Source organism: Bacteroidota bacterium (assembly GCA_016713765.1).
GTDB classification, from domain to species: Bacteria; Bacteroidota; Bacteroidia; order AKYH767-A; family 2013-40CM-41-45; genus Pollutiaquabacter; species Pollutiaquabacter aromativorans.
This window is the reverse complement of record JADJON010000001.1, coordinates 1499455-1557125: the sequence shown is the minus strand read 5'-3', so window position 1 is coordinate 1557125 and position 57671 is coordinate 1499455. Positions and strand designations below refer to the sequence as shown.

The window sequence follows — 57671 nt, the reverse complement described above, 5'->3', positions numbered from 1 at the left end:
GCCCGTGGCGGAACCGACGATGTACACCGGGTTGCCGACGCCGTAGGAAGTAGCGGAGATCGTCTTGCCGACTTCCACGATGCCCGCCGACATGGCATTCACGAGCGGGTTGATGTTGTAGCAGTCGTCGAAGAAGAGTTCACCGCCGACCGTCGGTACGCCGAAGGCGTTGCCGTAGTCGCCGATGCCTTTCACGACGCCGCGCAGCAGCCAGCGGGTCTTGTCGAGCGACAGGTTACCGAAGCGCAAGCTGTTGAGCTGCGCCACCGGGCGGGCGCCCATGGTAAAGATGTCGCGGTTGATGCCGCCCACACCCGTTGCTGCGCCCTGGTAGGGTTCAATGGCGGAAGGATGGTTATGCGATTCGATCTTGAAGGCGCAGGCGAGTCCGTCGCCGATGGCAACCAGACCGGCATTCTCCGCACCGGCCTGTACGAGCATATGCGGTCCGTCTTTCGGCAGCGTCTTGAGCCAGACGATGGAGTTCTTGTAGGAGCAGTGTTCGCTCCACATCACCGAATAGATACTGAGTTCGGTGAAGTTGGGCGTACGGCCCAGGTATTCCTTGATCTTATCGAATTCCTCCGGAAGCAGGCCCAGTTCTTTGGCCGTTTCCACAGTCACTGCCTGCTCGAGTGTTTCGGACATGGGTGGGGTGGTTTGGAGGCAAAGGTAGCAACTAGGTTTTAGGTTCCGGGTTGGTTGAAAGTTGAAAGTTGAAGGTTGAAGGTTGAAAGTTAAAAGCGGCCTGCCTGCTGCTTGGGGCGACTAATCCTTTGAATACGAAAGTCCTATTGACTCATCGGGGGAATTTTGCAAGCTTGATCCTGATACCCCTTTATTGCTCCGGTGAAATAATCCGACTCATTCCGCCACCCTCCTCTTTCTCCTCCCTCGTCCCTGCCTTCGCTAAAGCTCCGGCAGGCAAGCCTCCTCCCTTTTTCAAGTAACTCGGAACTCGGAACCCGGAACACTTTTGCCCACGTCATTTCCTAACTTTACCCACGATGCTAACCTACGCGCTTGTCCCGGGGTACGTGGCCCTGTTTGTCTGGCTGATCGGGAGGAGCGGGTTTTTCGCTGCGACGGGTGTATCGGTGCGTTGGTTCCAGGGGGTGTTTCTGTTGAAGGTGCTGGCGGGTTGCGTCCTGGGGTGGCTGTACACTTATCACTACACCGACCGGACGACCTCCGATACGTTCAAGTTCTTCGACGATAGCGGCATCCTGTTCTCGGCGCTGACCGAGCGGCCCTGGGATTTTTTCCGCATGTTCACCGGCATCGCCGGCAACGATCCGGAGCTACGGCATTATTACGAGTCGATGAACGCCTGGCTGAACAAGGACGTGCTGTTCAACGACAACAAGACCATCATCCGGCTGAATACGTTCTTCCGGTTTTTCTCGCTGGGGAATTACTACGTGCACGTGGTGTTCATCAATTTCCTCTCGCTGACCGGACTCACCGGACTCTACCGCAGCTTCACGTCCACCCTGCCCGGTCGCGGCCGTATCCTGTTCGTGACGACTTTCCTCCTGCCGTCGGTCGTGTTCTGGGGATCGGGATTGCTGAAGGACGGGCTCCTGCTCTTCGCCCTGGGAACGCTGGTGTATGTGTATCGCCAACTGATGCTGGGCGACCGACGCTGGTCGCGACTGGCGCTCTTCGGTATCAGTTTCCTGTTGTTGTTGTTCACGAAGTTCTATGTGATCGTCACCATCACGCCCGGACTGATCGCCTGGTGGATGAGCCGGGGGAAGTCGCTGGGCGGAGCTTTGCTGCGCTTCGGGGCGGTGTATGGAGTATTCTTTGTGTTGGCATTCAACCTGCACCGGATCGTTCCGGCGTATAAGCTGGCCGACATCATCTACTACAAACAACAGAACTTCTACGTGCTGGCGGAGATGACCAAAGCGAAGAGCGTGATCCGGGCGCCGGAGTTCTATGCGACGGGCTGGAGCCTGGCCGCGCACGCGCCGCTGGGTTTCCTGACGACTTTGTTGCGGCCGACAGTGTTCGACGCGCACGGGAATCTGCTGGTGATGGCTTCGGCGATCGAGAATGCGCTTCTGCTCGTGCTGATGCTGGTCTTGCTGGCAAGGCCGCGGCGGGTGGAACCGACGGCTTTGAGCTTCGTGCTATTCGCCGGGATCTACGTGCTGCTGCTCTACAGCCTCATCGGATTGATCACGCCGATCCTGGGAGCCATGGTGCGGTACAAGGTCGTGGGCATGCCGTTCCTGTTCTTCGTGCTGGTGGCATTTAGTTCTGTTTGGGGGCGGCGGGTTTCGAAGTGATTGCACGCGGATTCCGCGGACTTGGCGGATGAACGCGGATCGCTTTCTGCAAGCATCCGCAACGACTGCAATAAAACCTATATTTGAAAGAACAAGTCCACACGACTTTTATGGATCTATTTCGAAAAAAATCTGTCGGGAATATTTTACGGGAAGCGGAAGCGGGGCCTGCCGGTGACGGGCATCAGTTGTCGAAGCACCTGGGTGTGCGCGACCTGACCGCGCTGGGCATCGCGGCCATCATCGGCGCCGGAATCTTCAGCACGATCGGGAACGCCAGCGCGAACGGCGGTCCGGGTGTGATCCTGCTGTTTCTCTTCACCGCCGTAGCCTGCGGCTTCGCGGCCTTCGCCTATGCCGAGTTCGCCTCGATCGTGCCCGTTTCCGGCTCCGCTTATACATACAGCTACGTCGCCTTCGGCGAGGTCGTCGCCTGGATCATCGGCTGGGCGCTGATCATGGAATACGCTATCGGGAACATCACCGTGGCGATCTCCTGGTCCGACTACTTCACCGGACTGCTGGCCGGCATGAACATCCATTTGCCCGAGTGGATGACAATGGACTACCTCACCGCCTCGAGAGGCTACCGGCAGGCCGAAGCCTTTCTGCATTCCGGAAAAAGCTTCGCGAACCTCGACGCGCCCCTGCAGGCTGCGCACAGCGCCTGGACGGGCGCTCCCACCCTGCTCGGTCTGCACCTCGTCGCCGACCTTCCCGCCCTGCTCATCATCGTGCTGATCACCTGGCTGGTGTACCGCGGCATCCGCGAGTCGAAGAACGCCGGCAATACGATGGTCGCGATCAAGCTCATCATCGTGTTGCTCGTGATCGCCGTGGGCGTCTTCTACGTGAACAGCGACAACTGGAATCCCTTTCTCCCCAACGGCATCGGCGGGGTGTTGAAAGGCGTGTCGGCTGTGTTCTTCGCGTACATCGGTTTCGACGCCATCAGCACCACGGCGGAAGAATGCAAGAACCCGCAGCGCGACCTGCCCAGGGGCATGATGTGGTCCATCATCCTCTGCACGATCCTCTACGTGGCGATCGCGCTGGTGCTCACCGGCATGGTCCCGTACCACGAACTGGCCGTGGGCGACCCGCTGGCCTTCGTGTTCCAGAAGCTGAACCTGCACTGGCTCTCGGGCATCATCGCCGTGAGCGCGATCGTGGCCATGGCGAGCGTGCTGCTCGTGTTCCAGCTCGGACAGCCGCGCATCTGGATGAGCATGAGCCGCGACGGTTTGTTGCCCAAGAAATTCTCGACCATCCACCCGAAATTCCGTACGCCTTCGTTTGCCACCATCGTCACCGGCTTCGTGGTGGCCGTGCCGGCCCTGTTCATGAACCTCACCATGGTGACCGACCTGTGCAGCATCGGCACCCTGTTCGCCTTCGTGCTGGTGTGTGCCGGGGTGTTGCGGCTCGAGTTATTGCCCGACAAACCCAAAGGCTCCTTCCGCACCCCGTATGTGAACGCGCAGTACGCCTTCCCCGGCCTGTTGCTGCTCGGGCTGGTGGTGTCGTTCACGGTTTACAAGGATGAAGCGTTCCGTTTCCTGCGCAACGACGCGCAACTGGTCCCGGCAAACGAGTTCGTAGCCGGGCTGAGCAAGGACGAAGCCACGGAAGTAGGCGCTTACGTTGCCCGCACCGACAGCGCGAATCTCAGCGCCGCGGGCGGCGACCTGGACGCGTACGTCTCCGGTCTCGACGAAGCCGCGTACGGCGCCCTGCTCGCGCAGGCACCGCTGCCACAGCAGAAGAAGCAGGTCGAAGGCTGGGAGGTGTTCAAGCACAAGATCCCGAGCTGGATCTTCCTGATCAGTTGCCTGGCGCTGGCGGTGCTGGCCTTCCGTCATCGCTTTTCGCTGATCCCTTTGCTGGGACTCGTCTGTTGCCTGTACATGATGAGCGAGTTGGGCCTGTCGAACTGGATCGGCTTCGGGATCTGGCTGCTGGCGGGATTGGTCATTTATTTCGGGTTCAGTTACCGGAACAGCCGGCTGAACCGCGTCAACGCGTAAACCATGAAAACGATCTTCATCACCGGCGCGACGGCCGGCTTCGGAAAAGCCATTGCCTACACCTTTGCGCAGCACGCGTGGCGGCTCATTCTTAACGGACGGCGGCAGGACCGGCTGGAGGCACTGGCCACCGAGTTGCGGAACGACTACGGAGCCGACGTGCTCACCCTGCCCTTCGACGTACGCGATCGCGAAGCCGTGGTACAGGCGATCAGGAACCTGCCGCACGAATGGAAGTGGGTAGACCTGCTGGTGAACAATGCCGGACTGGCCTCGGGGCTGAGCACGATCCAGGAAGGCGACTTTGCCGACTGGGACGTGATGCTCGACACCAACGTGAAAGGCCTGCTGAACGTTTTCCGTTGTATCGCGCCCACAATGGTGGAGCGCGGGCAGGGGCACATCATCAACATCGGGTCGATCGCCGGGAAGCAGACCTATTTGCGGGGCAACGTCTATTGCGCCACCAAAGCCGCAGTGAACGCCCTTTCCGAGGCCATGCGGATCGACATGCTCCCGCACGGCATCCGGGTCACGCAGATCTGTCCGGGCGCGGCGGAGACCGAGTTTTCGCTCGTCCGCTTCAAAGGCGACGCCGAACGCGCCAAACAAGCCTACGCCGGCTACAAGCCCCTCACCGCCCAGGACATCGCCGACATCGTCTATTTCGCCGCCACCCGGCCGGGGCATGTGGTTCTGAATGATATCGTAGTGACCCCGCTGGCGCAGGCGAGTCCGTATTATATGCACAAGGGGTGACCGATAATAAATGCCTGCTTCTTATCTTAGTCTCATTTTATAACTTTCGACAAGCCGACCAAACTGGAACAATAAACGAAACTGACCCGTCACGATAAACGCATTTCGCCAATTTGACTGATTGTTTGTATTTTCGGGTGAAATCGAGGAATTTGTGGAAATAAAGCGAAGGAGAGTTTCGCCTATTTGAGCGTTACCGGTCATGCTAAAAGACGACACAGACAACAATAAAACGACAGAGCAAATGAACAGACAAGCCAACGCTTCAGCAAAATCAAAAGAGCTGCAACCCATCGCACAAGCCGACACAGTTGCAGCACATTTGCTTTTGCCCTACCCGCATCCCAAGACAAAATCTATTTTCCTGATTAGACAATGAGTAAGAAAACCTTTATCCAAGAATTATGTAGAGAAAATTCAACTTTCAGTTCGCCACGACAAGCTGAAATGGTTGCAAATTTATTGGACACAGTTTCGAGTGACATTTACTCTGAAAGCCAACGATTTGTATTTGAACTTATACAAAATGCTGACGATGCAGCAAAGGACACAAACAACGAAATTCATTTTGACTTTTTACCAAATTGTTTAATTGTTTCTCACAACGGAAAACCTTTTGACGAAAAAGATATTATTTCACTTACTGGAGCAGGTGCAAGCACCAAGCGTGCAGACCCGACAAAGACAGGCTATAAAGGAATTGGTTTTAAATCAGTATTCGGAAAGTCGGAGCGGGTAACAATCTTTTCGGACGGCTATCAGTTTCGGTTTGACAAATCATTTCATAAACAAAAATTGCCTTGGCAAATAATTCCGATTTGGTCAGAATTAAACGAATTGAGTGATTCAATTCAAAAAAGCATATTAGATAATAACTATGCAGTATCTACCACTATAGAAATTAAAAAGCCCGAAGAATTACTCGAAGAACTGAACGAGTTGCTTAGTAATGGCCAAATACTTCTATTCCTAAGACGAGTTTCAAAAATTTCAGTATCGTATAATGGCAAACCGGTTTCCTCGATTGAGAAGAAAATTATCAGCCAAGATATAGCTTTCAATGAAACTACTTTGTATAAAGACGGAAAAGAAATTAGTTCGTGGCTAACAAAATCATTTGAGCAAATATCTATTCCCGAAGACACAAAAGAGGAATTAAGACAGGATGAAAAAACACCTGAAAAATTAAAAGAAGCTGAGTATACAGAATTATCATTTGCCGCAAAAATTGAAGAAGGGAAATTAAAATCACTCAAAAGCGAAGAAAGTTTAATCTTTACTTATTTGCCTACCAAGGTCTCGGACTTTGAATTTCCATTTTTAATAAATGGAAGTTTTCTTACCAATGCAGCAAGAGAAGGACTACACGAAGACAGAGTTTGGAATCAATGGCTATTTAAACTTACAGCCGAAAAAATTATTGAATGGTTAGAAATTCTTTCGAAAAGCAAATTTAAATTTCAAATCCTACAATTACTTCCATCAAAATTTGGAGGAATTCATAATGAATTAAGAGTTTCATTCAACCAATCATTAGAAAAGTCTGTAAAGGAAAAAGCATTTATTCCTTCAAAAAATGCTAAACTTAAAAAGATATCGGATATTGTTATTGACAAAATAGGGCTTTCTGAATTATCATTCTTATCACCAGAAACAGTAATAGGTTTTATAAACCAAAAAGAAAACACAAATTTTAAAACAGATTCGTTGATAAACTCACAGCTTCAACGAGCCGATAAACTACGTTCATTTGGTGCAATGTTTTTTGAGACGGAAAACCTTGAAGATTTTTTCCTATCAGACATATTCAAGAAGAATCACCAACCATCTGAAAATTTTTCTTTAATTGAATATTTCCATAGCAAAGCAGCAAAAGACGAATCTAAAGAATGGAACGAAAAACTAAAATCAATTCCATTCATTTATGCAAAAGGTAAAAAACTGAAAAGCCCGCAAGCTGTTTGTTTCCCTTCTATTGATTTTAAAACGGAGTTTGGCGATGGTGTTGCGGTTATTCATAGCGAAGTTTACCCAAAAATAGAGACCCATAGCAAAATCAAAGGTTGGCTTGAATTATTGGGCGTTAAAGAACCATCTGATGAAGCATACCTTGAAAATGAGATTATCGGAAATATTGATAACTGTATTGATATAAATAATTATCTATATATAACAAGATACATTTTTAATCGGCATAAAAAAGGTTTATTAAGTGAATTGCATTACGACCAATTACAAGACTTAAAACTATATTCTACAAAAGGGGAGTTTAAAGCAGCCAAAGAATGCTATCTTTCAGATTTCTATGAGCCTTCTTTGAGATTAGAAAAAGTAAATGACGAAGGAATTTTTGTTTCAAGCACCTACAAACAAAACGAAGATTTAATTAGCGAATGGAAAACATTTTTCTTGTACTTAGGCGTTTGCGAGAACGTTGAACTCAGAGAATTAAGACTTTCTAATAGTGAGGCAATAGGTATGTACAAGGATTTTGCCCAATTTTTTGCGACTAATTCTACACAAAAATACAATGCTGCTTCCGGAACTATTTGGCATAACACAATTACAACATATAAATTAACCACCTACACTCTAGTAGAATTTGCTTTTAATTATGAATTTTCTAAGCTTTTTTGGTTAAAAGCTTTAGAAATTCCTTTTATGCGAGTTAATAATGACAAAGGTTTCGCCTCGTGGCAAAACAAATTGGATTTGGATGAAAATTTTTTCGATTGGATGATAAGCAATTCACCAATATTTCCTGCAACAACAAAGGTTTGCTTAAAGGCAAATGAAATATTTATAAACAATAAGGAAATTATAGAAATAGCGGGCAATTATTTACCAGTGTTTGATTGTGATGTGGCATTAACAAAAGAATGGAGAAAAATATTACCTTTCAAAAAGAACTTAGAGCTTACTGACTATTTAGAAATTTTAGGAAAGATAGCGAATCAAAAAAAGAAAAATGAAAATGATGAAACCTCAAAAATATCAGGTAAGAAAAAGATAGCATTAATATATACCAAACTGGCTTCATCTCTTTCTAATTTCTCAAAAGAAGAAAAACAAGAAATTTCGGATTGGGCAAAGACAAACAAAATTATAAGTCAGAATGAAACGTTTGCAAATGCAAGTGAATTATTTTGGTTAAAAGGAACTACAAGTAACTTTGGAGGTGAGTTGGAATTAGTGTTTCTTCCTGATGAATTAAAAGATGAAGAAAATATTGAAGAACTACTTTCGCTTTTTGGTGTAACTGTTATTTCCGAGTTCAAGTTAATTAAGAATAAAACTGTAACCAATGATTCGTTACAAAACGAATTATTTTCGATAAGCCCTTACTTGTCTGCAATCGTTGAAAAGAAAAGCGGAGAAGAATTTGATAGCATTTTCAAAAAACTTAAAACTTTAATCAAAAGCCTTAAAGTAGTTAATACAGCGAGTTTAGAATTAGCGTATATCTATAATGGAAAACAGCATGTGATTTCAAAACCCGATTCATATTTTGATGAAAACGAAAACACATTGTATTTCACGGGGAATTGGAAAAGTCCGACAACAATGTATTCGCTTATTGAACACGTTGCAAAAGCATTGCAAATTGAAAAGTATCAAGAAGAATTACGATTGTTCTTGCAACTTGACCCCGAAGATATTTCAGAGTGGCTTCAATCAAAATTTGATATTAATAAGCAAGAAGTTGAAAATATGCCCGCTGTTTCTAATTTCATAGAGAAATTAGTTTCAGCTACCGAAGAAGAAATTAAACCCTCTGATGCTGGCGTTTTAATGGATAATTCTTCGATTAAAACAAGAATTAGTATAAATGAAGAAGCACAGGAGATTATTTTTGAAACATTAGAACGGAATAAATTTATCGTTGAAAATAGAAATAAAATCACATACACAATTCTTGAAGGAGTAAAAAATCCAAATGGTAAATTAATTAAGGTTGTTGTTAAAAGTGTTAAGGCAGGAAGAATATATTTTACACCGCTTGAATGGTTGGCATTAACAGAAGAAGATTCTCAACTTTTTGTTCTGACAGCAGGAAATAAAGTAAGAAACGTGACACTTGCAGACCTACAAAGAATAAATGACGAATTTCACATGCGTTTCAATACGGAACAATTCGTTATTTCAAATTTGAAAATACTTGCAAACTTCTTTAAAGGTTTACCCTACACCCATTTTATATTCATGACACCCGAAAGCACGACAGATTACCTACAACAATTTGGTTTAAGTGAAAGAAATTCAAGTTCAAAAGAATTGTCTGCTGATGATAAAAACCTTTTGCTTTAATGATTTACAGCCGAGAAGAACATATAAAATTTTTAGAAGAAGAGCTTCGGGCACAAACAGAAGCCTACAAGCAAAAGTTAGACACTTCTGCCCTTTTTCTGTTGCAAGACCGTGAAGAACTGTTTGTTGCTCAATTTCTCACGTTCAAAGACGGAGAAATGATTTTAAAATTCCCCAACACAAGAGGAATACCAAGACAAGGCGAATATCTTTACTGTTTTACAGTTCCAAAAGAACTAAGAAATTACAGAGATTGGGGGAACAAAACTTATGGCGATTTAATAAAAGAAAAAACAAATTATTCTGAAATTGTTTGTATTTGGCAAACGCCATCTAACGAAAAAGATTTCAGCATTGCAGGTTTCAGAGGTGTGGAACTTGAATTTGCAATTCACATACAAGAAGCAGAAGGAATGATACTTCTTTTGGGGCCAAACAAACCACCATTTGAATACATTGCTAATCTTCAAAGTATTGTTCTAAACCAAAATAATGAATCTGTAAATAGAATTCTTGACCAAGATTTTCAAGTTTCAGATTGGACACCATCACTTCTTGACAATAAAAGCAACATTGCTGATTTTGTTTTATCTCAATTGGGATTACAGGATAGTCTAATTATTCAAGGTCCGCCAGGGACGGGCAAAACATATTTGATTGCTGAAATCTGCGAACGACTTTGTAATCAGGGAAAATCTGTATTAGTAACCGCATTAACAAATAGAGCGTTAATTGAAATAGTTGAAAAACCAGCATTGAAAGGACTGTTAGAAGAAAATCGGATTTTCAAGACAAAACTTTCGGTTGACGAAGCAAAAGCATTTAAAGATTTACAGCAAACAAAAGAAGTTAGTCCGCAACCTTACAATTTAATTCTATCAACGTTTTTCATTACCAGCGGACAAGCGGCAAAAACTTTTAATGAGCCACCTTTTGACTATGTTATTGTTGATGAAGCAAGCCAAGCCTTACTTGGAATGTTTGGTGGTGCAAAACTTTTAGGAAAGAAAAATATTTGGATTGGCGACACAAGACAGTTACCGCCTGTTGTTTCATTAAGCGATGATAAAGTGAGTCGTAAAAATTACGGTGCATTGGTTGATGGCTTAAAAGCACTTTCTGAAACAGCATCTATGCCAATATTTCAGCTAACTGAAACACATCGTCTGACGGACAGAGCAGCAAAGTATTCAGGTTTTTTCTATAAAGACAGTTTGAATTCAAGAGCTAAAAAAGATATTCGCCTTTCTTATTCGGAAATGGACATTGATTTTGGAAGGCTCTTCAATCCAAAAGGTGGGCCGACTTTAATAAAAACTGATTTAAAAGCAGGCGAGTTCAAACCAACCAATGCTTTAAAACTCGCAACAGAAATTGTAAAACACTTATTCGAAACGAACGAAAAATTACATATTTCTGTATTGACATACTTTGTAGAAACTACAAAAGCATTACAAAAAGCAATTTTTCAAACAATCGGCTATCATAATAATTTGTTGATTGAAACGGTTTCAAGAGTTCAGGGTTTGACTACAGATGTGACAATTTTTGTTGTTCCGAATTCAAGTTATCATCGTTCATTAGAAAACCGACTTTTCAATGTGGCAACAAGTCGCTCAAAACGACACACACTTATTATCACGGACAAGGGTGCTTTAACACGTTCTCAAATTGACAATGAAGTAAAAACCTATCTTCAAAAACTTGATGAAGAATTTTCATTTTACATTCAATTTGACGGTTTGACTATTGCAAACATTAATGAAGCTAAACAAGACCCAGTTGAAAAAGTAAATACAGAAACTACTCAAGCAAAAACGGAAAAAGAAAGCAATGTTGGTTTAAAAGTTCTTGGCACAATAGACCTTTCAAAATTTGAAAAGCCGAAAAAGGAAATCAAAAAGGACAAAGAAAATATTTACATCATTGACACTAATGTATTTGTTGATTATCCCGACATCATTTCAAAAATTGACAAGAGGTATCAAGTGATTTTATCGGCAAAAGTCATTGACGAGTTAGACAAATTGAAAGTTACGCTATCTGAAGAACAAAAGAAAAACGTTCAAAAGGCAATCAAACAAATCAATGACAGTTTTGACAAACGAAATATCAAGATGAAAACAGCCGACCTGACTCTACTCCCAAGCGACTTTGACAAAAAATCTCCTGACAATTTTATTTTATCAGTTGCACTAAAATACATAGATGAAAATCCAATTATGCTGACATCTGACAACGGTTTACAAGTTAAATCAAAAGGCTTCGGCATAACGACAATAACATTAAAGGAGTTTTTAAAACAAATGAGATATTAGCCAAAGCTTTTGGTGGCACATTTGCAAAACCGCACAAGCTAACGCTAAAACCAAGTTTTGCAAAAGAGCCACCAAGCCAACGCACAAAGACACTGCAACATGGACAGACAACAACACGACAGAAAAGAAGCACGAACCGGTAACATGGGTTTGGCGTCATGCGGGGTGACGTGCTTTAATTCAAGTGTAGTTTTTCAAATCAACTTTAGTGCTGGGTTGACAGTTTTGTGCCTTGAAATCCCGCACGAACGCCAAGCCCAAAAACGTTATCGGTCAGTGTAAAAAAGCCGACCCGCAAATGGCACATTTGGTTTTTGTCGACACACGAGCCAACGCTCAAAAAACCAAAAGAGCCATTTTTTGCCAACGCACGGACAGACGACAAGACAGAAAAAAGTAACTTAGACGACTGAAAATATTAAAAATAAAAAGTGACTGAATTAACAGAAAATATAAAACCAGACAACCAAGTAAAATCCAAAAAGCGGGTTACTGACCACGGGGAAGTGTTTACTAACCAACGTGAAGTAAACGCTATGCTCGATTTGGTGAAACACGAAACAGAACGCATTGACTCCCGATTTTTAGAACCTGCTTGCGGAAACGGCAACTTTTTAGCAGAAGTTTTGAGACGAAAATTAGCAGTTGTTGACAGCCGATACAGCAAAAGTCAAGTGGAGTGGGAACGCTATTCTGTGATTGCTGTATCGAGCATTTACGGAGTGGACATTTTGGAAGACAACGCCCAAGAATGCCGAGACCGTTTGCTTGGAATTTATACCGATTGGTATTCTAAAGTATTCAAGCAAGTAAAAAATGAGTGTATTCGTTCTGTTCGATTTTTATTGAGCAGAAACATACTTTGGGGCGATGCATTGGACTTTACCAATCCCGAAACCAAACAACCCATTGTGTTTTCTGAATGGAGTGCCGTAAACGGCTCTATGCTGAAACGCAGAGATTATATGTTCAAATTTCTAGTTGAGAAAACTCACCAGTTTTCAATGTTCAATGACGAAGGCAACGCAGCAGCCATTGACGAACCTGTAAAGGATTTTCCGCTTATTCATTTTTTAAAACTTGGCGAAGATGATACAAACGAACTATAATCCTGACGTACTCTCTTGCCTTGCCAATTTGAGTAATGACGAAGTGTTCACGCCACCGAGTCTGGTGAATGATATTTTGGACTTGCTCCCAGCCAAATTATGGAGCAACCCTAACGCCAAGTTTTTAGACCCTGTTTCTAAAAGTGGCGTGTTTTTGCGTGAAATGGCAAAGCGACTAATGGTAGGTTTGGAAACCCAAATACCCGACAAGCAGGAACGCATTAACCACATTTTTAGCCAACAATTATATGGCATTGCCATTACCGATTTAACCGCACTGCTATCTCGCAGAAGCGTGTATTGCTCCAAAACAGCCAATGGCAAATACTCCATTTGCGAAACCTTTGATGATGAACAAGGAAACATTCGCTACAAACGAATGAAACATACTTGGCAAAACGGAAAATGTACCTATTGTGGTGCAAGCCAAGAAGTGTACGACCGAGGAGATGCCTTGGAAACTTACGCTTACAATTTTATTCACACAGACAAACCTGAAAAAATATTTAATATGAAGTTTGACGTTATCGTTGGTAATCCGCCATATCAAATGAGTGATGGTGGTGGTCGTGACTCAGGAGCAATTTCACTTTATCACAAATTTATTGAACAAGCAAAGAATTTAAATCCAAGATACCTTTCAATGATTGTTCCTGCAAGATGGTATTCAGGTGGGAAAGGACTTGATGAATTTAGAGATGAAATGCTGAAAGATAAAAGAATTGCTCAAATTCACGATTTTCCGGAAACATCTGATTGCTTTCCCGGTCTAAATATTCGTGGTGGTGTTTGCTATTTTCTTTGGGACAGAGAACATAAAGGGGATTGTACAATAACAAATTATAAAAACGGTACAGTTCTGAGCACTTCAAAAAGACCACTTTTAGAACCTAATTCAGATGTTTTTGTAAGATACAATGAAGCGATTGACATACTTAGAAAGGTTAAGAAATTCAATGAAAAAACTTTTGATGAAACAGTGAGTGCAAGAAAACCCTTTGGCCTTGATTCCAATTTTTCAGGTTTCAAAAAGAGTAAAACTGACAAGCATAATATCTTACTATATAGATTTGGAGATAATGGTTATGTGTGCGAAGAACAAGTTCTAAAAAATAAGCATTGGGTTAAAGAAATAAAAGTCTTGGTTTCCAAAGCCAGTCCAGGTGGAGACTCATATCCTCACCAAATTATTAGCAAACCAATTATTGCTGATAAAATGTCTTGTAGTACTGAGACATATCTAGTTGTAGGCATTTACAAAAACAAAAAAATTGCAGAAAACGTGGCAAAATATATGCACACCCGTTTTTTCCGATTTATGATGTCGCTAATAAAAAACACTCAAAATATTTCTAGGGGTGTATTTGCTTTTGTGCCAGTCCAAGATTTCTACGAAGAATGGACAGATGAAAAATTATTTGCAAAATATGGTATCACCGAAAGTGAAGTAGAGTTCATTGATACTTTAATAAGACCAATGGATTAATATGGGCAAAAAAGAATTTTTTCCACCTCGACCGTCCACCAATCCCACCATTTATGCTTATGAGTTGGTAAATGTGGCAACGCACAAAGGTTTGCTCAAAATCGGCTATACCGACCGTGATGCACAAACACGTATCAAAGAGCAATTAGGCACGGCAGCAATTCCATACAAAATTGTATTTGAAGAATCGGCGATGAAACGTGACGGAAGTTCTTTCACTGACCACGAAGTACACCGATTGTTGAGAGAATGGAAAGTTGTAAACGAAAGCGGAGAATGGTTTAAATGCACCTTAAACGACTTGCGTAGAGCTATTCACCAAATCAAGACAGGTGAAAAAACAGAAGAAAACCGTGTGCTTACTTTCGGTATGCGACCCGAACAGGATGCAGCCGTTAACAAGACCATTGCCTATTTCAAAAGTTTCAAAAAAGAAAATAAAGACAGAAATCCGCACTTCCTTTGGAATGCCAAAATGCGTTTCGGAAAAACCTTTGCCAGTTACCAATTGGCAAAAAAAATGGGTTGGAAAAAAGTACTAGTACTTACATTCAAACCAGCAGTTGAAGATGCTTGGAAAGAAGATTTACTTTCTCACGTTGACTTTAAAGGGTGGCAATTTATTTCTAAACACGCAGATGAACTATCGAGCCAAGATATTGACACCAAAAAACCCTTGGTTTGCTTTGGTTCGTTTCAGGATTTTTTAGGCAAAAACGCCAACACAGGTGGTATTAAAACCAAAAACGAATGGGTACACGCCACCGTGTGGGATTGTATCATTTTTGACGAATACCATTTTGGGGCTTGGCGAGAAAACGCCAAAGATTTATTCGGCAAAGATTTAGAAGCCGAAAAAGAAATTGAAGAATTTAAGAAAATTGAAAAAGAAGGTTTTGCCGAAGAAGACAAAGCGGAACACTTAGAGAAGATTATTCCAATTAGCACCAATCACTTTTTGTATTTGTCGGGCACTCCGTTTCGTGCCATTAGTTCAGGCGAATTTATAGAAGAGCAAATTTTCAATTGGACGTATTCAGACGAGCAAAGAGCCAAAGAAAATTGGGACGATTCCTTAGGTTCAAATCCTTATGCAGCCTTACCAAGAATGGTAATGCTTACCTATCAATTGCCCGATTCCATTCGCCAAATTGCTATGCAAGGCGAGTTTGACGGTTTTGATTTAAACATATTTTTTTCAGCCGAAGGCGAAGGGCGAAAAGCCCGTTTCAAATACGAAGATGAAGTACAAAAATGGTTGGATTTAATTCGGGGTTCGTTTAGTGAAACCACCGTTGACCATTTGAAGATGGGAGCAAAAAAGCCGCCTTTACCGTTTTCACACGCTCCATTGCTCAAAGTATTAAATCATACTTTTTGGTTTTTGCCAACAGTTGCAGCGTGTAATGCAATGGCATTATTACTTGAAAGAAGACAAAACATTTTTTACCACGATTACAAAGTCGTGGTTGCAGCAGGTACACAAGCAGGAATAGGAATAGAAGCATTGCCCCCAGTTTTAGATGCAATGACCGACAATCCACTGGAATCAAAAACCATTACGCTTTCTTGCGGCAAACTCACCACAGGCGTATCGGTAAAACCTTGGACAGGAATTTTTATGCTTCGAAATTCTTCCAGTCCTGAAACCTATTTTCAAGCAGCTTTCCGTGTGCAAACGCCTTGGGTTATCAAAAACCCCGACAGCAAATCACCCAACAAAGAAGAAATTCTAAAAGAAGAATGCTACGTTTTTGACTTTGCTCCCGACCGTGCATTAAGGCAAATTGCCGATTACAGTTGCCGACTTAATGTAAACGAATCAAACCCCGAAGCAAAAGTTGCTGAGTTTATCAACTTCCTGCCAGTATTGGCTTATGACGGCAGTTCAATGAAGCAAGTGGATGCAGCGGGAATTTTAGATATGGCAATGAGTGGCACAACCGCAACGCTTTTGGCAAGACGTTGGGAAAGTGCCTTGCTCATAAACGTGGACAATAACACCCTTGCCCGATTGATGGCAAACGAAGAAGCAATGAAAGCTTTAATGAGCATTGAAGGCTTCAGGAATTTGAATCAGGACATTGAAACCATTATCAATAAATCGGAAGCAGTAAAAAAAGCAAAGAAAGAAGCCAACGACCGAGAACTAACCAAGAAAGAGAAAAAAGAACTTTCAGACGAAGAAAAGGAATACAAGAGCCTAAGAAAGCAAATCCAAGAAAAGCTAATCAAGTTCGCTACTCGTGTACCTGTGTTTATGTATCTGACTGATTACCGAGAAAGAAGTCTAAAAGACGTAATCACGCAGTTAGAGCCAGGGCTTTTCAAAAAAGTAACAGGACTTTCGGTAAAAGACTTTGAATTATTGGTAAGTCTTGGCGTGTTCAACTCTGCCTTGATGAATGATGCCGTTTACAAATTCAAACGCTACGAAGATGCAAGTTTGGAATATATCGGAATCAACAGACACGAAGGCGAAGATGTTGGTCTATTTGACACAGTATTAAGCCGACAAGATTATGAAGAGAGTTTTGTAAATGAAGATTAGTTATGAAAAGTCTATTTGAAAAAGAAGAAAAAGAAACTGCCTTAAATCAACTCAAAGTTGATTTGATTTCTCGTTTCTATCCTTTTTCAAAAGATGACATTTTACAGTACAAGTCAATTCTAAACTTTGACCGATACCACTTAATGAACAACGATTCGGTTAAATGGGACATTGAACTGCTCGACAAAGTAGATGCAAAAATTGATTGGTCAGCACTTTGGAAAATAAAGACCATAAAATTTGACATTGCCTTTTTCAAAAGATACGAATCCAAAATCGAATTTAGTTCCATCCATCTGTCCAAAAACATTGAATGGTCTAATGATTTACTTTCAGAATACGGTGATAAGTTTGATTGGAGCAAATGGCTTATAACAAAAGAACCACTTTCAACCATTGAAAATTTAAGAAGATATAAGGATATACTTGATTGGAGTTCGGTATCACAAAGAATAAATATTGACTTCACGGAAGAAACACTTCAAGAGTTTTCAGAAAAATGGGATTGGAAAAAGTTGTCAGCTAATAAAAATCTCCCGCTTTCAGTTGAATTTATTCAAAAGTATATGGAGAAGCTAGATTTTGACGCATTATCACAAAATCCAAAGAGTATAGAACTTATTTATAAATATCCTGCATCAAAGAAATGGAATTGGGATAAAGTAATTTTGAATCCTGCCATCAGCTATAACAAAGATTCTTTTGATTTTGTATTTAGCCATTACAAAAAACAGTATGAAACTAAAGAGTTTACAAATCCAATTTTGAAGAAAATGGCTTTGCCATCATTTCTATTTCGAGTATTTACTCGACAACAAAACGACATCAGTTATTTTTTGCAAGATGATTTCATAAAATATTTGCCTTGGGAAAATCTATGCAAATTTTGTAATACTAAATTGACGCTAGATTTTATCGAAAAATATAAAGAAAAATTGAATTTTAAAGAATCAGAGTTTATCAGGAATCATCGAGATATTATTTCAAAAGAGTTCATAGAAAGCAATATTGATTTATTTAATCCTACACACTACTCATTTTATTATCTCCCTCTGACAACTGATTTGTTGAATAATCTGAATGACAAAATAAATTGGAATAACCTTTCAAGTTGTGAAAAGCTAAATTGGACTTGGGATTATATTGACGCACATTATGACAAGTTCAACTTTTTTAGACTTTCAGAAAACAAAGGGATATATGACAAGCTAGTAATGGATAAAACAAGTAAGAACGGAGTATTTGAATTTCTTAACGATGAAATGACCAAGCAAAGAAAATGAATAACAAGCCACCCTATTTGCAAGCACATTGCCAAAGCCCCACAAGCCAACCCGCAAGGCAAAGCTTTGTCAAAGAGCTTGCAAAGCCAACGCTCAACCGACTGACAGACAAGACGAAAGAAGAACACCGAACCGATAACAGGCGTTTGGCACAATGGCGGGTTACGTGGTTAATTGAACATTCTACCTCGCATCAACTTTTGTGGTGTATTGACAGTTTTGTGCTCCGAAATCCGCCACTGCGCCAAGCGCCAAAACGTTATCGGGCAGCCTAGAAAACGACACAGACATTAAGAAACCTATCTTTGACATCAAAAAAAACGGGGAAAGCAGAAAACCGAATAGAGTATGCAGATAAAATGACAAGCAATGAATAAATTTATGATTGACATCCTTTTACAAGGAATTGACGATGAAACAAGAATTAAATTATTACCAAGGGAGCAAGAAATAATAAAAGAATGGGAAAATAATGGGACACTTTTAGCCTCATACATAAAAGGCGATGTAGCTGGTATTTATTTGGTATTAATGGCTAATGACAAAGCTGATGCAGACAAAAAGCTTTCTACTTTGCCTTACTACCCATATATGAAAATAGAAATCATTTCACTAAGATAACAGGAAAAATTCCAGATTATGATACCAGACTATCAATCATTAATGCTTCCTTTACTCAAACTTGTTTCGGACGGACAGGAACACAAATACAGAGACTTGATTGAAAGTTTGGCTATCGAATTTGAAGTAACTGATGAAGAAAGAAAAGAACTTTTAGCAAGTGGTAACCAAGCAATTTTTGACAATAGAGTTGGTTGGGCAAAGACTTATCTAAAAAAAGCAGGACTGCTTGACTCTCCGAAACGTGCAACATTCGTAATCACAGATATTGGCAGACAAACTTTAGCAAAAAATCCCGACCGAGTTGATGCGAAGTATCTAAGACAATTCCCTGCATTTTTAGAATTTCAAAACGCTTCGAGAAATGATGATACTGAAGAAGATGAAATCACTATCATAGAGACAAATGAACAAACTCCTGAAGAGAATTTAGATAAAGCATATCAAAGAATAAGAAAGTCCTTGGCTTCTGAATTACTTAATAAAGTAGTTGAATTATCGCCTGCTTTTTTCGAGAGACTAGTAGTTGAACTTTTAGTAAAAATGGGTTACGGAGGTTCAATCAAAGATGCAGGGAAAGCAATGGGGAAAAGTGGTGACGAAGGAATTGACGGAACAATAAAAGAAGACAAACTTGGCCTTGATATTATCTACATTCAAGCCAAGCGTTGGAAACCAGGAAATGTTGTTGGACGACCAGAAATTCAAAAATTTGTTGGTGCACTTGCCGGACAAGGAGCTAAAAAAGGAATTTTTATCACGACATCAAATTTCACTAAGGAAGCGTTAGAATACACACCGAGAAATGAAACAAAAATTGTTCTCATTGACGGTGAACAGTTGGCTCAACTTATGATTGACTATAATCTTGGTTGCACAACACAACAGACTTATGAACTCAAAAAACTTGACAGCGACTACTTTGGCGAAGAGTGAAACATACGGACGACAAGAAGGCCGACCCGATAACACGAATTTGGCAAAAGTGGCGGTTCAGCGCTCCGCAGACACATTTGTGGTTAATCAAAATTTGGTTCTCCCCATCAACATTTGTAGTCAAAATCGCCACCTTCGCCAAGCCCGAAAACGTCAGACTGTGCAAAAACCTTCCCGCCCTGTTTAAAGAAATTCAATCCAATTAAGGGGATTGCTGATTATCTTCAGAGGATAATCGGCTTCCCATGAAATACCTCACCGGATTTGATCGCAGGCAGGCCACGTTATTCCCGACGTGTATCGATGATTTGATCCCGGAAGATGCCGAGGTCAGGGTAATTGATCTGTTTGTGGATGCGCTCCCGCTTAAGGATTTGGGTTTTTGGAAAAAGCGCCGGTGGAAGAAGGCCGGCCGATGTATCACCCGGCGGATCTGTTCAAATTGTATGTCTACGGATACCTGAACAGGATCCGAACCTCCCGGCTCCTGGCGCGTGAGTGCCAGCGGAACATTGAGCTGCTGTGGCTATTGAAAGGCCTGCAGCCCTGTTTTCGTACGATTGCCGGTTTTCGGTCGGAGAATCCGCAGCTCTTCCGTAATGCGTTCACCCACTTCGTACGGCAACTCAACCGCAAGGGCCTGACCGGGAAAACACTGGTGGCGCTGGACTCCAGCAAGTTCAGAGCGGTCAACTCCAAGAAGAACAACTTCAACCAGAAGAAAATCGACCGGCAACTGGAATACATCGATACCAAGATTCAATCCTATATCGAAGAACTCAATGCCGGTGACCTGGATGAAGCTCAGCAGGAAGCCGTTGGTGAGAAGCTGAAGAAACAAAAAGCTCAGCGCCGAAAGTATAAGCGCATCGAAAAGCAGCTTGCCGCCACCGGCCAGGACCAGGTCTCCACCACCGACCCCGATGCCCGCAGCATGATCCTGCACGGCTCGGTGATCGAAGTGGCCTACAACGTGCAGACCGTCGCAGACTCGGCCAATAAGCTGGTGCTCGAGTACGAAGTCACCAACCAGAACGACCGCAAAGCCCTGCTGCCGATGGCTCAGAAGACCAAGAGCATCTGTGATACAGAGGCCGTGGCCGTACTGGCCGACAAGGGTTACCACAACGGCGAGCAGCTTGCCGCCTGCCAGCGGGAAGACATCTACACCTACGTGGCATACCAGGAAGTTCCCCGGAGCAATCCCGTTCCCACCCCGGAGTTTTACGGCGAGCGTTTTCGTTATAACCCGAAGAAAGATCAGTATGTGTGTCCACAGGGACATATCCTGAAAACCACCGGTCAGTGGTACAACAAAAAGTACGAAAAGTCGGTAACCCGGGTAAAACACTACAAGACCACGGCTTGTAATAATTGTGAAGTGCGGCACCTGTGCACGCGCAATCCGAACGGCCGGGTGATCGAGCGTTCCGTACATGCCGAAGCGGTAGAGCGCAACAACCGGCGGGTCAGAGAAAACTCATCCGTCTATACACTTCGTCAGCAGATCATCGAACACATCTTCGGGACCATCAAACGACAGTGGGGATACGACCACATCCTGTTAAAAGGCCTGCGGAAGAACGAAGGAGAGTTCGGACTCATTTACCTGATTTATAATTTTCGGAGGGTTATAAACATTTTAGGCCTGCCGAAGTTGAAAAAGTGGCTCACCAGGCTGCTTTTTTCTATTTTTACGGATAGGGCGCTCCGTAATTGCTGGCAGCAGCTAAACTATCCGGGCTGTCGGTTTGGGCCTATCAACGCCCAGGTAGCGTGAGAGTGATTTTGGGGTGGGTTGTTGCACGAACTGCCGTTATGCGTCATGCTTGGGGACACTGCTAACCCGAACATTTGTGCAAGAAACGAGCAGACAAAAACGGGGATGCAGAAAACCGAATAGAGTAAGCGCAACTAAAAGCAATCTAATAAATGAGAAACATTAAATCTTTTATCGTTTTTTTCCTGTTATGGGTCCTTAGCGGATGTAATCTCAATAGTTCAAGCAAAGGTAAATCTGATAGATTAGATTTTCCAGAACCAACCGCTGAACAATTTGAAAATTTTGAAAATAAATTAACAGAGGAAGGAATATATTGGAGTAGCTCTGAATCAGAGTTTCTTTTTAGTAAGATGGGGAGAGTGATTTGTTATCATCCTAATGGGGATGAAAAAATTGATACAGGTAGATATGCAAAGTATTTGTCAGGTCAGTGGCATTTTAGTAAGTACGATGGTAAATTACGAATAGTTTGGAACGGTAACACACGGACTTCAGTCACAATTGGTACGATAAAGAATAATTGGAATTTTATTGGTTTTGATGATAGACCAGAATCAGCATCTGAAAAATATATGTATCGAAAGAATTTATCAGACAATACAGAACTAATAGACTATTTTAAAGCTAAATATCCTAGCGAATAAAACTGTGTAAGCACGAAGAACCTATAAAAAACGGTTTGGCTCTTCTAACAAATATTGGTGCGTACTTCAAACAGTTGAGCAGTGAACGAAAAGTAGCACGAACGCATAACATTAGGTATTGCCGCAACACTTTTTTCTCTAATTTTGAATAATTGTAAAAAAGCACTGCGTCAATACCCCAACGTTAAGTGTCATGCTAACCGACCCCCGAAAATATTTTAACAGAAGATGAAAGTAAAAATTAAACTTGCAATACTAGGGCACTTTCCTCACTCACTTGACATTAACAAAGTTAAAAATTGGGCCTCTGACCTTTTTGAAATTACGGAAGTTGACAAGCACAATATAGCTAGTGACTCAGATGGCCTACATTGGGAATTCTTGGACAGAAACGTTGAACAAAATCTCCCGGCTCGTGGAAATTCAGATGTACTAATTGCTTTTACCAACGTAGCCATTCAGGACAATTATTTTGCTCGCAGGTTTTCCGATAATAGAGTATGTGTTTCGTATAACGGTATGACCGAAATACTAAATTACAATGACATTCCTTTGGAGAACCTTTTATTACGCGTCTTATATTCCGTTTCATTTGTATACAAACGCTATGGAAAAAGGTTGCCCGAAATGAGTGAGCACACAAATTTCACTCACGATGAAACGAGAGGTTGCATATTTGACATGGACGGCATAAAGTCGGACGTAATTTACTCGACATATAAACCTCAACTTTGTAGTTCATGTATTCACAATCTGACAAATAATCCAGTTGCCGCAAATCGCATTTCAAATAATTTGATTAACAAAGTACAAATGGAACTTAGAAAACTTGACAAAGGAGTTTATTATCAACTTGCAGATTGGATAAAGAAAAATCCCATTTGTGCAATTATTGTTTCGAGCATTACAGCAATTCTATTAAATGTGATCGCTTCATTTATTTTTGAACGGATAAAATGAGAACAACACGAACACATAACAGCACATTTGCGATAGGCGAGACTTAGTTCTTAGCTTACAGCTCTGTGGTTACAGGAATGCACCTTTCAAAAACAGTTTGTAAATTGCTTAAAGAAATGACAATTCCTCTTATTCAATTCAATAAATCAATCAGAGAATTTAGTTAAACTAACCATCCTTCCCGAAGAGAGTCATTGAGAATTCACGCAACTTCACGGAACAATATGATTCGGATGGCACTAGTACTTATGTCGCAGACGGGGTTGGGTGCGTGCTGGTAGAAAATTTCGAGATTTTCAGCGTTTATTGAAAATTGCCGAAAAGGCCTTGTAGTATTGTTTAGAAACTATGCAGTGTCGTATGTTATTGATAATCTGCATTTTAAATCAACCTTGAAGGGTACTAAACCAGCAGTGTTAGCAAGAATGCAACCTTTTAACAATCTAAATTGAACATTTTAAGCTAATTCTCGTTCTTTCTAGCTAGATTGATAAGATGGAAACACAAAGGTGCTGATACCAATGCATTCATTTCATCGTAATTTGATTATAAATCAAAGCCTAGATGTATACTCATCTGACCGATACAATCCTCGTCTTGATTTTGATTCAAAACCTTACAAAGAACATCTCCAGACCATATTATTGAAAAGGTTAATTTTTTTAAATCATATTAACTTATATATTAGCCCCTTCGAATTCAACCTCTATGGGCAAAAAGATACTTAAAATATTTTGCTTTGTTCTTCTTCCTTCCATCTTTACGACACTTGGAAAGTTTCCAGAAGGGACAAAATATATTTGTGACAAATGTCAAATTGACACGACAGATGATGACATTAAAAGATATTCACTTTATTCATTTTTCACTGGAATTTTGCTGGGTAGCATAACCATACCAATATTCTACCTTAAAATGGAACAGGAACATAAAAGATTAATTGAGTTAAACCAAAGTTCAGTTTCTGAACTTAAGGAAAATCTACTTAATGCATTAAGAATAGATCTTTCAAATCCAAATCTAAATTTTGAAGTACGAGTATTTACTAAAGATAAATTTAAATTGATCGACTGGAGTAAAGATGAAGATTATTTTATCATAAATAACTATCGGGGCTTAGCCGATAATGATCAGTTAAAAGGCTTGAGATTTAGATGCAACAAAAATAGATGGAATGGGCTTATTGGCTTAACTTATAATACTAAAAAGATAGTTTGGGATTCTGATATTTCAAACACAAAAATAAACTATTACACAACTGCAGAACAACAAAATGCTACAATCGGCACACGCTTTATAATGTGTGTTCCTATTATTAAGAATGGAGATGAGGTTGTTGCAATTGTAAGTTTTGACTCAACTTCTGTTGTTCAAATTCCTGATGATGACAGAACCAAGTGGAGGACCTTAGTAATTAGATTTGCCCAAAGTGTTCACACTAAATCCGCATACCTAAAAATGTGAATTCATGAAGAGCATTGACATAAAAAATGCAAGCACCAGTAAAACTCGTGAGAAACGGATTAATGCTCTGTATGCTCAGATTTTTAAAGAGAAACAACTTCCTGACACTGAAGATATGCGTTTCTATGAAAAAATGGAAATGGTTAACGTATATGAATTATTAGAAAGTGGTGAAGTTGAACGTATAGACGAAAACAAATCGTCGGATGCCATTGTGAATAAAAAATCCAAGTCCGCCTTTCTTATTTTAGTTTTAATATCTTCGATCTTATTATTTATTGTCTTGTACTAAATAAATATTTTCATTTAATCAGTTACAATTACTCTTGTAAATATTGCAATAGAAGAAGGAAGCCGTAGTGCGCCTGAGAAAAGCTATAGTATTTTGGGTAAGGATGGCGTCTTTACCCCGTTGTTTAAATAGTTTTCGGAAGAAGCCTTCCGGTGAACATGATGTTAATCTGGAAGAGGCCCCGACGCCGAACCGCAAGAACGGTAAGGGAAAAGCGGGTCAAAAGACAAATGGAGCGTTTCAGATTGGCACTCCGCAGGAAAGGCAAGAAACGTTCGATCAGAATCTATTGCCGAAACGACAGAATTCTCTAAGAGTTGACTTGGGCCGACAGATCATCGCCCAGTATGTATGCCCGGGGCGTCAGCTACGGTGATATTCAGGATCACCTCCAAATGGAATATACCGGTCCACAATTAGAATCAGAAATTGGCTCAATTATCGATTATCTTTGGTGACCGCTTAAAACTCAGCTTGTGACACCCAAAGGTGCCTGCCGGCGGCCGCTCATTCCAAAATGATGGTTTCTCCAGACCCCAATCCACTACACAAAACCCTCATTTTCTCATGAGCCAATATTTAGTGCTGACACACTTCATGTAATATACTCCCGGGGATTCCTGCCTACGCTAAAACTTCGACAGGCTGGCGGGTTTCGGGTTTTAACAGTTATTCGTTTCAAATTTCCAAACTAACCACCACTTTTACCGCATAAAGATGAGCTTCCATAAACCACTCCTGCTATGTCTCGCGCTATTTCTTGCATTTACCACCCGGGCGCAAAGCGATTACAAAACCCTGAGCAAGGACTTACGACGGCTTAAGGGGAGTTGGAAGGGTACGCTTACCTATCTGGATTACACCTCCGGCAAACCGTATACCATGCCCGCCGATGTGTACATCACCCGGGTCGTAGGAACGCAACTGTACCTGTTCTCGCATCTTTACCCCGACGAGCCGAAAGCCAATGCCGTCGATACCCTTCGCCTGTCGCCGGACGGCAAGATGATCGACCAGGAGATCATCCGCTCCCGACGCAAACTGCCGGGAGGCGGTGTTGAGATCATCACGGAAGAAACAGGCGTGGACGGAAACGACCAACAGCCGGCCACCTTCCGGCATACCTACCGCATCGGAAAGGGCTTTTTCAGCCAACGGAAGGATGTGCAGTTCGCGGGGCAGACCGAATGGATTCAACGGCATGAGTATGTGTACCGACGGAATACCGGAAAATAAACAGGCTAGCGGAGTTAGTTGAAAGTTGAAGGTTGAAGGTTGAAGGTTGAAAGATCAAAGTTTTAGGTTTAGTTGCGGGAGTTGTCTGGGGCAGGCGGACCACCAATCACTAATTACCAATTACTAATTACCAGTTACTAATTACCAGTTACCAGTTACCAGTCCCCAATTCCACCGTTCTTCTTACACCCGCAACTTTTAATTCCCCCCTGACTTAACGGCTTTTTTCGATTGATTTTGTGTTTGGGCTTTGTAGAAGCGTCTTGGGGCTTACGATTTTGCTTTGAATCCGGCAGTTTCCGGGAGTGCGGCGGAAAACTTTGGATCGGGAAAGGGTGTATAGCGGGGCTGTCACGACTTTCTCTTTATGAAACATTTCCCTTCCTCCTCCCCAGGCTCGAATCCGCCTAAACGAACTTCCATGCGCTCTTCGCTAAAGCAAGGGTTGCGTACGCGACAGAAGTTCGTTCGACGGGCGGCTGTGGCTTTGTCGTTATTGTTGATCGGCGGACTGGTGGCCTACTTTCAGTTTGCCGATGTCAAGGACGTACGCGCAGCGGTAACCGGCGACTTCCAGACGCGCGGTTCCGGGGCATGGAATGGTACGACCACCTGGCAACGCTACAACGGCAGCTCCTGGGTCAATTCGCTTACGGGTCCTTCCAGCAGCGACGGCGTGATTACCATCCTCAGCGGACATACGGTAACCGTATCCCTGCCGGTCACGGCCGACCAGTTGGTGGTCAACTCCGGCGGACAGATCACTGTGAACACGGGTATAACGTTATCCCTGGCCAACGGAACCGGAACCGACCTCACCGTGAACGGCACCCTGCAAAATGCCGGTACGATCAATATGGGCGGTAGTGTTACGGCTTCGTTCGGAAGCACGGGTACCTACATCCACAACCAGAACGGCGGCACCATACCTACCGCTACCTGGAACGCCGCTTCGAACTGCCGCCTCACCGGCATTACCAACGCCTACCCTTCCGGAGCCGGTCAGACGTTCGGGCATTTTACGTTTAACAGTCCGCTCGTCACCGACGTGGAGATGAGCTCCAACCTCACGACCGCCGGTAACCTGAACATTTCCGGCACGGGTACCCGCACCCTCTACCTCACCAACTCCTCGAACAACCGCACGATCACCGTCGGCGCGAACTTCAACGACAGCGCCGGTACCTTCACCGCCGTCAATAACTCCGGCACCTCCACCATCTCGGTAACGGGGAATTTCAATCTGGCCGGTGGGACCTTCAACATGAAGAACGGCAACGGCACGTCGGGCATGTCGGTGACCGGCGATATGAACTTCACCTCCGGTACGATGCGGCTGCGATCGACCAGCACGACGAACAATGCCACGCTCAACCTCTTGCGCAATTTCACGATGAGCGGCGGGACCCTGGACTTCACCTCCGTAGCAGCCAACAGTACGATGAACGTGGCCGGTAATTTCTCCCATACCGGCGGCACGATGACCGAGAGTTCCACTGGAATCGGAGCGATTGTCTTCAACAAAGCAGGCACCCAGGTGATCACCACCGGCGGCACCGTTTCCAACGCGATCAACTATACCGTCAACAGCGGCTCCACACTCCAACTCGGCACGCAACTGCTGGGCAACGGTAGCAGCGGAACCTTCACCCTCTCCTCCGGAGGCGGACTGATCCTCGGCGATCCGTCCGGGATCGCATCGGTTGAAAATGCAGGAAACATCCGCGTAACCGGTACACGCACTTACAGTACGGGCGGCAGCTATACCTACAGCGGTTCCTCCGCGCAACAGACGGGTAGCGGTCTGCCGGCAACCGTCGCCAACCTCACGATCAATAACTCCAGTGGCGTGACCCTGACCAATACGGCGGCAGTCAGCAACATCCTGACACTGACCAGCGGCAAGGTCACCACCGGAAGCTTCGAGCTCAACGTCACCAACACCTCCACCTCCGCGGTGACCGGACATTCGCAATCGAGTTATGTTGTCGGTAACCTGCGCAGAAGCATCAACGGAAGCGGCACGTACGCTTTCCCAATCGGGACGGCAGCCGAATACGAACTCGCCTCAACGACCCTGAGCGGCATCACCGGCACTACGAACCTGCTCGCGACCTTCACCAACAGCAACCCATTGACGGTAGCCAATCCCCTGCAAAGTCTGTGGCTGAACGGCGTCGACATCGTCGACATGCTCGACTACGGCTACTGGACACTGACACCGAACACGGCAGCCACGGGTGGAACCTTCTCGCTCAGCCTGAGCCAGCGTGGCCATACGAACGTGGCCGGACGTACCGGCTTTACACCGCTGAGCAGGACGAGCGTCGGCAACGACTGGCAGACGCTGGGCAACTCGGTCAGTGGCAGCCTGGTTAGCGGTACCGTAACGACGGTGCGTTCCGGTCTCAGCGATTTCATGGACTTCGGCATCGGTATCGCCGAGCAACCCAAGTCGATGGTGTTCCTGAACTCAAGTCTGATCAGCGGAACAGCCGGACAAGTAGGTGCGATCTACAAGTTCCCCAACGTAACGACCGGCATCGACGCCTGGGTCACGCTGATGGATAAAGAGGGAGGCGCCACACTTTCCGACGTCGACAACTTCACGGCCGGGAACGGCTATGATATCGCCTGGCAGCCGTTCGTCAACCATCCGGCCAACGACACCTCCTCCATCGGCTGGAAGATCCAGTTCAAGAAGAACGGCACCTCGACCGATACGACCATTACGAATGTCGCCATAACAGGGATCGACATCGACGGCGCCGGTTCGATCCGTGAATTCGTGGAAGCGACGCGACCATACAGCTATTCGCTCGCGGTAGTTACCACCCTCACTATAACAGAGCTCGACACCAGTTATCGCGCCACCGGCGACTACCCGACGATCAACAACATCGACACCAGTCATACGGAAGCGATGTATCAGATCAATTACAGTAACATCAACACGTTTTACTATCGTACCGGCGCCATTTCCACCAGTTCATCGATGGAAATGCGGCAACACGCCCTGATGTTCAATGCAACCCTGACCAACAACGCCTCCTCGAATACTTCCCTGCCGGTTTCGTTGCTTTACTTCAAGCCTACCGCGAAGAAGGACCGTGTCCAGCTAGATTGGGCGACGGCGACCGAAGTGAACAACGACTACTTCGTGATCGAACGCTCGGCGGACGGACGGAACTTCGAAGAGATCCTGCGCAAGAGCGGCTATGGCAACAGCTCCACCACCATCGCGTACACGGACATCGACTACTCCCCGCTATCGGGTATCAGCTACTACCGCCTGAAGCAGGTCGACTACGACGGAAAGTTCGAGTACTTTCCGATGAAGGCGGTTCGCTTCGGGAAGACGGACAACAGTCGTGCGCTCAGCATCGAAAGCACGGGGCCGAATCCGTTCACCAGTGCATTCAACATCCACTATCGATCGGAGGAAGCGGGCGATGTGGAAATAACAATTACCAGCGCCACCGGACAACTGGTGCATCACTCGACCGTTCATGCCGAGCTAGGCAGCAACGACTTCGCCTTCACCCAAGCCGCCGATCTGGCAACAGGCCTGTACGTCGTCACCTTGCGGAAAGGCGATGAGGGGGTGAGTGTGAAGCTGAAGAAAGAGTAAGATGGTGATTGGTGATTGGTGATTAGTGATTAGTAATTAGTAATTAGTAACTAGTAACTAGTAACTAGTAACTAGTAAACCTCCACTGTTTACTGTTTACTGTTTACTGTTTACTGTTCACTATTCGCTATTCGCTATTCGCTATTCGCTACCCCCCCCCTTTTTAACCCAATTTAAATCCCCCACCCCCTTCGGTCATGCCGGAACTTTTCCGGATATTTAGACCGTAGGTATGTCCTCCCTTCTTGTCTTTTTCCGTCGGTTCGGCACCGCTTTGTTAACCGGACTGTTGTTGTGGTTGTCGTGGCCGGAACGTGGCTTCACACCCTTGATCTTTGGGGCATTCGTGCCCTTGCTCTGGCTGGAGCGGCAGATTGAGCGCTCGAAGGATTCGCGCAAAGGCTGGCGTTTCTTTGGCTGGTCCTTTCTGGCGCTGGGAACCTGGAACGGATTGACCACCTGGTGGATCTGGAATTCGACGGATGTCGGGGCGATCGTAGCGCTGGGTTTGAACACCTTGTTCATGTGTGTTCCCTGGGCTGCGTTTCATTTGACAAAACGCTCGCATGGTCCGGCCACGGGGTATTTGTCACTCATCTTTTACTGGATCGGATTCGAATACCTGCACCTGAACTGGGACATCTCCTGGCCCTGGCTGACGCTGGGCAATGTCTTTGCCACACATCCGGAATGGGTGCAGTGGTACGAGTACACCGGTACGCTGGGCGGTTCGCTCTGGGTGTTGGGGGTGAACCTGTTGATCTTTCAGATCATCAAGAACGTCTTCGGACGCGAACTGCTGGCCAAGCTGCGCCGGATCAACACCCTGGTGTTGTCGGCCAACATGGTGGGCCTGATCCTGCTGCCCTTGTTCTTCTCGGTCTGGCGTTATCAGCGTGTGAGCGACAAGGGCGAGCCGGTGAACGTGGTCGTGGTGCAGCCGAACATCGATCCGTACAACGAAAAATTCAACGGCACCGGCTCGGCGCAGGTGGCCAAGCTGCTGCAGCTCGCTTCGACCGAAGCCGATTCGAGCACCGACCTGATCATCGGACCGGAGACGGCCTTGCCGGACGGCTTATGGGAGGAACAGATCGGGATAGACAAAGACGTGCGCACGATCCGGACCTGGCTACAGGATTATCCGAACGCCTCGTTCCTCGCCGGTTTGTCATCCTACAAACAATACCAGGCCGGTGAAGCGGTGAGCGCCACCGCGCGCAAGTTCAAAGACGCGGACGCTTACTATGACGCTTACAACAGCGCGATGCTGCTCGACCGGAACGGCAATCTTCAATTGTACCATAAGTCGCGGCTGGTCCCCGGCGTGGAGAAGATGCCTTATCCGAAGCTCTTCGGCTTTTTGGAAGACTACGCGATTGAGCTTGGGGGCACTTCCGGCAGCCTGGGCATGCAAAAGAACCGTACGAACTTCGAGACTGCATCCGGCTTGAAGATCGCGCCGGCGATCTGCTATGAATCCATTTACGGCGACTTCCTGCGCGCCTACTTCAGGGGCGGCGCGGGCTTTTTGGCGGTGATCACCAACGACGGCTGGTGGGGCAACACCCCGGGTTATCGTCAGCACTTCGAATATGCGCGCCTGCGCGCGGTTGAATTCCGGAAGTGTGTCGCACGATCGGCCAACACGGGCATTTCCTGTTTCATCAACCAACGCGGGGATGTGGTCGCGCAGTCAGGCTGGTGGGAGGACGCGGTGTTGAAGCACACCCTGCTGGCCAACGACCGCGTGACCTTTTACGCCCGGCATGGCGATTACATCGGCTTCCTTTGCGCGTTTTTAGCTGTCAGCCTTCTGGCGTTTGTCCTCTTCCGGAAGCTGATTTCCCGGAGCCGTTGAATCGGCGGGAATCCCCTACCTTTGCAGCGAAAATCGGCCCGGAAACGAACTTTTTCGGATTTTTCGGGTTTTCCTGACTACCTACCATGAACTCCTACGACGTCATCGTCATCGGCGCCGGTCCGGGTGGCTATGTAGCCGCCATCCGCTGCGCGCAACTGGGCATGAAGACGGCCCTGATCGAACGCTATTCTACCCTCGGCGGCACTTGCCTGAATGTCGGTTGCATTCCGTCGAAAGCCCTGCTCGATTCCTCGGAGCACTTTCACAACGCGGCGCATACGTTCAAGACGCACGGCATCGAGTTGAAAGACTTACAGGTCAACTTTTCGCAGATGATCGCGCGTAAAGCCGAGGTCGTGAAACAGAACACCGAAGGCATCAAATTCCTGATGAAGAAGAATAAGATCGACGTGTATCACGGTCATGGCTCCTTCGTTTCATCGACCAGGCTGAGCGTGAAAGCCGACGACGGGAAAGTCGAGGAACTGGAAACGAAGAACGTGATCATCGCCACCGGATCGAAGCCGGCCAGTCTGCCCGGCATTACCATCGATAAAGAACGCGTGATCACCTCCACCGAAGCCCTTAGCCTGAAAGAAGTACCCAAACACCTGATCATCATCGGCGGTGGCGTGATCGGACTCGAACTGGGTTCCGTGTATGCCCGACTGGGCGCCAAGGTGAGCGTGGTCGAGTACCTGGATTCGATCATCGCTTCGATGGACCGCGCGTTGGGTAAGGAATTGCAGAAGTCGTTGCAGAAACTCGGCTTCGAGTTCCACCTCAAGCACAAGGTCACCGGCGTGAGTGTGAAAGGCAAGAAAGTGACCGTCACCGGCGAAAGCCTCGACGGCAAAGCGCTCTCGCTGGAAGGCGACTATTGCCTGGTGAGCGTGGGGCGTCGTCCGTATACCGACCAACTCGGACTCGACAAGATCGGTATTACAGTAGATGAGCGCGGACGCATTCCGGTGAACGATCATATGGAAACCACCGTGCCCGGCGTCTATGCCATCGGCGATGTGGTGCGTGGAGCCATGCTCGCGCATAAAGCGGAAGAAGAAGGCGTGCTGGTAGCCGAGCAGATCGTCGGTCAGCAGCCACACATCAACTACCGCCTCATTCCCGGCGTGGTCTATACCTGGCCGGAAGTGGCGGGTGTCGGCTTCACGGAAGAAGAACTCAAGGCAGACGGACGCAAGTACAAATCCGGCAGCTTTCCGTTCAAGGCCAGCGGTCGCGCACGCGCCTCGATGGACCTCGACGGATTCGTAAAAGTGCTCGCAGACGCGGAGACGGACGAACTACTCGGCGTTCACATGATCGGACCCCGGGCGGCCGATATGATAGCAGAAGCCGTGGTGGCGATGGAATTCAGAGCAGCCGCCGAAGACATCGCCCGCATGAGCCACGCGCACCCGACGTACACCGAGGCATTCAAGGAAGCCTGTCTGGCAGCGACGGAGAATCGGGCGTTGCATGTGTAGGGGCGAGGGGCGTGGGACGAGGGACGAGGTGCGAGGGACGAGGGACGAGGGACGTGGGGCGAGGGACGAGGGACGAGGGACGAGGGACGAGGGACGTGGGGCGAGGGACGAGGGACGAGGGACGTGGGACGTGGGACGTGGGGCGAGGGACGAGGTGCGAGGGGCGAGATGCGAGATGCGAGGAACGATGAGATTATTGAAGAAACGATTTTAACGCGAAACCCGGAACGCGAAACCCGGAACTAAAAACCTATGCTTCACGGCATTCTACTGATCAACCTGGGTACACCGGATAGTCCCGCCACGGGAGATGTGCGGAAGTACCTGCGGGAGTTTTTGCTGGACCCGCGGGTGATTGACATCAATGCGGTGGGGCGTTGGTTGTTGGTGAATGGCATCATCGCACCATTCAGGGCTCCGAAATCGGCTAAACTGTACAAGGAGATCTGGACCGAACAGGGCTCTCCCCTCCTCTATTACACACGCCGACAGGCGGAGTTATTACAAGCCGCGCTGGGAACCAACTATCGCGTGGATTTCGCGATGCGGTATCAGTCACCGTCGATCCAGGCCGTGCTCGAAAAATTCCGGCAGTCGGGTGTATCCGACATCACCATACTTCCATTATTTCCACAGTACGCTTCGGCAACGACCGGTTCGGTGCACGAGAAGGTGATGGAAACCGTCGGTCGCTGGCAGGCGATCCCGGAGATCCGATTTATCAGCAGCTACTGCGACCTACCGGAGTTCATCGACGGATTTGTCGCGCTGGGCCGCAAGTACGATCCTTCGAAATACGACCACGTATTGTTCAGCTTCCATGGCCTTCCCGAACGGCAGATCCGAAAGGCGGACGATCACGGGCATTGCCTGAAAGACAATTGCTGTGCGGAACTGGGACCGCGCAACGCGAACTGTTACCGTGCCCAGTGTTTCCAGACTGCACGAAAGATCGCGGCGGGACTGGGTCTATCGTTCGAACAGTATACCGTCTGTTTTCAATCGCGGCTGGGCAAAGATCCCTGGGTGCGTCCGTACTCTGACGACATCATCCGCGAGCGCGCCAAAAAAGGCGACAAACGCTTACTGGTGTTTGCTCCGGCATTCACGAGCGATTGCCTGGAAACCATTCACGAGATCGGCGTGGAGTACGACGAATTGTTCCGCGAACTCGGAGGCGAGAAGATCCAGTTGGTGGAGAGTTTGAATGAGTCGGAGCTTTGGGTACGCGCGATGCGTAAGCTTGTGAGCCGGCATTAACATTTCCGACATTTTAGCGTGACTTATTCCGACGGGCCCGCATCCCGTTCGGACAGCACTTTTTCCGGTTCAGCGTTTTTCATTCTGCCAAATAAGCGGTGCAGGTACATCTTGGCGCAAAATTCAACATCATGCGCATTGCAAGACTCCGCCTACTCCTGTCATCACTGCTGCTGATCAGCCTGGGCACAAGAGCGCAGCCCATGCTTCGGGAATGGGCCACCTATCATGACGGGAATCTCAACGGGTACGATGTAGCCAGGGACATTCAGATTACCGATAGTCAGATGGTCGTCGTAACGGGTACGAGTTTCCATCTCTTCTCAGGCGGCAACTTCACCACCCTGCTGCTTGATGAACTCGGGAATGTCCGTTGGAAAGACCACTACTACAGTGCGGAAACCGGCGTGCTCAACGGCGGACAACGCATCCGTACCGCCAGTGGAAACGTCTTCTACGCGGTCGGAACGCTGGCGTTCCGAGCAGGCGACATCAGCCTGATGAAATATGGCCCGACCGGTCGGCGCTGGACGCAGAATTTCACACCCAGTTGGTTCAGCGACTATTTGGACGAAGGCATCGACCTGGCGCTGGACGGTGATGAAAACCTCTACGCGATCGGTGTGGCCACCTCGACTGCCGGCAACCTCAACGACGTCTATACGATCAAGTGCGACAGCAGTGGCCAGGTGATCTGGGAAGAAGACTACAGCGGAGCGTCGGGCGACGACTTCCCTGCACGGATATTGACCGGCCCCAGCGGTGGTTGTCATTCCCTTTCAGGATCGTTCAACTTCTTCGGAAGCGGTAACTACGACTTCACCTTACTGGAATACAATACGACGGGAACCCTGGTCAATACCCGGTATCTCGACGGCCCCGGCAACCGAAGCGATCACCCGCGCGATATCACATCGACCCTGGGCGGATGGTATGTCTGCGGGACCACGGCAACCACCAGCAACAACAACGACGCCTTGATCGGCCTCTTGAACGACAACGGTACGGCCGGCTGGCGACAGACCTATGCCGGAACCGCGAATCAGGGCGACACGGCCATCCAGATACTCGAAACCCAAACGGGCGATGTGGTCGCTTTGCTGCATAGCAAAGAACTCCTGAACGGCAGTTCCCGCGATGCCATCGTGGTACGCTGCTACGATGCGGGTGGAAACCTTCGCTGGTCCTGGACCACCTTTGGGAATGATTCGCTGGGCGCACTTCCGGCAGAAATGTTACTCGACGCGACGGGCACGATCATGCTTTGCGGAAGCTACACCAGCAGCGGTCAGCAAAGCAACGGACTGTTGGCCGCCATCGATGCCAACGGCCAGGAGCTTTGGATGACCGGCTTCGACGGAGGTTTCAACCAACACGACGGATTCACCGGCATTGCAATCGATACAATCGGCGGCATTTACGTATGTGGATATAGTCGCAACGGAATCGCCAACAGCCGGTATGTGATTGCGAAATACTCCTTCAATGGAACTACGGGTATACCCATGTCGGATGCGAAGCGAAACATCCGTGTATTTCCACAACCCGCGGCCCCCGGATCGATCATCTCCCTGGAACTTGGGGAAACCCTCCCTCCTGATGTTTACTCGTTGCTGATGACGGTCGAGGGCAAGACAGTCTGCGTTATGGAAAAGTTCGAGGTGAATGATCGCGTCCTCCGCCTCCAACTCCCTGCAACGATCGCTGCCGGCTCTTACCTGCTCGTTACGTCTACCGCTGCGCAAACATTTCGTCAAACCATCCTCGTTCAGCCATGATCCGATCCTTACTGCTCTGCTTGTCCATACTGGCCGCCCTGAATACAGTACACGCCGATCACCATGTCGCTATGGATCTTACCTACCGGGCGACCGGAGTTCAGGATCAGTATGAACTTACGGTCAAGTTCTTCCGGGATTGCAACGGCATGGCGATGCCGGCGGATGTGGTCGTCTGCTTCAACTCGGTCAGTTGCAATTTCCAGGGATCCGTCACGCTCAATCGTGTTTCGGGTCCGACGCTGGTGCCATTCCCTTCGTGCGTGGTGCCGCCACCCGGCGCCAGCAGTTGCAGCGGCGGGCCCGTGTATGGCGTGCAACAATCGGTCTTTCGCGGGTTGCTCACGCTACCGTATGCATGCAGCGACTGGAAGCTGGAGTATGTGCAGTGCTGCCGGAATTATGCCATCACCAATGTTCAGAATGCCGGAACGGAAAGTTTCTATTTACTGGCCACGCTCGACAACCTGAACTTCCCCGGCAACAGCTCGCCTGCTTACGCAACCATCCCGGTCACCATGTGGTGTACCGGCACTCCGTTCATCTACGACCACGGAGTTACAGAAACGGACGGAGATTCGTTAAGTTTCGAATTCACCAGTCCGATGGCGAAGAGCAACCTGGTTCCCTGCGACGTCAACGTACTCCCCTATCCGGTGACATTCACCGGTGGCTTATCCGCCACACAGCCCTTCTACACGGTTGCAGGCACCACGATCGATCCTGCCAACGGAGTAGTGCGTTGCATCGCCAATCAGGTACAGATCGGCGTCATGGATATATTGGTGAAAGAATGGCGAAACGGTCAGCTTGCCGGAACAACCCGGCGGGACATCCAGGTGTACTTTGGCGCTACCTGTCAGGCTTCGATTCCGGAGTTTGTGACCGGAGTCGTCAACGGCGTACCCAACGCGGTAGCGGTCACCTGCGGGGACACCAGCGTGTTACTGAACATCGATCGTGACATCTATTGCCATTCCGCTGCCCTTGACGGCACGGATTTCCTGGCGCTCGATGTCAACCAGGTTCCCTTGACCGTCACCCGGGCGGAGCCGGTCAACTGCGGCAGCGTTTTCACCCGCACCGTTCGCTTATACTTCGCTCAACCCTTGCAGGCGGGAGTATCGGTTGTATGGACCCGCAATGGCACCGACGGCAACACCCTCATCGGCTCCTGCTCCGACGCGATGCTGCTGAACGACTCCGTCAACCTGGTGGCAGCGCCTTGTAATCCGCTCAACGCGGGGTTTGCAGCAGGACTTGCCGGACTTTGCCTGAACGGCTGTACCGACTTCACCGATCAATCGCTGGGCAATCCGACGTCCTGGTCCTGGACTTTCCAGGGCGCGGACCCGCCCACGAGCACCTTACAAAACGTGCCCAGTGTATGCTATGATTCCGCCGGCGTTTTCGATGTGCGGCTGATCATTTCCAACGGTAGTAATACCGATACACTGGCGTGTGTGGGTTGTATCACGGTGTACCCCCGACCCGTTCGTCCGCTGATCACCGTCTCGAACGACACCCTCTTTGTTGACCCCTCCTACAGCAATTTCCAATGGTATCTTTCCGGGCAACCGATCGCAGGCGCCACGCAGTCGTTCTATGTGATGCAAGTCGGAGGAGTGTATTCTGTTACCTCGGACGATCCGAACGGATGCCCTGCCCCGATTTCCAACATCGACATCGTCTTGGGTGTACCAAATGCTCCGGCCACAATGCCGGTTGTTGTCAGCCTCAGTAGTGGTTGGATCGCTGTGCGGGAAATACCGGCTGCATTCCAGGACGGACATCTTCGGGTGTACAATCTGTTGGGCCGCCTGGTTCGGGAAGAGCGAATATCGGGAACGACCGCGCTGTTCGACTTATCGGCGCATCCGGATCATTGGCTGCTAATCGAGTTGATCGGAAAGAACGACGCGGTTTACCGGGTACGTTTGGTGCGAACAGGCTGGTAGCCGGAAGCGTCGTCCTGCTATCTTTGCGGCATGTCGCAGCGCAGGATCATTCGCCTTCCCGGAGTTCCGGATCGAGCTGAACTGCTGCGTCGATTATCCGACGAACCGGTATTGATGCTGCTCGATTCGAATAAAGCCTTGCAGGAGCAGCCAGACCGATTCAGCCGGTACGATCTTTTGCTAGCCTTTGGCGTAGACGAACAGGTAGCGGCCGGTGAGCGTCCGTTCGAGCGCTTGCAGGAGCGTATTGCGACTACAGGCGACTGGTGGTTCGGGCATTTTTCCTACGAGTTGAAGAACCGGATCGAACGATTGAAATCGGAACATCCGGATCCGATAGGGTTTCCGGAACTTTTCTTCTTTCGTCCCCGCGTAGTGCTGGTAGTACGAGGCGGCGAAGCCTGGCTAGAAGTGTCCGGTCTGATGGAGGAATCGGCTGCCGAATCGATTGTACGAAGGATCCTGGATCCCGGCAACGAATCTCCGGCTATTGCCACACGCGTCCTGATCGAGCCCACCGTATCCAGGGAAAACTATGGATACAACTTCCAGAAATTGCAGGAGCACATCGCGCGCGGCGATATTTATGAAGTCAACTATTGCGTCCCCTTCGAAGGAATCGCGGTATCCTTTGACCCGATCAGCACCTATTCCCGACTGACCTCCCTCTCCCCGATGCCGTTTTCCGGATACTACCGGGAGAACGACCGGCACCTGCTGTGTGCCAGTCCGGAGCGGTTCCTGTGTAAGCGCGGCAATCAGTTGCATTCGCAACCGATCAAAGGAACGGCACGCAGGCACAGCGACCCGGAAGCAGACCGCGCGGTACGAGTCGCATTGGCGAACGATCCGAAAGAACAGTCGGAAAATGTCATGATCGTCGACCTCGTACGCAACGACCTTTCCCGCCATGCCGCGAAAGGCAGCGTACATGTGGAGGAGTTGTTTGGCGTTTACAGCTTCCGGAACCTGCACCAACTCATCTCCACCGTGAGCGCGGAGTTGCGCGAAGGGCATTCGTCCATTGCCGCTCTTCGCGATTGTTTTCCTATGGGATCCATGACCGGCGCGCCGAAGATCCGCGCGATGGAACTCATCGAAGCCTGCGAGAACCGCAAGCGCGGACTGTACTCCGGAGCGATCGGCTACTTTGCACCTGAGGGTGATTTCGATTTCAATGTGGTCATCCGGAGCATCCAGTACAATGCCGTGAATCGATTGGTTTCGTATACAGCGGGAAGCGCGATAACCGCGCGCGCCGAAGCAGATCGCGAGTACGATGAGTGCTTGTTGAAGGCGGAGAGTATGCGGTTGGCGGTAGGCAGTAGGCAGTAGGCAGTAGGCGGTTGGCGGTTGGCGGTGGGCGGTTGGCGGAGGGCAGTAGGCAGTTGGCAGTAGGCAGTTGGCAGTAGGCAGTTGGCGGTTGGCGGTGGGCGGTGGGCGGTGGGCGGTTGGCAGTTGGCAGTTGGCAGTAGGCAGTAGGCGGTTGGCGATTTCTATGCCACTTGCAAGCCTTTCTTCACATAATTTCTCTTTTCCTTAACACAGGCGAATATGCGGTGTATAAGCTTGTTTCGGATGGCATTGATCACTAACATTTTGTTCTTTCCTTCTTTCACCCTTCGATCGAAGTAATCTTTAAACTCTCCGGACCTGCTGATCGAACTTAGGGACGCAAGGTGCAGCATGGTTTTCATTTCCTTGTCCGCAAGGTGGGATACTCTGCTTTTACCCTTCAGGCTTGTTCCGGATGTGTGCTCAAAAGGGGCGACGCCGACATGACAGGCATATTTCTTAGCATCGATGATCTTATTGAACTCGTCAGTTGACACCAGGATCTTGGCAGCCGTGATTGGGCCGATATTCGGAACGGAAGTGATGTAGCTAAAAAGTTCCTTCAATTTTTCATCGCTAAGGATCACTTTGTGAATAGCTGCCGTCAAAGCTTTGATGTCGTTCTTCAGCGCTGCCAATGAGGATCGAAAGCTTCGCTTTAAAGTAGCTAGATTCTTCTTTAAGCCAAGACCTGCCAGCTCTTCAATCGGGGTAATCAGGATAAGCTTTGCCTTAATGAGACGAGCTCTTTGTGATAGCAGGCTCTTTAAGGATTTGATGATTTCTCGAGACGGAATCCAGAGATTTGCTTGTTCCTGATGAAGGAAGGCATACTTTGCGATTCGGCCTGCATCAATCTTATCACTTTTCCCGCGGACCATACCGATTGACCTTTTATCCGAAGTGCTGATTCTAACCAAACATGGAATCCAAGTTTGCAAAGCACTTCTACCAAGTGAATATTATAGACTCCCGTATGCTCCAGACAAACAAGTGTCTTTCGGGGATCGAGCTTTAGACTCTTGAAGAATAGTTGAAGCTTTTTGGGACTGTTTTCCAAAGTCCCGTCGGACCGAACCTCGCCAAGAATGCAGAAGTCGACCGTAGCTTTGCTGACGTCAATGCCGATGATGTGTTCAAATTTCATAGCTTTGGTTTTTGAGTATCGTTAACACATTGAATATGCTCAAGTCCTTGATAACGGGTCGCGAGCCCAAATTTCTATCGGAGTCTTATTCAATGAACTGACAGGGGTTCCCAATCGCCAAATAGGTCTTACCTGGGAATGTGTTGGATCGCCCCTGTCAGTGTTAACTTATCTACAAGTTACATTAGATATCAACTCCCCCTAGAACCCCCTGTTTATAGTAGTAATAGGAGTGTAAGAATGGTGGAAGTAAAGCTAAAGGGATTGTTGGATGGGGATTTTGTGGTGATTGGAGTTTTGCGGAAGATGAGAAACAGTGGGAGAAACAGTGTGAGTGAGCAGTGAAGGGGAACAGGATTGATTAACTTCGTCCGTTGTTTATGGCTAAGCAAGGCGACCGGCTGATTATTTCGGTTACGGAATTTATCCGTCGGCATCGCCTGTTCGGGAAGCAGGACCGGATGCTGGTGGGCGTAAGCGGCGGGATGGATTCCATGGTACTGGCCGATGTGCTGCATCGCACCGGCTACCGGATCGGCATTGCGCATGTGAACTTCAGATTACGCGGTCACGAATCGGAGCAAGACGCGCTGTTCGTTTCGGACTGGGCGAAAAGCCGTGGGATTCCGGTTCATCCACTGGAAGCATCCGCCAAAGACTACGCCCGAACCCATCGCCTGGGTTTACAGGAAGCGGCGCGCGAGATCCGCTACAAGTACTTCGAAAAAATCTGCCGACAGGAAGATTATCAACTGGTCGCGGTCGCCCATCATCGCGATGATGCGATCGAAACATTCTTCATGCACCTGATGCGTGGCGCAGGACTGCGAGGGTTGAGCAGTATTCCAATCAGGCAAGCCAAGGTTGTCCGCCCCTTGTTAGGAACTGAACGGGCGGAGATCCGTTCCTATGCCAAACGAATGAAGCTGAGCTGGCGGGAGGATTCGAGCAACCAGGAAGAGTACTACGAACGCAACCGGATCCGTAAACACCTGCTACCTAAACTCGAGGCACATGCTGAATCGGGTCTCGCAGGCATCAGCCGCAGCCTGGACCACCTGCGATTTGCCCGGGAGGTTTTTGAACATGCGATTTCCGGTATGCGGAAGCGATATGTTCGAACCTTACCGGATGGCACCCGATACCTTTCGTTACCGGAATTGCGCGATCATCCGTTCGGCGGTCCCCTACTCCATGAACTGCTGCGCGGAAGTGGTTTTGAGCCGGGTGAACCTGAAAAAGTGCTGCAGGCCCGCCGATCCGGGATCCGGTTCAAGACACAGGCTGGCTATCTGATGATCGACCGGGAGCGGCTGATCCTGCACCCCTTCGACGTTGTGGCGAACGCTGAACGGAGGATTGGACCACGCACGCGGAAGATCGAGCTGACGGGCGGCGCCTTGAATATTTCCAGAAAAAAATGGCAGCCGGCAGCCGAAATCCCCAATTCTCCGGGGGAATATTGGCTGGACCTTGCTCAACTCACCTTTCCCCTGACCGTACGTCCCTGGAAAGCCGGTGACCGGTTTCGTCCGCTCGGGATGAAAGGCAGCCGGAAGCTGAGTGATTACCTGACCGACCGCAAGTATTCCCTCCGCCAGAAAGAAAAGGTGCAGGTTTTGTTGTCGGAAGGCCGGATCGTGTGTATCTTAGGAGAGCGGATTTCAGAGGACGTCCGCATCACGGACTCCACCCGGAACATCCTCCGATTGCAATGGTCACCCATCATCAAGCCATAAGTCCGCTCTACGAAGAAAAGCAGTACCTCGGGTACAACTCGCTTTCGCTCCTGCGCAGGCTGATGTTGACGCTTTTCTGTTTCGGAGTTTACTGGTGGAAGAAAATGAATAACCAGAATGGCGATCTGTTTTTCTGGCTGGGCGTGGGCATCATCGTGGTTTCGATCCTGTTGTTGTTCGTGCTGCACCTGAAGATCAAAGTTTACAAGACGCACATCGAGCTCGACGGACTCTGGACCGCGCGCACGGTGCGCATTCCCCTGGCAGACATCGTCAAAATCGAACGCTTGAAATACAGCCGTTATCATTTGAACAATCCTGTTTTCAATTTGCACTTGAAGAACACCATCCGTTTTTACACAGGCGGCAACGACGCGGTAGAGATCACCGACAAGAGCGGCACCCCCTACCGGATCGGATCGCAGCATGCGGGGGCGTTGGAGACGGCGGTGAGGAAGGCGATGAGCGGGATCTGATTGGCTAGGTTCTCTTTTGTATCTTTTCGTCGTACTCCACCCATGTGACTGGGATTCGGGTGATTTTTGAGGGTTGGGGATTCTGCGAATATTTGAAGTAACAAGACTATTTTTTCAATTAGGCTTTTCGTCGTACTCCACCCATTTGACTGGGATTCGGGAGATTTTTGGGGTTTGGGGATTCCGCGAATATTTGAAGTATCAAGACTATTGTTTCAATTCGGCTTTTCGTCGTACTCCACCCATTTGACTGGGATTCGGGAGATTTTTGGGGTTTGGGATTCTGCGAATATTTGAAGTATCAAGACTATTGTTTCAATTCGGCTTTTCGTCGTACTCCACCCATTTGACTGGGATTCGGGAGATTTTTGGGGTTTGGGATTCTGCGAATATTTGAAGCAACAAGACTATTTTTTCATTTCGGCTTTTCGTCGTACTCCACCCATTTGGCTGGGATTCGGGTGATTTTTGGGGTTTGGGGATTCTGCGAATATTTGAAGTAACAAGACTATTTTTTCAATTCGGCTTTTCGTCGTGCTCCACCCATGTGACTGGGATTCGGGTGATTTTTGGGGTTTGGGGATTCTGCGAATATTTGAAGTATCAAGACTATTTTTTCAATTAGGCTTTTCGTCGTACTCCACCCCTATGACTGGGATTCGGGTGATTTTTGGGGTTTGGGGATTCCGCGAATATTTGAAGTAACAGGACTATTTTTTCATTTCGGCTTTTCGTTGTACTCCACCCCTATGACTGGGATTCGGGAGATTTTTGGGGTTTGGGATTCTGCGAATATTTGAAGCAACAAGACTATTTTTTCATTTCGGCTTTTCGTCGTACTCCACCCATTTGGCTGGGATTCGGGTGATTTTTGGGGTTTGGGGATTCTGCGAATATTTGAAGTAACAAGACTATTTTTTCAATTCGGCTTTTCGTCGTGCTCCACCCATGTGACTGGGATTCGGGTGATTCTTGGGGTTTGGGGATTCCGTGAATATTTGAAGCACAATCACGCTGAGGTAACCAGCGTTCTGTTTTGAAATACCGCAATAAATTGTCTCCGGATCATTCAGTAAGATATACTTATTGCACTAACCATAATACAGGATATATCTTTTATGCTGGTTGTTTTGAAATTCATCTGCTTTCAATACATCAGCCATCTGTATATCATTCGCATACTCTTCATGAATCAATTGATCTAAGGGCAACATTAAATTTGCATTCGAACCATGCAGGCAGTACGAGCGCTTCAGAAATCAAGAGTCGCTTTACAGTATCCTAGTTCATGCAGAAAGAGGAACAACTAACCTACACTTTTAAATACGCTGCCCTTACCGGGAGAATCATCAAATGCGCGATGGCTGTGCATTCCGCATTGGGGAACGGTTTTCAGGAGGTGATCTATCAACGGGCCATGGGAATTGAAATGCGTTTGGATGAAATTCATTTCGAACGAGAAAAGGAAATGCCCATCCACTACAAGGGGCGTAGGATTGGGACAAGGAGGGTCGATTTCCTTGTCGAGGGAATAATTGCCGTCGAATTCAAGGCAACTACCAAGTTCGACAATTATCACATCAACCAGGCGATGAATTATCTCGAAGCATACAACCTGGAAGTCGGATTACTCATTAACTTCGGAGAGCGAAGTCTGAACTTCCGGAGACTTACTAATAAAAAGCACAAACCCACTGCTTCACAATCCTCCCACCACTGAATAAACCTCTGAAACTTCATTTTACTCACTATTTGGGCCTCACTAAAAATTGAATTTGACTTCCGTCCTGCTTTACTAATTTTTGGACAATATTGAGTTCAGAAAACAGTTAAACTAGTACATCTATGCCACTGTCATGAATAGCAACCTCTTCCGCTCTCTTTTTCTTTCATTGTCGCTGCTACTGGCGCTTTCCTCCTCCGCCCAGATGGCCGTAAACCCGCAGGTGGGCATGACTTTGCAGGCTCTGCGTGATTTGGGGGACGGCATTGATGTCGATCGCCGTGCCGGGTTCTTTGGCGGTATCGATTTCCGGATCGGAAACAGGGTGTATTTCCAGCCGGGTTTGTTCTTCATGCAAGGCGGGACGCTGACCAAGCCGGATACGGTCGTGAGCGGCGGTGACCTGCTTGTTTACAGGAACGCAGCGAAGGTAAAGACGCTGATCGGGGCCGACCTGATCCGCAAACCCTTGTTCCGGCTGCGGCTCAACGCGGGCGTTTCATTCGACTACCATTTCTCGTATACGGTCAAGGAAGGCGATACCGACCTGAGTATCTACCGCGACAACAGTTTCAACTTCGAAACCGGGCTGGGCGCCGACATTTACCGTTTCACCGTGGAGGCGGGCCGTTCCCTGGGACTCTCCGACGCCTTTGACGTGACATACTACGATCGGAACCTGAACGAATTGCACCCGCGCTACGAGTACTGGTACCTGACTGTCGGCTTCCGACTGGGCGGCGGCTTGTGATTTCAGCTTTCTCCTGTAGGATTAACGAATAGTTAACGTAGTTTGCAATAACTTTGCAGGCTGTTCGTCATTCCTCCTTGTTGGAGTCGGACAAAATTTAACCGCTCGAAACTTCACACACCTAAACCATGAAAAAGTATCTTATTTGGATCATCCTTGGCCTGCTTGTCCTCTGGGGCGTTGGCGGCTACAACGGACTTGTCAGCTCGCGCGAAGGCGTGAACAAAGCCTGGGCGAATGTCGAGACGCAATACCAGCGTCGTTCCGACCTTATCCCGAACCTGGTAGCAACCGTCAAGGGTGCAGCCGACTTTGAAAAGTCCACCCTCGAAGCGGTGACGCAGGCGCGCGCGAACGCGACCAGCATCAAGATCGATCCGAACAACCTGACCCCGGAAAAACTCCAGGAGTTCCAGCAAGCTCAGGCCCAGTTGGGCGGAGCACTCGGCCGACTCCTTGCCGTAGCTGAAAACTACCCGCAACTGCGCGCGGTGCAGAACTTTACCGACCTGCAGGCGCAGTTGGAGGGCACCGAAAACCGGATCAACGAAGCGCGTCGTCAGTACAACGAGGCTGCCCGTGATTATAACATTTCCCGTGCGAAGTTTCCCCGGGTGATCCTCGCCAACCTGTTCGGCTTCAAGGACCGTCCGTACTTCGAAGCTGACAAAGGCGCCGAGAAAGCTCCGGAAGTGAAATTCTGATGGCCTCCGACGGACGCTTCACCGATGCCGAGCACCGGCAGATCCTCGACGCCATTGGGGCGGCCGAGCGACTGACCTCCGGCGAGATCCGACTGTTTGTGGAAGATGTATGCGGCGAGAACGTACTCGATCGCGCCTCCTACATCTTTCATGAATTGAAAATGGACCGCACGGCGGAGCGGAACGGCGTCCTTTTTTACCTGGCCCTGGAAGCACGACAATTCGCCATCCTGGGCGACGCGGGCATCAACCGAAAGGTGCCGGAGGATTTCTGGCATTCGATCAAGCTGGAGATGGAACACCGCTTCGCGCTGGGAGAATTCGTGGCCGGGCTGTCCAATGGCATCGAACGCGCGGGCGCAGCCCTGGCGGAACACTTCCCGCGCAAACACGATGACAAGAACGAGCTGCCCGACGAGATCGTCTATGGCGGCAAACTGAAGGACCGACATCCGCGATGAAACGAATCCTGGGATTCCTGCTCCTGCTTCTGCCCTTCCTTGCGACGGGACAAGACGAGGATTTCCCTGCACGGGCGAATACGCTGGTGAGCGACTACACCGGCACCCTCGCTCCCGGCGAGCGGGACGCACTGGAACGCAAACTGGTCGCGTTCGACGATTCGACGAGCACGCAGATCGCCGTGGTCATCATCAGCTCGGTCGGCAACTACGACATCGCCGATTACAGCGTTCAACTGTTCAACCGCTGGAAGATCGGCCGGCAGGACAAGAACAACGGCGTCCTGGTGCTCGTTGCAAAGGATGATCGCAAGGTCTTCATCACGACCGGTTACGGAATAGAAGGTGTACTTCCCGACATCCTTTGTAAACGGATCGTCGATCAGGACATCGTTCCGAATTTCAAGGCCGGGAGTTTTTACGGCGGCCTCGAACAAGGCACCAATTCGATCATGTCGATCGTCAGCGGTGAATTCACGGCCGACGCTTACATGAAGAAAGGCAAACAGGCGAAGCAGTTCCCCTGGTTCTTCGTGCTGTTGTTCATATTAATCGTCTTCATCAGCGTCATTGCCAACGTCCGCAGAGTATCCCGTTATGCGAGCCGGAACAACCTCGCCTTCTGGGCGGCCTGGACCCTGCTCAATGCTGCCGCGAATCGCAGTCGCGGTTCCTGGGGAAATTTCTCCGGCGGAAGCGGCTGGGGTGGCGGCGGATTCGGCGGTGGAGGATTCGGTGGCTTTGGCGGTGGAGGTTCAGGCGGCGGTGGCGCCGGCGGCTCCTGGTAAGGTCCGCTTACTGAACTTAAGCGGACGGATTCTGTTACCTTGCGGTATGATCCGACGACTGTTACCGGGAGCATTTCTCCTGGCGCTATTTCTCTTTTCCTGTCAACCTTCCACGAAGAACAATTCCGGAAAATCTGTTCCGGTCGTCGGCTTTTTAGACCTGCTCGAAGACGCTACGCTGGCGGAAGCCAAGAAGGGGTTCTTTGTGGCGCTGAAAGACAGTGGCTTCTCCGCCACCGACGGCACACTGGAGGTGATCTATCGCAATGCGCAGAACGATCAACCGACGCTGCTGCAGGCCTGCGATTACATCCTCTCCAAACAACCGGACCTGATCGCAACCAATCCGACACTCAGCACGATCACGGCGGTACAGCGAACGAAGGTTATTCCCGTTTTCATGATGGTGAGTCCACGACCCGATATCGCCGGACTGGCGGATGCGCAAGGGAATTGGCCCGCCAATCTCTATGGTACCTACGAGACCCTGGAATATATCGACACCTCCGTCCTGCTGATCAAAGAAATCCTGCCAGAGGCGAAGCGCATTGCGACGACCTACAATCAGTCGGAACCGCAGTCGATGGACGCGCTGGAACGCATCGAGAGCGTATGTAAAGCGCAGGGCTGGACCTTGATCAAACGTCCGGTCAACAACAGCAACGAAACCCAGTTAGTCGTGGCGGCCTTGCTGAACGAAAAGCCGGATGCTTTCTTCGCCTTACCCGACAACACCGTCTTTTCCAGCATGGAAGTGATCGTACGCGCCTGCGACGAAGCGAAAGTGCCGGTGTTCACTTCCGAAGAAGGTCTCGTGAAACGCGGGGCCGTCGCGGCTTACGGAGCGGACCTGTACCAGTGGGGCTACCAAAGCGGCGCGATGGCCGCACGCATGTTGAAGCAGGGAAATGCTGACGGACTTACGCCGGAAGCGTTGAAGGTGCGGAAGCGGGTGGTGAATGAGGAGAAACTAAAAAGCCTCGGCGTTGCTTTGCAATAATGGAAAGTGCAAAAGTACACCAAGGAATTGAATAAAAGTAGAATGTTGCAACCCCAGACTAGCACCCAAAATTTAATTTTCAATACATCAGTTATTTGTATAAATTTAAAGTCGCTATTAGTAATACCGTCCTTCAACAAGCGCTGACATGCTAACCAAATCTAAAAAAACTAAGTTACTCAATGAGCTTAAGAGCTATTATAAAAAATATCTCAAGAGCCAACCCGAAGAACTTGATGAATCCGGCACCCGAATTATGATAAACACCTTTTTAACAGATGTTTTGGGGTTTACGGCGATTGAGGAAGTTAAAACAGAATACATGATTAGAGGCACTTATGCTGATTATGTAATTCAAACTAAAGGCAATAGACACTTTTTAGTAGAAGTTAAATCTCTATCGATTAGCCTTTCCGATAAACATCTTAGACAGGCGATTAACTATGGCGCCAATGAAGGAATTGAATGGGCTTTACTCACAAACGGAAAGCAGTTTGACTTCTATAGAATTATTTTTGAAAAACCAATTGACAAACGACTTATTTTCTCATTTGACTTATGCGATCCCAAAAACTATAAAAAACTAGTTGACACAATTCAGTTTCTGCACAAAGAAGCTGTTATTAAGAAAGGGTTAGATAAGTTATGGCTTAAGACATCAGCCTTAGATCCGAAAAATGTTGCTGGACTTCTTTATACTAAACCAGTGATTAATTTTCTACGAAGAACATTGAATAAAAGATCAAAAAGCAAGTTTTCTGAAATTGAAATTGAGGAGTCAATCGACAGAATTGTATTCGACCGAATAGACCTGAATGATGTAAAACAGTTTAAACTTCGAAGAGTAAAAGTAAAAAGCAAGAGCCCATCGAAAACACCTCCGACTTCAATTGTAGTAACACAAACCAATAGCAGCAATTGATTTTATCACATGGGTGGACAAGGACCAAAAAACGAATCAATTGACTCACTAAATATTATTGTCCTTATCTTATCGATCTATGTTCTCGGCACATTATTATTCAGTACATTTTTCCCAATTTCAATAGAATTATCTCGTTTATTAAATTACATAGATAATTCAATTTGTTTATTTTTTATTTTTGAATTTTTTTATCGTCTTTATCATGCTAACAATAAATTAGATTATTTAAAGTGGGAGTGGGTCGATTTAATCTCAAGTATACCAACCCTTGATATCCTACGACCCGGCCGGGCACTTAGACTAATTAGACTTCTAAGAATTCTAAGGGCATTCAGATCGACTAGACATATCGCTAAGCATATTTTTAGAAATAAAGCTCAAGGTGCATTCACATCTGTGGCACTCATCGCACTTTTGATGGTTATTTTTTCGGCTATTGCAATATTGCAGCTTGAGGATGATCCAAATTCAAATATAAAAACAGCAGAAGATGCAATTTGGTGGTCTTATGTAACGATAACGACTGTTGGATATGGAGATAAATTTCCGATTACTACCGAGGGCAGAATAATTGCAGCTGCACTAATGACCGTTGGCGTGGGTCTATTTGGCACCTTTACAGGATTTGTAGCTTCTTGGTTTGTAAAGTCCAACAATTCTTCAACGAGCACAGGCGATAATTAACCCTTTACAAAACGCATCCATGAGAACGAAAATTATTTCATTCAGTTAAGATCAGAATGCTATATAAATCAAACATAATGCTTTTACTGTCTCCAATTAAATAGCATATTAATTTCCTAGTATCCTGAACTAATTCATGTTCTACACCACCGCCCTCGTACTCGGTCTCGCATTCGGCGCCATGGCGCTGGGGGTGTTTCTGAGCATGCGGATCTTTTCGATACCCGACATCACGACCGACGGCAGTTTTACGCTGGGCGGAGCGGTGACGGCGATCGGACTGGTGAATGGCTGGTCGGCGGTTGCGCTCTTACCGGTCGCGCTGGTGGCGGGCGGACTCGCAGGCGCCGCGACAGGATGGATCCACACGCGTTTGAAAGTACACGCGCTGCTGGCCGGCATCCTGGTGATGACGGGCCTCTACTCCATCAACCTCGCGATCCTGGGTCGTCCGAACGTGCCGCTGCTGGGCACCGATAGTTTATCCCTGCTCTTCCCTTCCATCGGCCATGAAAGCCTGCGGCAACTTTGGGTCCTGACGATCGTCGTCGCCGCTTTATGGTTCGGCTTGCGCTGGCTGCTGCGCACCGATTTCGGTTTATCGATGCGCGCGACGGGTAACAACGAAACCATGATCCGCGCGCTGGGGGTGAATACGGATGGACGCAAGATACTCGGGCTCGCCTTCGCGAACGCATTGACAGCGCTCAGCGGTTATCTGATCGTGCAGGTACAGGGATTTGCCGACATCAACATGGGCATCGGGATCGTGATCCTGGGCCTGGGTGCCGTGATGATCGGAGAAAGTTTACTGCGCGGCGGCATCCGGAGCAGGATCGGCTGGCAGTTGGCTTCGGTGATCGCGGGCAGCCTGGTCTTCCGACTGCTGCTGGCGTTCGCGCTCAGCATGGGCATTGACGCGCTTTGGCTGAAGCTTGTGGTCGCAGTGTTCGTGCTGATCGTCATTGCACTTCCCAAACTCAAAACCGCCCGATGATCCGGCTTGAGCATATTCGCTGCAGTTTCCCGTCCGGACAGGGCGAACGAACACTCGCGCTCGACGGCATTGAGTTGATCGTACCTGAAGCGCAGTTCGTAACGGTCATCGGGACGAACGGCTCCGGCAAGTCCACCCTGCTCAATTGCATTGCCGGAACTGTACAGCCGGAAAGCGGCCGGGTACTCTTCGACGGCACCGATGTTACCGACCTGGCCGATCATCAACGCTCGCGTTGGGTCGCGCGTATTTTCCAGAATCCATTAGCCGGCACCGCACCGGAGCTCAGCTTATTGGAGAACTTTCGACTCGCGGCACTGCGCACACAGCCCAAGGGTTTCCGCATCGGAACCGATCAGGCGTTCCGGAAAAAAGTCGAGCAAGCGGTCGAAGAGATCGGACTGGGGTTGGAACGCAAGTTGGATCAACCCATGGGAACGTTTTCGGGCGGGCAGCGGCAAGCCCTGACGCTGGTCATGGCCGTAATGGACCGATCGAGTATTCTCCTGCTCGACGAACCCACGGCGGCCCTGGATCCCAGAACGGCGAGTCTGGTCATGCGGCTGGCCGACCAACTGATCCGGAAACACCGTTTGACGGCCCTGATGGTGACCCACAACCTGAAGGACGCACTGCACTATGGAGACCGGCTGCTGCACCTGGCGGAAGGCCGAATCGCGCATGATTTGACCGGAAAAGAGCAGGAAAGCCTGAGCACAGCCACGCTTTTGGACTGGTTCGAAGCCTGAAATTTTACTATTTTCGCCTTTCACGTACACGATTCCTTCACGGGGCACGTTGTACATTTTGCTCCCCTTGCCGGGACAATCAACTATGAGAAGACTCTACCTCCTGCTTTCCCTGCTGGCATTTTGCGCAACTGCGAACGCGCAAATCCTGAAACCGGCGAAATGGAAATTCACTGTCGAGCCGGGTAAATCGGGCGAACAGACGCTGGTCTTTTCCGCCAAACTGGACGAGCACTGGCATATGTACAGTCTTTACACGCCGGATGGCGGACCGCTGCCGATGGTCATTACCTACGAGCAGAGCAATTGCTTCAAGACGATCGGCAAAGCGGTGGAGTACAAACCGGTGGAAGAATACGACTCCGTGTTCATGGTGAAGGTCCTGATCTTCCATCACACGGCGGAGATCCGGCAGAAGGTGAAAGTGACCGGCGATTGCGTCATCAAAGGACGTATTGAATACCAGGTTTGCAAAGAGAGCTGCATCTTCCAGGAAGACGAATTTGAATTCAAGGTTAGCGCGAAAACGGAGGAAGGAAAAGCCAATACCGAAACCGAAACGCAGGCAAGTGTTCCGGTTACACCGACCGACACACCTGCCGTCCAGGCAATGGATACGGCAGCCGGCACCATCACCGCACCAGCGTCGACCGACAGCAAACTGGAATCAGGATGCGGCGCAGGCGAAACCCCGCCGGCGGGCGGAGCCTCCACGCCCTGGACCATCTTCATCGCGGGCATGCTGGGCGGCCTGCTTGCGCTGCTGACACCCTGTGTGTTTCCCATGATCCCGATGACGGTGAGTTTTTTTACCAAGCGCAGCGGCAACCGGGCGAAGGGTGTCCGCAACGCGCTGATCTACGCGATCTCGATCATCCTGATCTATGTCACGCTCGGGCTGCTGGTGACCGTCACCTTCGGATCCGACGCGTTAAACGCGTTGGCCAGTAACGCTTTTTTCAACCTGGCGTTCTTCATCATCTTCATCGTCTTTGCCATCTCCTTTTTCGGCGCGTTCGAGATCACGCTGCCGAGCTGGATCATCAACAAAGCCGATTCCGCCAGTGATCGCGGCGGGCTGATCGGCATCTTCTTCATGGCATTCACGCTCTCGCTCGTCTCGTTCAGTTGTACCGGCCCAATCATCGGCACCTTGCTGGTGGAAGCCGCGCACGGCCGCAGTTATCTCGGCCCACTCATGGGCATGACGGGATTTTCGTTCGCGCTTGCGGTCCCTTTCGCCTTGTTCGCCTTGTTTCCGAGCTGGCTGAATTCCTTGCCGAAATCCGGCGGCTGGCTGAACACTGTGAAAGTGTCGCTTGGCTTCATCGAATTGGCGCTCGCGTTGAAGTTTCTCTCCAACGTCGACCTGGCCTATCACTGGGGCCTGCTCAAGCGCGAGCTGTTCATCGTGTTGTGGATCGTGATCTTCGGCATGCTGGGTCTCTACCTGCTCGGAAAGATCCGCCTCTCCCACGACAGCGACCAGCAGCACGTCGGCATCGGTCGCCTCCTGTTCGCGCTCTTGTCCCTGAGCTTCGCCTTATACCTCGTACCCGGCATCTGGGGAGCGCCCTTGAAGCTGATCAGCGGATTTCCGCCGCCCGATTTCTATAAAGAATGGAAAACCGGGAAGGAAGGCGATTGTCCGCACGACATTCTTTGCTTCAAGGATTATGAAGAAGGCATGCGCTACGCGAAGGAGCACAACAAACCGGTCATGATCGACTTCACCGGCTGGAGTTGTGTCAACTGCCGGAAGATGGAAGACAACGTCTGGAGTGATCCGAAAGTGCTCAAGAAACTGGGTGAAGATTATGTCCTGATCTCGCTCTACGTTGACGACAAGACGCCCTTGCCGACCGAACAGCAATCGGTCTCCCCGACCACCGGGCGAAAGATCCGCACCACCGGAAACAAGTGGAGCGACCTGCAGGCTTCGGTCTACAACACCAACAGTCAGCCTTATTATGTCCTCCTCGACCACCAGGGAAAAATCCTGGCAGAACCGCGGGGTTACACACCCGACATATCCGCTTACCTCTCTTTCCTGGAGGAAGGCTTGTGCCGTTACCAGCAGCGGAAATCGACGCTGGCGGCGAACTGAATACCGGTCATCGATTTTTCCCGCTTGCAGTACGGTAGGCTGACCCGCCGGGATGCCGTACCTTCGCAACCGTTTTTAGTGTATGCAACGTAAGTTCGTCACCAACCTCGCCCTGGTCCTGGCCCTGAACCTGCTCATCAAGCCGTTCTGGATCCTGGGCATCGACCGCGCAGTCCAGAACGCGGTGGGGACGGAACAATACGGTTTCTATTATGCCATTTTCAATTTCTCGTTCCTGCTGAACATCCTGCTGGACCTGGGCATTACGAATTTCAACAACAAGAATATCGCCCAGAACAACCACCTGTTGTCGAAGCATTTTTCGAGTATCGTGATGTTACGGGTATTGCTCGCAGGCGTTTTCACGCTGGCGACGATGGTGGGCGGTTTCATCATCGGCTATACGGCCGACATGTTGAAGCTGCTGCTGGCAGTACTGGTCAACCAGATCCTGATCTCGATGATCATGTACCTGCGATCGAATCTCGCGGGCTTGCACCTCTTCAAGACCGACAGCATCATATCGGTACTCGACCGCCTGATCATGATCGTGATCTGCGGCTTCTTATTGATGACCCACCGCGACCCGGGTACCTTCGAGTTGCGCTGGTTCGTGTACGCGCAAACCGCGGCCTACATCATCACGTTCCTGATCACCTTCATGATCGTGATCGACAAGGCGAAGGTGCGACGATTCCACTGGCGCTGGCCGTTCTTCGTGATGATCCTGAAGAAGAGTTATCCCTACGCCGTGCTGGTGCTGCTCATGACCTTCTACAACCGCATCGACGGGGTCATGCTCGAACGCATGCTGCCCTTCCGGGAAGGCGCGGTGGAAGCGGGCATTTACGCCTCCGCGTACCGGCTGCTTGATGCCGCCAATATGATCGCATTCCTATTCGCAGGTTTGCTGCTGCCCATCTTCGCCCGCATGATCAAACTGCGCCAGCATGTGGAAGGCATGGTACGGCTATCGTTTTCGCTGCTGGTCGTGCCGGCCCTCGTAGTGGCTATCTGTTGTTGGTTTTACAGCCAGGAACTGATGGAACTGCTCTACCGTGGTGAGCACATCGACGAATCGGCCGCGGTGTTTCGCATCCTCATGTGTTGTTTTGTTCCGATTTCTTCCACCTACATTTTCGGAACCCTGCTAACCGCGAATGGCAGCCTGCGCCAGTTGAACCTGATGGCTACCACCGGGATGCTGATCAACATCCTGCTGAATCTCTACCTGATCCCACGGATGGAAGCCCGGGGAGCCGCGATATCGAGTATCACGACCCAGCTGCTCACGGCGATTGCTCAGATCCTGATGGTGCAGTACATTTTCCGCTTCAAGATCAACTATACCCTGCTCGTCGGCCTGGGAGCATTCGCCGCTTCGTGCATCGCCTGGTGTTGGTTCATCCGGGGGAACGAATTGAACTGGATGTTGCAATTCGGGCTGGCCGGCGCAGGCTGTTTCGCCCTGGCCCTCGTCACCCGGCTCATCAGCCCAAAGAACATTTACCGGATCATCCGGTACGACGAAGGCTGAGCCTGGGTGCCGTCCTGGGGACGGAAGCGAATGGAGCTTCCGCATAACATTCATTTTCAGCTTCTTTTGCGGCCCTTGTGGCTTTCTTTGTATGGTATCCTTTCCTACCTTTGAAGCCCTTCGTTCCCAAAATTTTAGCGCTAAACCATGTTTCAGAAAGCCAGGGAAACCACCTTCCTGGAATCCACCAGTTTGTTGATGACCGTACTGCGGTGGCGGAAGCCATTATTGGCGGTGACATTGATTTCCGCCCTGGCGGCCGGAATTTTTTCAGGTCCCTCCTTTATTACACCCAAGTATAAGTCGACCGTTATCTTTTTCCCTCCGGCTACGAATTCGATCAGTAAGGCGTTGTTGGACGAACACTCATCCGACAAGCAGGACATCCTGGCCTTCGGGGAAGAAGAGCAGGCCGAACAGATGCTGCAGATCCTGAACTCGGACGAGATCCGGGAAGCGATCATCCGGAAGTACAACCTGATGCAGCATTACGGCATTTCCCCGGATGAGGCTTATCCTTTGACACGCCTCAGCGAGGAGTTTCACGACAACATTTCGTTTTCCCGAACAGAATTCATGTCGGTCCGCATCGACGTGTTGGATAAGGACCCCGCGATGGCCGCTTCGATCGCTAACGATATCGCGGCCTTGTTGGATTCCATGAAATCGAAGATCCAGCGTTCCCGGGCTTCCGAAGCGCTCCTCATCGTGGAACATACGTACCAAGAGAAACTGCAGGCATCCGCTGTTAAAGAGGACTCGCTGACTCGCTTGCGGGAAATGGGCGTCATGGATTATCGCAACCAGTCGGTTATCTGGAACGAGGAATACGCCAAGTCGTACGCTTCGCTGAGTAACGATAAGGCCGCCCTGGGTGTGCTGCTGCAATACAAACCGGACAATGACACCAGCGTGATCAATACCCGGGCTCGCATCCGGGGCGCTGAATCCCGACTGAAAGACCTCCAGGGAAAACTGGACCTGCTGGCCCGCTATGGCGGCGCTTCGGTATCCCTGACCGAGCAACTGACCCTCGACCGCGAGGAGCTCGCGAAAATGAAAGAACAGGTCGACAAACTCCGACTTGACGCCAACCAGCAACTTTCGCATAAGTTCCTTGTGAACAAAGCCGTTCAGGCTGAAAAGAAATCCTACCCTGTCCGCTGGATGATCGTCCTGATGGCCGGACTGGGCGGATTCCTGATCGCCCTGCTGGTATTACTGGGTACGGAACGCTACCGCGAAATCCGCTACCGCATCTGATGCAACCGAACAATCGATATGAATAATTCCTTCTTCAATTCGCTGGAACTGTTCCGGCTGTTGAACCAATGGCGGAAACACCTGATCATCGTAGGTCTGATCAGCCTGGTCGCCTCGGCGATCTTCTCATCCCCGACTTTCATTCCACCGCGGTTCAAGTCCTACGCGATCGTCTACCCGTCGAACCTGATCGCCTACTCGACCGAAAGCGCCACGGAACAGATGCTTCAGATCGCGCAGTCGTCGGAGATCCGTGACCGTGTGATCAACACGTTCGACCTCTACAAGCATTACGATATCGACACCGCGAAGAACGATCACTTTCGCACGGATGTCATCAAGCAGTATGAAGAGAACGTAACCATCAAGCAGACGGAATACGAATCCATGGAGATCACGGTGTTCGACACCGATCCCATGATCGCCTCCCGCATGGTCGATTCGATCATCCACTACTTCGACGTCAAGGCCCGTGAAATGCAGGCGGAGAAGTCGGCGGAAGTGCTTGTGATCGCGAAGGAACAGCTCGACAAGAAACAGGCGGAGATCGATTCCCTTGAAGCACGGGTGAAGGAATTCCGGATGAATTACAACCTGCTCGACTACAAGGCCCAATCGGTGGAAGCCTACCGCGGCTACTTCCGCAACCTCGCTTCCGGCAATTCGCGCGGCGCTTCGGAAGCCAAAGCCATCATCGAATCACTCAAAGACAAGGGTGGAGAGTTCTACGCCATGAACGAGAACCTCTGGCGCTACCGCGGAACGTTCAACGACCTGAAAGTTGAGTACGACAACGCCTACCGGGATGTCTTCAAAAAGCTCACCTATGCCAACGTCGTGACCAGTCCGCAGCCGGCCGATAAAAAGTCCTATCCGATCCGCTGGCTGATCGTCCTGATTTCCGTCAGCGCTTCCACCTTTGTCGCGTTCCTCGTGTTGCTCATCTGGAATCCGAAAAAGTCGAACTCCTGATTCTGAACCCGCTTGCTCGCCAGGACCCACATCGCCCGCTTTTACGGGATCTCGCTCGCCTTCGTAGCATGCTGTATCTGGATGCTGACCAAGGAACTCTACTGGGTTGCCGCGATCCCCGCGTTGCTCTTGGTCCTCTATTTCGCGGTCTATTCGATCGATAAGATCCTCTGGATCGTCGTATTCAGCACACCCCTGGCCATTGTCCTGAACGACAAATCGACCGGACCGGCGCTGAGCATGCCGACCGAACCTTTATTG

Annotated in this window: 45 protein-coding genes (2 of these 45 only partly in view); 42 read left to right on the top strand and 3 right to left on the bottom strand. The window is 48.6% G+C overall.

From position 1 onward, the window contains the following. Window positions 1-648, bottom strand: partial view of a phosphoribosylformylglycinamidine synthase subunit PurL gene (gene purL / locus IPJ96_05995; GenBank protein ID MBK7909902.1) — the 5' end (the start) only. The gene continues 1587 nt to the left of window position 1, outside the view; the window shows 648 of its 2235 coding nt (coding positions 1-648); its start codon is at window positions 646-648; the stop codon falls past the left edge of the window. 359 nt (window positions 649-1007) lie between these two features. On the opposite strand from purL, the gene IPJ96_05990 reads away from it, so the two are divergent. The 25 genes from IPJ96_05990 to IPJ96_05870 all read left to right on the top strand — a co-directional run bounded on the left by IPJ96_05990 (window position 1008) and on the right by IPJ96_05870 (window position 39387). Then, on the top strand, window positions 1008-2297 hold the full coding sequence (locus IPJ96_05990) for a hypothetical protein (protein MBK7909901.1): 1290 nt from the start codon (window positions 1008-1010) through the stop codon (window positions 2295-2297). Between the two features lie 110 nt (window positions 2298-2407). After that, window positions 2408-4324 (top strand): amino acid permease, encoded by a 1917-nt coding sequence (locus IPJ96_05985; GenBank protein ID MBK7909900.1) that lies wholly within the window; start codon window positions 2408-2410, stop codon window positions 4322-4324. A gap of 3 nt (window positions 4325-4327) precedes the next feature. Beyond that, entirely contained in the window at window positions 4328-5083 is a 756-nt protein-coding gene (locus tag IPJ96_05980; GenBank protein MBK7909899.1) for an SDR family NAD(P)-dependent oxidoreductase, read from the top strand. Window positions 5084-5285: 202 nt separating this feature from the next. After that, window positions 5286-5462: a hypothetical protein gene (locus IPJ96_05975; protein ID MBK7909898.1), complete on the top strand. Its 177-nt coding sequence runs from the start codon at window positions 5286-5288 to the stop codon at window positions 5460-5462. Continuing rightward, on the top strand, window positions 5459-9391 hold the full coding sequence (locus IPJ96_05970; protein MBK7909897.1) for a hypothetical protein: 3933 nt from the start codon (window positions 5459-5461) through the stop codon (window positions 9389-9391). The genes IPJ96_05975 and IPJ96_05970 overlap by 4 nt, the downstream gene beginning before the upstream one ends. 413 nt (window positions 9392-9804) lie before the next feature. Continuing rightward, window positions 9805-11709, top strand: coding sequence for an AAA family ATPase (locus IPJ96_05965; protein MBK7909896.1), 1905 nt, complete (start codon window positions 9805-9807; stop codon window positions 11707-11709). A gap of 452 nt (window positions 11710-12161) precedes the next feature. Next, a complete protein-coding gene (locus IPJ96_05960) occupies window positions 12162-12818 on the top strand; it encodes an SAM-dependent DNA methyltransferase (GenBank protein ID MBK7909895.1) in 657 nt (218 codons plus the stop codon). Continuing rightward, entirely contained in the window at window positions 12799-14304 is a 1506-nt protein-coding gene (locus IPJ96_05955) for an Eco57I restriction-modification methylase domain-containing protein (protein ID MBK7909894.1), read from the top strand. The genes IPJ96_05960 and IPJ96_05955 overlap by 20 nt, the downstream gene beginning before the upstream one ends. Before the next feature lies 1 nt (window position 14305). Further along, the gene (locus IPJ96_05950; protein ID MBK7909893.1) at window positions 14306-16855 is read left to right on the top strand and encodes a GIY-YIG nuclease family protein; all 2550 of its coding nucleotides are present in this window, start codon (window positions 14306-14308) and stop codon (window positions 16853-16855) included. A 2-nt stretch (window positions 16856-16857) separates the two neighbouring features. Then, on the top strand, window positions 16858-18138 hold the full coding sequence (locus IPJ96_05945; GenBank protein MBK7909892.1) for a hypothetical protein: 1281 nt from the start codon (window positions 16858-16860) through the stop codon (window positions 18136-18138). Between the two features lie 381 nt (window positions 18139-18519). Beyond that, window positions 18520-18759 carry a hypothetical protein gene (locus IPJ96_05940; GenBank protein MBK7909891.1) on the top strand — a complete coding sequence of 80 codons (240 nt, stop codon included), beginning with the start codon at window positions 18520-18522 and terminating at the stop codon, window positions 18757-18759. A gap of 18 nt (window positions 18760-18777) precedes the next feature. Continuing rightward, window positions 18778-19695 carry a restriction endonuclease gene (locus IPJ96_05935; GenBank protein MBK7909890.1) on the top strand — a complete coding sequence of 306 codons (918 nt, stop codon included), beginning with the start codon at window positions 18778-18780 and terminating at the stop codon, window positions 19693-19695. A gap of 382 nt (window positions 19696-20077) precedes the next feature. Continuing rightward, complete coding sequence (locus IPJ96_05930) at window positions 20078-21475, top strand: IS1182 family transposase (protein MBK7909889.1); 1398 nt, start codon at window positions 20078-20080, stop codon at window positions 21473-21475. Window positions 21476-21627: 152 nt separating this feature from the next. Beyond that, complete coding sequence (locus tag IPJ96_05925) at window positions 21628-22122, top strand: hypothetical protein (GenBank protein MBK7909888.1); 495 nt, start codon at window positions 21628-21630, stop codon at window positions 22120-22122. A 228-nt stretch (window positions 22123-22350) separates the two neighbouring features. Next, window positions 22351-23082: a hypothetical protein gene (locus IPJ96_05920; protein ID MBK7909887.1), complete on the top strand. Its 732-nt coding sequence runs from the start codon at window positions 22351-22353 to the stop codon at window positions 23080-23082. Window positions 23083-23790: 708 nt separating this feature from the next. Continuing rightward, on the top strand, window positions 23791-24546 hold the full coding sequence (locus tag IPJ96_05915; GenBank protein MBK7909886.1) for a hypothetical protein: 756 nt from the start codon (window positions 23791-23793) through the stop codon (window positions 24544-24546). Window positions 24547-24550: 4 nt separating this feature from the next. Continuing rightward, the gene (locus IPJ96_05910) at window positions 24551-24838 is read left to right on the top strand and encodes a hypothetical protein (protein ID MBK7909885.1); all 288 of its coding nucleotides are present in this window, start codon (window positions 24551-24553) and stop codon (window positions 24836-24838) included. A 717-nt stretch (window positions 24839-25555) separates the two neighbouring features. Further along, window positions 25556-26074 carry a hypothetical protein gene (locus IPJ96_05905; protein MBK7909884.1) on the top strand — a complete coding sequence of 173 codons (519 nt, stop codon included), beginning with the start codon at window positions 25556-25558 and terminating at the stop codon, window positions 26072-26074. A gap of 421 nt (window positions 26075-26495) precedes the next feature. Next, on the top strand, window positions 26496-29705 hold the full coding sequence (locus IPJ96_05900) for a T9SS type A sorting domain-containing protein (protein MBK7909883.1): 3210 nt from the start codon (window positions 26496-26498) through the stop codon (window positions 29703-29705). A 232-nt stretch (window positions 29706-29937) separates the two neighbouring features. Continuing rightward, a complete protein-coding gene (gene lnt / locus IPJ96_05895; GenBank protein ID MBK7909882.1) occupies window positions 29938-31566 on the top strand; it encodes an apolipoprotein N-acyltransferase in 1629 nt (542 codons plus the stop codon). Between the two features lie 86 nt (window positions 31567-31652). Continuing rightward, entirely contained in the window at window positions 31653-33056 is a 1404-nt protein-coding gene (gene lpdA, locus IPJ96_05890) for a dihydrolipoyl dehydrogenase (protein ID MBK7909881.1), read from the top strand. Window positions 33057-33308: 252 nt separating this feature from the next. After that, window positions 33309-34316, top strand: a complete 1008-nt coding sequence (hemH, locus tag IPJ96_05885; protein ID MBK7909880.1) for a ferrochelatase — start codon at window positions 33309-33311, stop codon at window positions 34314-34316. A 131-nt stretch (window positions 34317-34447) separates the two neighbouring features. Next, complete coding sequence (locus IPJ96_05880; protein MBK7909879.1) at window positions 34448-36094, top strand: hypothetical protein; 1647 nt, start codon at window positions 34448-34450, stop codon at window positions 36092-36094. Next, window positions 36091-38052 (top strand): hypothetical protein, encoded by a 1962-nt coding sequence (locus IPJ96_05875; GenBank protein ID MBK7909878.1) that lies wholly within the window; start codon window positions 36091-36093, stop codon window positions 38050-38052. Before IPJ96_05880 ends, IPJ96_05875 begins: the two co-directional genes overlap by 4 nt. Window positions 38053-38082: 30 nt before the next feature. Continuing rightward, window positions 38083-39387 (top strand): anthranilate synthase component I family protein, encoded by a 1305-nt coding sequence (locus IPJ96_05870; protein MBK7909877.1) that lies wholly within the window; start codon window positions 38083-38085, stop codon window positions 39385-39387. Window positions 39388-39548: 161 nt separating this feature from the next. On the opposite strand, the gene IPJ96_05865 is transcribed toward IPJ96_05870, so the two are convergent. Together IPJ96_05865 and IPJ96_05860 are read right to left on the bottom strand one after the other, a co-directional pair. Further along, window positions 39549-40268 (bottom strand): IS110 family transposase, encoded by a 720-nt coding sequence (locus IPJ96_05865; GenBank protein MBK7909876.1) that lies wholly within the window; start codon window positions 40266-40268, stop codon window positions 39549-39551. Continuing rightward, complete coding sequence (locus IPJ96_05860; protein ID MBK7909875.1) at window positions 40154-40534, bottom strand: transposase; 381 nt, start codon at window positions 40532-40534, stop codon at window positions 40154-40156. Before IPJ96_05860 ends, IPJ96_05865 begins: the two co-directional genes overlap by 115 nt. A 380-nt stretch (window positions 40535-40914) precedes the next feature. On the opposite strand from IPJ96_05860, the gene tilS reads away from it, so the two are divergent. The 17 genes from tilS to IPJ96_05775 all read left to right on the top strand — a co-directional run. Beyond that, window positions 40915-42273 (top strand): tRNA lysidine(34) synthetase TilS, encoded by a 1359-nt coding sequence (gene tilS, locus IPJ96_05855; protein ID MBK7909874.1) that lies wholly within the window; start codon window positions 40915-40917, stop codon window positions 42271-42273. Next, the gene (locus IPJ96_05850; GenBank protein ID MBK7909873.1) at window positions 42249-42749 is read left to right on the top strand and encodes a hypothetical protein; all 501 of its coding nucleotides are present in this window, start codon (window positions 42249-42251) and stop codon (window positions 42747-42749) included. Before tilS ends, IPJ96_05850 begins: the two co-directional genes overlap by 25 nt. Before the next feature lie 1288 nt (window positions 42750-44037). Next, on the top strand, window positions 44038-44469 hold the full coding sequence (locus tag IPJ96_05845) for a GxxExxY protein (GenBank protein ID MBK7909872.1): 432 nt from the start codon (window positions 44038-44040) through the stop codon (window positions 44467-44469). A 136-nt stretch (window positions 44470-44605) separates the two neighbouring features. Beyond that, window positions 44606-45223, top strand: coding sequence for a PorT family protein (locus IPJ96_05840; protein MBK7909871.1), 618 nt, complete (start codon window positions 44606-44608; stop codon window positions 45221-45223). 128 nt (window positions 45224-45351) lie between these two features. Beyond that, window positions 45352-45927: a LemA family protein gene (locus IPJ96_05835; protein ID MBK7909870.1), complete on the top strand. Its 576-nt coding sequence runs from the start codon at window positions 45352-45354 to the stop codon at window positions 45925-45927. Next, window positions 45927-46388 (top strand): TPM domain-containing protein, encoded by a 462-nt coding sequence (locus IPJ96_05830; GenBank protein MBK7909869.1) that lies wholly within the window; start codon window positions 45927-45929, stop codon window positions 46386-46388. The genes IPJ96_05835 and IPJ96_05830 overlap by 1 nt, the downstream gene beginning before the upstream one ends. Further along, window positions 46385-47176, top strand: coding sequence for a TPM domain-containing protein (locus tag IPJ96_05825; GenBank protein MBK7909868.1), 792 nt, complete (start codon window positions 46385-46387; stop codon window positions 47174-47176). The genes IPJ96_05830 and IPJ96_05825 overlap by 4 nt, the downstream gene beginning before the upstream one ends. Window positions 47177-47222: 46 nt before the next feature. Then, window positions 47223-48176 (top strand): ABC transporter substrate-binding protein, encoded by a 954-nt coding sequence (locus IPJ96_05820; GenBank protein ID MBK7909867.1) that lies wholly within the window; start codon window positions 47223-47225, stop codon window positions 48174-48176. A gap of 148 nt (window positions 48177-48324) precedes the next feature. Beyond that, on the top strand, window positions 48325-49098 hold the full coding sequence (locus tag IPJ96_05815) for a type I restriction enzyme HsdR N-terminal domain-containing protein (protein MBK7909866.1): 774 nt from the start codon (window positions 48325-48327) through the stop codon (window positions 49096-49098). A 54-nt stretch (window positions 49099-49152) separates the two neighbouring features. Then, entirely contained in the window at window positions 49153-49785 is a 633-nt protein-coding gene (locus IPJ96_05810) for a potassium channel family protein (protein ID MBK7909865.1), read from the top strand. A 136-nt stretch (window positions 49786-49921) separates the two neighbouring features. Then, the gene (locus tag IPJ96_05805) at window positions 49922-50782 is read left to right on the top strand and encodes an ABC transporter permease (GenBank protein ID MBK7909864.1); all 861 of its coding nucleotides are present in this window, start codon (window positions 49922-49924) and stop codon (window positions 50780-50782) included. Further along, window positions 50779-51531 carry an ATP-binding cassette domain-containing protein gene (locus tag IPJ96_05800; protein MBK7909863.1) on the top strand — a complete coding sequence of 251 codons (753 nt, stop codon included), beginning with the start codon at window positions 50779-50781 and terminating at the stop codon, window positions 51529-51531. Before IPJ96_05805 ends, IPJ96_05800 begins: the two co-directional genes overlap by 4 nt. An 85-nt stretch (window positions 51532-51616) precedes the next feature. Beyond that, window positions 51617-53638 carry a thioredoxin family protein gene (locus IPJ96_05795; GenBank protein ID MBK7909862.1) on the top strand — a complete coding sequence of 674 codons (2022 nt, stop codon included), beginning with the start codon at window positions 51617-51619 and terminating at the stop codon, window positions 53636-53638. A gap of 82 nt (window positions 53639-53720) precedes the next feature. After that, complete coding sequence (locus tag IPJ96_05790) at window positions 53721-55175, top strand: oligosaccharide flippase family protein (protein MBK7909861.1); 1455 nt, start codon at window positions 53721-53723, stop codon at window positions 55173-55175. A 147-nt stretch (window positions 55176-55322) separates the two neighbouring features. Beyond that, window positions 55323-56438: a hypothetical protein gene (locus IPJ96_05785; GenBank protein ID MBK7909860.1), complete on the top strand. Its 1116-nt coding sequence runs from the start codon at window positions 55323-55325 to the stop codon at window positions 56436-56438. An 18-nt stretch (window positions 56439-56456) separates the two neighbouring features. Continuing rightward, entirely contained in the window at window positions 56457-57410 is a 954-nt protein-coding gene (locus IPJ96_05780; protein ID MBK7909859.1) for a hypothetical protein, read from the top strand. Window positions 57411-57422: 12 nt separating this feature from the next. Next, window positions 57423-57671: the beginning of an O-antigen ligase family protein gene (locus IPJ96_05775; GenBank protein ID MBK7909858.1), read on the top strand. The gene runs 1221 nt beyond the window's last position; only the first 249 of its 1470 coding nucleotides appear in the window; its start codon is at window positions 57423-57425; its stop codon lies off the right edge, out of view.

Bases quoted from the DNA above. Each gene is read 5' to 3' on its own strand.
- IPJ96_05990 (MBK7909901.1), top strand. From the start codon at position 1,008: ATGCTAACCTACGCGCTTGTCCCGGGGTACGTGGCCCTGTTTGTCTGG.
- IPJ96_05985 (MBK7909900.1), top strand. From the start codon at position 2,408: ATGGATCTATTTCGAAAAAAATCTGTCGGGAATATTTTACGGGAAGCG.
- IPJ96_05980 (MBK7909899.1), top strand. From the start codon at position 4,328: ATGAAAACGATCTTCATCACCGGCGCGACGGCCGGCTTCGGAAAAGCC.
- IPJ96_05975 (MBK7909898.1), top strand. From the start codon at position 5,286: ATGCTAAAAGACGACACAGACAACAATAAAACGACAGAGCAAATGAAC.
- IPJ96_05970 (MBK7909897.1), top strand. From the start codon at position 5,459: ATGAGTAAGAAAACCTTTATCCAAGAATTATGTAGAGAAAATTCAACT.
- IPJ96_05965 (MBK7909896.1), top strand. From the start codon at position 9,805: ATGATACTTCTTTTGGGGCCAAACAAACCACCATTTGAATACATTGCT.
- IPJ96_05955 (MBK7909894.1), top strand. From the start codon at position 12,799: ATGATACAAACGAACTATAATCCTGACGTACTCTCTTGCCTTGCCAAT.
- IPJ96_05950 (MBK7909893.1), top strand. From the start codon at position 14,306: ATGGGCAAAAAAGAATTTTTTCCACCTCGACCGTCCACCAATCCCACC.
- IPJ96_05945 (MBK7909892.1), top strand. From the start codon at position 16,858: ATGAAAAGTCTATTTGAAAAAGAAGAAAAAGAAACTGCCTTAAATCAA.
- IPJ96_05940 (MBK7909891.1), top strand. From the start codon at position 18,520: ATGATTGACATCCTTTTACAAGGAATTGACGATGAAACAAGAATTAAA.
- IPJ96_05935 (MBK7909890.1), top strand. From the start codon at position 18,778: ATGATACCAGACTATCAATCATTAATGCTTCCTTTACTCAAACTTGTT.
- IPJ96_05925 (MBK7909888.1), top strand. From the start codon at position 21,628: ATGAGAAACATTAAATCTTTTATCGTTTTTTTCCTGTTATGGGTCCTT.
- IPJ96_05920 (MBK7909887.1), top strand. From the start codon at position 22,351: ATGAAAGTAAAAATTAAACTTGCAATACTAGGGCACTTTCCTCACTCA.
- IPJ96_05915 (MBK7909886.1), top strand. From the start codon at position 23,791: ATGGGCAAAAAGATACTTAAAATATTTTGCTTTGTTCTTCTTCCTTCC.
- IPJ96_05910 (MBK7909885.1), top strand. From the start codon at position 24,551: ATGAAGAGCATTGACATAAAAAATGCAAGCACCAGTAAAACTCGTGAG.
- IPJ96_05905 (MBK7909884.1), top strand. From the start codon at position 25,556: ATGAGCTTCCATAAACCACTCCTGCTATGTCTCGCGCTATTTCTTGCA.
- IPJ96_05900 (MBK7909883.1), top strand. From the start codon at position 26,496: ATGCGCTCTTCGCTAAAGCAAGGGTTGCGTACGCGACAGAAGTTCGTT.
- lnt (MBK7909882.1), top strand. From the start codon at position 29,938: ATGTCCTCCCTTCTTGTCTTTTTCCGTCGGTTCGGCACCGCTTTGTTA.
- lpdA (MBK7909881.1), top strand. From the start codon at position 31,653: ATGAACTCCTACGACGTCATCGTCATCGGCGCCGGTCCGGGTGGCTAT.
- hemH (MBK7909880.1), top strand. From the start codon at position 33,309: ATGCTTCACGGCATTCTACTGATCAACCTGGGTACACCGGATAGTCCC.
- IPJ96_05880 (MBK7909879.1), top strand. From the start codon at position 34,448: ATGCGCATTGCAAGACTCCGCCTACTCCTGTCATCACTGCTGCTGATC.
- IPJ96_05875 (MBK7909878.1), top strand. From the start codon at position 36,091: ATGATCCGATCCTTACTGCTCTGCTTGTCCATACTGGCCGCCCTGAAT.
- IPJ96_05870 (MBK7909877.1), top strand. From the start codon at position 38,083: ATGTCGCAGCGCAGGATCATTCGCCTTCCCGGAGTTCCGGATCGAGCT.
- IPJ96_05865 (MBK7909876.1), bottom strand. From the start codon at position 40,268: ATGGTCCGCGGGAAAAGTGATAAGATTGATGCAGGCCGAATCGCAAAG.
- IPJ96_05860 (MBK7909875.1), bottom strand. From the start codon at position 40,534: ATGAAATTTGAACACATCATCGGCATTGACGTCAGCAAAGCTACGGTC.
- tilS (MBK7909874.1), top strand. From the start codon at position 40,915: ATGGCTAAGCAAGGCGACCGGCTGATTATTTCGGTTACGGAATTTATC.
- IPJ96_05850 (MBK7909873.1), top strand. From the start codon at position 42,249: ATGGTCACCCATCATCAAGCCATAAGTCCGCTCTACGAAGAAAAGCAG.
- IPJ96_05845 (MBK7909872.1), top strand. From the start codon at position 44,038: ATGCAGAAAGAGGAACAACTAACCTACACTTTTAAATACGCTGCCCTT.
- IPJ96_05840 (MBK7909871.1), top strand. From the start codon at position 44,606: ATGAATAGCAACCTCTTCCGCTCTCTTTTTCTTTCATTGTCGCTGCTA.
- IPJ96_05835 (MBK7909870.1), top strand. From the start codon at position 45,352: ATGAAAAAGTATCTTATTTGGATCATCCTTGGCCTGCTTGTCCTCTGG.
- IPJ96_05830 (MBK7909869.1), top strand. From the start codon at position 45,927: ATGGCCTCCGACGGACGCTTCACCGATGCCGAGCACCGGCAGATCCTC.
- IPJ96_05825 (MBK7909868.1), top strand. From the start codon at position 46,385: ATGAAACGAATCCTGGGATTCCTGCTCCTGCTTCTGCCCTTCCTTGCG.
- IPJ96_05820 (MBK7909867.1), top strand. From the start codon at position 47,223: ATGATCCGACGACTGTTACCGGGAGCATTTCTCCTGGCGCTATTTCTC.
- IPJ96_05815 (MBK7909866.1), top strand. From the start codon at position 48,325: ATGCTAACCAAATCTAAAAAAACTAAGTTACTCAATGAGCTTAAGAGC.
- IPJ96_05805 (MBK7909864.1), top strand. From the start codon at position 49,922: ATGTTCTACACCACCGCCCTCGTACTCGGTCTCGCATTCGGCGCCATG.
- IPJ96_05800 (MBK7909863.1), top strand. From the start codon at position 50,779: ATGATCCGGCTTGAGCATATTCGCTGCAGTTTCCCGTCCGGACAGGGC.
- IPJ96_05795 (MBK7909862.1), top strand. From the start codon at position 51,617: ATGAGAAGACTCTACCTCCTGCTTTCCCTGCTGGCATTTTGCGCAACT.
- IPJ96_05790 (MBK7909861.1), top strand. From the start codon at position 53,721: ATGCAACGTAAGTTCGTCACCAACCTCGCCCTGGTCCTGGCCCTGAAC.
- IPJ96_05785 (MBK7909860.1), top strand. From the start codon at position 55,323: ATGTTTCAGAAAGCCAGGGAAACCACCTTCCTGGAATCCACCAGTTTG.
- IPJ96_05780 (MBK7909859.1), top strand. From the start codon at position 56,457: ATGAATAATTCCTTCTTCAATTCGCTGGAACTGTTCCGGCTGTTGAAC.